The organism is Proteus hauseri (genome assembly GCF_040139125.1).
GTDB classification, from domain to species: Bacteria; Pseudomonadota; Gammaproteobacteria; order Enterobacterales; family Enterobacteriaceae; genus Proteus; species Proteus hauseri_B.
The window spans coordinates 1-57,671 of the sequence record NZ_JBEEUB010000008.1 but is presented as its reverse complement, the minus strand read 5'-3'; the positions used below and the strand labels follow the sequence as shown (position 1 = coordinate 57,671).

Sequence of the window (57,671 nt, the reverse complement as noted above, 5' to 3'; positions counted from 1 at the left end):
TACTATCCCCCTCGCTGTTATTGTACGAATGACACGCTCATCCATGCTTGAAGTATTAGGTGAAGATTATATTCGGACTGCTAGAGCAAAAGGATTAAGTCGTGGTCGAGTTATCCTTATTCATGCTTTGCGTAATGCGATGTTACCTGTTGTTACTGTTATTGGATTACAAGTAGGAACGATGTTAGCAGGGGCTATTTTGACTGAAACTATTTTCTCATGGCCGGGATTAGGTCGTTGGTTAATTGATGCACTCCAACGTCGTGATTATCCTGTGGTACAAGGTGGAGTGCTACTCATTGCGACCATGATTATTTTTGTCAATCTTTTAGTCGATGTACTTTATGGCATCGTGAATCCACGCATCCGTCATAAGAAATAAGGAATGCATAATGACTGAAAATAAAGTAACACCGGTCATCAATGCACCGGAGCCTATGACACCTTTCCAAGAATTTTGGCACTATTTTAAAAAAAATAAAGGTGCTGTTGTTGGATTTATTTACATTGTTATTATGTTGCTCATTGCGTTATTGGCGGGTGTTTTAGCACCTCATGCACCTAATGAGCAATTTCGTGATTTTTTATTAACGCCGCCAGTATGGCAAGAAGGTGGCAGTTGGAGTTTTATTTTAGGGACTGATGATGTCGGTCGAGATATTTTATCTCGTTTAATGTATGGCGCTCGTCTCTCGTTATTGGTTGGCTGTATTGTCGTTGTGCTTTCATTAATCTTAGGAATTATCCTTGGGTTAATGGCTGGATATTTTGGTGGTATGGTCGATATTTCAATCATGCGAGTGGTTGATATTATGTTGGCATTACCAAGCTTACTACTTGCGCTTGTACTGGTCGCTATTTTTGGACCTTCTATTGTTAATGCCTCTATTGCACTGACGTTTGTCGCACTACCACACTATGTTCGATTAACCAGAGCTGCGGTGCTTATTGAGGTTAATCGTGATTATGTCATAGCTTCTCGAGTAGCGGGTGCAGGGGCAATTCGTCAGATGTTTATTAATATTTTACCTAACTGTCTTGCTCCGCTGATTGTTCAAGCCTCTTTAGGTTTCTCTAATGCCATATTAGATATGGCGGCACTGGGCTTTTTAGGAATGGGGGCTCAGCCACCAACACCAGAGTGGGGAACCATGTTATCTGATGTTCTTCAGTTTACGCAAAGTGCATGGTGGGTGGTGACATTTCCGGGATTAGCAATATTGTTTACCGTTTTGGCCTTTAATTTAATGGGCGATGGTTTGCGAGATGCGCTTGATCCGAAATTGAAGCAGTAACGGGGTAATAAAATGGCACTATTAAATATTAATCAATTATCTGTTCACTTTGGTGATGAAGATACTCCGTTTCGAGCGGTAGACCGTATTAGTTATCAAGTAGAAGAAGGGCAAGTTGTCGGTATTGTTGGTGAATCAGGATCAGGAAAATCAGTAAGTTCATTGGCGATAATGGGGTTGATTGATTTTCCGGGGCGAGTAACTGCGCAAGAGTTACAATTTGATGGACGAGATTTAATGCAAATCTCTGAATCGGAACGGCGAAATCTTGTTGGTGCTGAAGTGGCGATGATTTTTCAAGATCCCATGACGAGTCTTAACCCTTGTTTTACCGTGGGTTATCAAATTATGGAAGCCTTAAAGGTACACCAAGGTGGTAGCCGTCGAACTCGTAAGCAAAGAGCTATCGACCTTTTAACGCTAGTAGGGATCCCTGATCCCGCTTCTCGTTTAGATGTTTATCCTCATCAGCTTTCAGGTGGTATGAGCCAGCGAGTCATGATTGCAATGGCAATAGCATGCCGTCCTAAATTACTCATTGCTGATGAGCCTACAACAGCACTTGATGTCACCATTCAAGCGCAAATCATTGAATTGCTGCTCGACTTGCAAAAACAAGAAAATATGGCGTTGGTACTGATAACCCATGATTTGGCATTAGTTGCAGAAGCGGCGGATACTATTATTGTGATGTATGCTGGGCAAGTTGTTGAGGCTGGGCTTGCAACAGAAATCTTTAAAGCGCCCCGACATCCTTATACGCAAGCTTTATTAAGAGCTTTACCTGAATTTGCTATAAATAAAGCACGGTTAGAGTCTTTACCTGGCGTCGTTCCTGGTCGTTACGATAGACCTACAGGGTGTTTGTTAAACCCACGTTGTCCCTATGCACATGACGATTGTTATCAACGTGAACCTGAATTAAAAGAGATAGGAACACATCGTGTGAAATGTCACACACCGTTGGATAGCACCGGGAGACCAACACATGGCTGAAAATAACTCGAACTTATCGACTCCCTTATTAAAAGCGGTAAATTTAGCAAAATATTACCGCGTTAAAGGGGGAATTTTCTCCAAAGAGAAAACGGTCAAAGCACTTGATGGTGTCTCTTTTGAACTTGAACGCGGAAAAACATTAGCCATTGTGGGTGAATCGGGTTGTGGTAAATCGACATTAGGGCGATTACTTACCATGATTGAGATCCCAACCTCGGGTGAGTTATCTTATCTTGGGCAGAATTTACTGGTAAAAGATATAACAGCGGAAAAACTCCGTCGTCAAAAGATCCAAATCGTTTTTCAAAATCCTTACGGATCATTGAATCCACGTAAGAAAGTTGGACAGATCTTAGAAGAACCGTTGATAATCAATACCTTATTAACGGCACCTCAACGAAAAGAAAAAGTATTATCAATGATGGCAAAGGTAGGTCTAAAAACAGAGCACTATAGCCGTTATCCTCATATGTTTTCTGGGGGACAACGTCAGCGGATCGCAATCGCTCGTGGTTTAATGCTAGAACCAGATGTTGTGGTTGCGGATGAGCCTGTTTCTGCTCTTGACGTATCTGTTCGAGCTCAGGTGTTAAACTTGATGATGGATCTCCAGCATGATATGGGGCTCTCTTATGTTTTTATCTCTCACGATCTTTCCGTGGTCGAGCATATTGCTGATGAAGTGATAGTGATGTATTTGGGGCGTTGTGTTGAAAAAGGGACTAAGGCTCAAATTTTTGACAATCCTCAACACCCTTATACACAAGCGTTGTTATCAGCAACACCGCGATTAACACCACAATTACGACGTGAAAGAATTAAACTTACTGGAGAATTACCAAGTCCACTAAATCCACCACCAGGATGTGCATTTGCAGCTCGTTGTAGCCGAGCATTTGGTGTTTGTAGTCAATTGCAACCAACATTGAAAGAGTATGATGGTCAATTAATCGCATGTTTTGCTGTTGAACAGGATAATGCAGAGCACTAAATAAAAAAGTATATATATTAAAATAAGAACAATGTAATATTTCATGTTGTTCTTATTTTTTATAGGTCTATTTTAAATAATATTATTATTTCTTATGTTTATATTTGTTTTTCTCTATTAAATAAAAACAAATTCGAAATATAATTTATTAAAAATACCTAATGAAAGAGTAAAATTAGTATTTAAATTTAATTTTTGTAAAATTAAATAAGGTTGATTTAATTAAAAAATATCGAATTTAAGATAAGGCTAGTCTTTTTTAGTTATCTATACTTTTTATTAATACAAAGTAAATTAACTGTAAAATAAATAAAATATAGAGTGTGTGTTTAAGCTATTTTATTATTTTTCACTCGTTACTTTACTAAAATATTTGATGTTTATTATTAATATTACTTCGTTTAAGTGGATAGCGTATCTTTATAGCGATATTTTCTTTATTGAAGAGTGATACACAAACAAAAAAATACAGTATAATCATTATTGTTCAAGTGTGTTTACTGGAAATAGCTGTGATGAAACCTCACCTTAAACGTTCATTAACAATAAAACAGATGGCCGCAGTAGCGGGCGTCACGTTGGTGACTATTGCTATTTTTATCAGTATCCAGCTGGTCTATTTGATTGATCAACGTCGTGATGATTATCAAAATCAGCTTTTTAATGCAGGAGTAAGCATTCAGCAACCACTTGCAAATGCACTACTACGTTCAGATTTAAATGATGCTAAGCAACTGATTATTGGATTAAAAACAACCGGTATTTTGGGTAAGGCGATTGTTATGCAACCAGAAAATACTCAGGTGCTAAACCTTGATTTTGCTCCTAAAAAACCAGTTTCTGATTTCTCAAGTTGGCTTTTTGGTATCCCAGTTGAAGTTTCTATTCCTTTACAGCCTTTAGGAATAACGGCAACAGATGATAAATCCTATACAGGTCATCTTATTTTACAAGCGGATACTAATCGCTTTTATCGCTTTGCCAGCAATACTGTCGCATTAATGCTCACTACTTATTTACTGATGGGACTAATTTTAACTATCGCCATTAGTTGGTGTATTAATCGTATTGTGGTGAAACCATTACGTAAAATCGCGGTTACGCTTAATCAAGATAATCAGATATCTGTTTTGTCTTGTACGGAATCACATCGTGATGATGAAATTGGTTTGCTGGTTAAAGGATATAATCATCAAAAATCTGATCAAAAATTACCAAAGGTCTGAACCTTCTGATGCCACAATGAGTCTAATCTTTATAGTGATTTAATTTTATGTTTTTGTGGTGATTAAGAATGACAAATATAAAAATAGACATTAAACATCTAACATGTCTTCTGGCACTTATTGTTAAACCTCATAAGTGGTTTAATACCAAGGATTAATAAAAAGAGGTTCACATGCAGGGTGTAATAACACGAGTTTTATTAGGAAGCGTTATGTTAGGCGCTGTTGTTTGCCAAGTTCAAGCGGAAGCTTTGCAGCCTGATCCTGCGTGGCAAGAAGGGCGTTTAGCAAATGGTTTTCAGTGGCAAATTCTGCAAACGCCACAACGTCCTAATGACCGCATACAGATTCGTTTATTGGTGAATACTGGCTCATTATCAGAAAAATCAAATGAGATTGGTTTTTCATCATTGGTTTCAAAATTAGGTGTATTAGAAAATACGGGGCTTTCTCCGGTTAAGCGCGATAATTTATGGAAAAATGCATTAGATCCTGATTTTCCATTACCACCTATGATTGTTTCTTATGATTTTACGGTTTACAACTTAAGCTTACCTAATAATCAGCCAGAATTACTTAAAGATGCGTTTGCATTACTTGCTGGTATTGCTAAACCCGCAGAATATACCGAAGATGCCGTTCGCAATGCGGTTCAATCTCAACTTCCCGTGGTTACATTCCCAGCGAATATAGAAGACCCTGTTTGGCGAGCTCGTCTTGAAGGTTCCAATCTAAAAGGGCATAACCCAGGTAAATCTGTTAACCAATCTGTTAATACAAAAGAGCTGTCTGATTATCAACAGCGTTGGTATACCCCAGATGTAATGACACTTTATGTGGCTGGTAACGTTGATAATCGAGTCTTAACAGAAAGTATTAATCAAGCATTTTCCCCGCTTAATGGCAAACGCGTTTCACCAGTACCTGTGCCTGTACTTGCTGATATGAAACCTGAAACACTGTATGTACAAGAACCAATGCGAAAAAATGACCAAATTTCTTTAATTTGGGATTTGAATTGGTCACCAGTAAAAGATTCAGACACGTTAAATAAATACTGGTTGAGCGATTTAGCGCGAGAAGTGATTTTTGTTCATCTTGGTCGTAGTCTTGAACAACGAAAAGAGAAAGACAACACGCTTGTTAACATTGATTGTCGAGTACAATATCAGCGTGCAAGTTGCTCTCTTAATGTAGATACAATAACCACCAATGTGCCTGTAATTACATCATGGGTAGGTGAAGAGCTTGGTAAATTACGCAATCAAGGTATTAGTGATGAGTTATATCAAGAGCTTCAACAAGAGAAGCAACTGCAATTAACACAGCTATTTGCTCGTTATGCTAAAACCAGTACAGCTCTTTTGATTAATCAACGTTTGTTATCTCAGCAAAGCAATATTATTGATATTCCTCCTGAGCAATATCAACGTCTACGCCAAGCTTTTTTAGCTAATTTATCGAAAGAAACATTAAATCAAGAGCTAGCTAAAGTCTTATCAGAAGATATCACTTTTGTATTAACACAAAGTGGTGAAACGCCAACCGTTAATTTAGGCGAGCTACGTATTCAGTTTGAAAAACAAGTTCATCCTGAGTCAACCAATACGGCTAATACAGTAATAGAGCCAGCGTCAGCTGCTGTTACTGCTGAAGCGGTAAAACCAACCGCTCCGGCAAAAAAATAGTGAACTATTAGGCTGCTCACTATTTAAATGTAGCTTGAAATGTAGCCACGCGATAAGCGCGATAAGAAATAAAAAAGCCGAAAATAGGTTAATAATATTTTCGGCTTTTTTTCATCAAATTAAAGACGCTTAAATGCTTCTTTAATGATGGTAATGAGAGTATCACGGTCATTGCGTTGAGTTGTAAATCCAGCGATAGCAATACGTTTTTCTGGTAAATAGTAAGCCGCAGAACCCCAATAGCCAAGATGATAATAGAGTGTGCCTAACTCTGTCTCTTCAGCCATTAAACCTAATCGATAGTTAGCGGCACCAGTGTGACTTCCTTGCCAAAACATCTCTTTTAATGTTGATGGGTGAGTATAAATTCGGTCTTCAAACAAATCAGCAGTAAACTTAGCAAGCTCTAATGTCGTCATTACTAATCCACCGCCACCGAATGCATCCATCGACGCATTAATATGCGTACCTTCATGTTCACCTGTAAATTGCCTTGCACGAGGTTTTACATGTGTTAATGGTGCTTCTAAATATTCCCACCATGTCTGTGGTAAGTCTAAATCTTGAAAATGCAGCAATTCTCGAACTGAGGTTGCCATATTTTTTCTTGTAAATTGAGAGAGAATATCACCAAGCAAAATATAGCCAGTATCAGAATAAATAAAGCGTTTCCCTGCCGGAATAATGGGGAAACTTTGTTGAACATAACGAGATAACTGCTCTTCACGAGTCCATTGATGAGCGGGATTTTGAATAACATCTTCAAGATATGCTTCGTTAGCATGATCCAAAAGACCGCTACTATGACTTAGCAAATGGCGTAGTGTGATAGATTTTAGGTCATACCCTAATTCTGATAGTGTTTGTTGGTAGTTAGGGCTTAAGTATTTAGTAATGTCATCATTTAGCGAAAGTGCCTCTTGCTCCCATAAACGCAAAAAAGCGGCGGCTAAAAATGTTTTCGTGTTGCTTGCGATACGAAAAGGCGTATCGACGGTTAATTTTTTTTTGGTACTTTCATCGGAAAATCCATGTGCCATGCCGAAAGGATATTGAATACCCTCACCCATAATATAGATAGCACTTGATGAGGGTAAGGCATGAAAAGCATCAGTAATTGATTGAACCATTAATCACTTCCTTATCCGTCAGGAAAATAGGTCAGAAAAAAGGGTGTTCTTGGCACCCCTTAATATTTATATACTGAGATTACTTATTTTTTGCTGCCATTCGTAAATCGGTGACAGTTTTACCTCCAACGCCCCAATTATCGGTATCAACTTCATCAATAACGACAACCGTTGTTGCGGGATTTTTGCCTAATACATCCACTAAAAGTTGTGTTGCCCCTGCAATAAGTTGTTCTTTTTGCTCGGCAGTTGCACCTTCACGGGTAATTTTAATATTAACGTATGGCATTATTTTTTCCTTATTACGTTATTTAATAGGTGGTTAATGCAGGGTGCTAACTCTATAGTTAACAATGTAGTTTTATCATAAAGTTAAGATGTTGATGACGTTTCAGACAACTGTTCTTTTCGCATATTGGGTCCATCAGTTGCAATCCAAGCAGCGCAAAATAGGGTTAGTCGTGCAAAAAAATAGAAGAAAGCCATTAAACCTATCACCGAACCAAAAGCAGCACCTGAAGGTGAACTTGCAATTTTGGGTAGCATCCATGTCATCACAGATTTTAAAATCTCAAAACCAATCGCTGCGATTAATGTTCCTTTGATTAATGAGATCCGTTGAGGCTGGTGGCGAGGTAAAATCCATAGTATCCATAAAAAGAGCAAATAGTTTGCTGTAATAGAGATAGTTAAACCTAAAGCGGTCCAAGCAGGAGTAAGCCATTCAATGCCATCTAAACCAAGCGCATGAACAATCATTCTTTGTGCAGATCCGGCTACGGACGTCAATGTAATGGTTATAATCAGTGCGATTAGCAAACCAATTAAGGCTAAAAAATCACGAAAATAGCGAAAGTAAATTTTCTCTTGCTCTTCTTTATTGCGTTCCCAAATAGGGCGAGATTGTGCCAAAATCGCTTGGCGTAAATTTCCGACCCAATTTACACCGGAGTAAAGTGCGATAGCTAATCCGGTTAAACCAACAGTAGTACGTTGACGAACGGCGGTATCAATACTTTGCTGAACTGTTGAGGCTAAAGTAGGGTCATCAATGCTATTTGCAACACCGGTTATTAGCTTTGCGAGTAAATCGGGGTTTGACGCTAAGATAAAACCTGCACAAGCAAAAGAGAGCATCAGCACAGGAATTAATGATAAAAATGAGAAGTAAGTAATAGCCGCACCAAATTGGTTTCCCATTCTGTCAGTAAAGCGTTCTGCCGCACGAATAAGGTGTGCAATAAACGGAATATTAGTAATAAAGTCGGTAATTTTTATTCCTAGCCCAATCGCTTTTTTTCCATTATGCAGCCCTTTTTCCAACCCTTTTTTAATAGGTTGAGTCAGTTGAGTTTTTTCCTTTGATGTTTGTTCCTGTGTCTCTTCTGACATATATCCTCTTTAATTAAATCAGTCCACTTTCAATGAATTAGTCATATTACTATAGATTTCTCTAAAAAATATCATAGCTTAATTTATGTCACAGATCTTATGCTTATTATAATTGGCTTGCGGTTTTAGCTATCTATCTATTGGTTGGTTTAAGTGTAGATGATGTTCTGTTAAATTGAGATATCGCTTTTTACTTCATATTAATAAAAATAGTATCGTTATTCTAAAAATAAACGTAAGTTTAATAGAGGAAATGGCTACTCACTAATTACGCTATTATTTATTAATAGAAGCTAGAGAGTCGCCATTTATAATTATGACTATTATTTAGTAAGTAGATTTAACTCGTTTTCAAGCTCTTTAAGTTCAGCTTTTGCCTCAGCTAACTTATTTTCTCGTTTAGCAATTTTATCGGCATCACCTTTTAGCTGTGCTTCTTTTAATTCAAGTTCACGCTCTTTGACATCAAGCTGTTTTTCACGTAATTCAAGGCGAGTATTTTCTACGACTTTATCGGGTGTGCAATAACGTTCGACATTCTGTAGGGCGCGTTCTAATCCTTGTAGACGATATTGATTACCATGAGTTTTGGCATACTCTATTTGCCGCTGAATATTCTGTTTTTTTATCTCGCAACCATTTACTGAGGTATTTGCATATGCTTGACTCGTAATCATGCTAAGTGCAATGGCGGTGAAAAGTAATTTTCTCATGGTTTAGCCTTTCTGACTTAAGTTAAATAGTTGTTTATCATAACGGCTGGAAATCAAGACACAACGATTCTTTCGCTTTCAATAAAGAAGTTCAGTTTTTTCTGATACACTTAGCAGAATAACTCTTTTCAGAGTAAGTTAATTACTTTGCTATACCCATTTCTAACGGAAGATAAAGAATGCTGAGCTATCGCCATAGTTTCCATGCTGGTAACCACGCCGATGTTTTAAAACATATTGTTCAAACCCTTATTATTGAGTCTTTAAAAGAGAAAGAAAAACCGTTTCTTTACCTTGATACTCATGCCGGTGCTGGACGTTACCAATTGACCAATGCTCATGCTAGCCGTACTGGCGAATATTTAGAAGGAATTGCGCGCTTATGGCAGCAAGAAGAGGTGCCTGAGCTTATCCTTCCTTATTTAAACGTTGTGGGTGCATTAAATTCAAAAGATGAACTACGTTACTACCCAGGTTCGCCTTTATTAGCGGCAAAATTATTACGTGAATATGATTCATTAATGCTGACAGAACTGCATCCAACAGATTTCCCTATGTTACGTACGGAGTTTTCTCGTGATGAGCGAGTTCGAGTTGCCCGTGACGATGGCTTTGGTCAATTAAAATCAAAATTACCGCCAGCAAGCCGTCGAGGATTTGCATTAATCGATCCACCTTATGAGCTAAAACAAGACTACTCTGCAGTAGTAAAAGGTGTTGTTGAAGGTTATAAGCGTTTTGCTACAGGAACTTATGCAATTTGGTATCCCGTTGTTCATCGCCAGCAAATTAAGCGCATGCTAAAAGAGCTGCAATCAACGGGTATTCGTAAAATCTTACAAATTGAGTTGGCTGTAAAGCCGGATAGTGATCAACTAGGAATGACTGCATCTGGCATGATAGTCATTAATCCACCTTGGAAGCTAGAGTCACAAATGAAATCAATATTACCTTGGTTACATAAAACATTAGTACCAGAGGGTATTGGACACACACTCGTAGAATGGGTTGTACCAGAGTAACCGTTGTTTATCACGGTTTTTACCTATTACTGTAAAAGCTAAAACCTGACATCCTATATCACAAAATTTGTCATAATAGACTTTATAATGTGTAACACTTAGGCTGTTAGTTACCTATTTTTCTACAGATAAATGGATCAGAGAAACGATGAGCAAACATTACGATTATATCGCCATTGGTGGCGGTAGTGGCGGTATTGCATCAATAAACCGCGCTGCGTTATATGGCCAAAAATGTGCATTGATTGAAGCGAAAGCTTTGGGTGGCACTTGTGTGAACGTAGGTTGCGTTCCTAAAAAAGTGATGTGGCATGCAGCACAAATTGCTGAAGCTATTCATCAATATGGTCCAGACTACGGTTTTGACACCACAGTAAACCGCTTTGATTGGGATACATTAATCAGTAGTCGCTCAGCGTATATTGATCGGATCCATCAATCTTATGATCGTGTATTAGGTAACAATAAAGTTGATGTTATCCAAGGTTTTGCTCGCTTTGTTGATGCCCACACTGTTGAAGTGAATGGTGAAAAAATTACAGCTGATAATATCCTAATTGCAACGGGTGGACGTCCTGTTCAACCTAATATTCCGGGTGCGGAATACGGTATTAACTCTGATGGTTTCTTTGAGTTACCGGCATTACCTAAACGTGTTGCTATTGTTGGTGCAGGTTATATTGCTGTAGAGCTTGCAGGTGTGCTAAACGCATTAGGTAGCGACACGCATCTATTTGTACGTAAACATGCGCCATTACGTAGTTTTGATCCGCTGATTGTTGACACGCTTTTAGAAGTGATGGAAGCCGAAGGACCGAAATTACATACAAATGCAATACCAAAAGCGGTTATCAAAAATGCAGATGGCAGCCTGACATTACAGTTAGAAAATGGCACAGAACAAACGGTTGATACTCTAATCTGGGCAATTGGTCGTGAGCCTGCAACGGATAATCTTAACCTTGGCGTTACAGGTGTTGAACTTAATGACAAAGGTTATATCAACGTTGATAAGTTCCAAAATACCAATATAAAAGGCATTTATGCAGTAGGTGATAACACTGGTGCAGTAGAACTTACGCCAGTTGCTGTTGCCGCAGGACGCCGTTTATCAGAACGTTTATTTAATAATAAACCGAATGAGCATTTAGATTACGCTAATATTGCAACTGTCGTCTTTAGTCATCCACCAATTGGCACTGTGGGTTTAACTGAACCCCAAGCTGTTGAGCAATTTGGGGTAGATCAGGTAAAAGTATATAAATCTTCTTTCACTGCGATGTATAGCGCGGTAACTCGCCATCGTCAGCCTTGCCGAATGAAATTAGTTTGTGTGGGTGCTGAAGAAAAAATCGTTGGTATTCACGGTATTGGTTTTGGGATGGATGAGATGTTACAGGGTTTTGCGGTTGCACTAAAAATGGGTGCAACGAAGAAAGACTTTGATGACACAGTTGCGATTCACCCAACAGCCGCTGAAGAGTTTGTTACTATGCGCTGATTGTTAACGTTCAGTCGTTAATTTTTCATAAAGCAGATATCTCATCGTTGATATCTGCTTTTTTATTTGTGTAATCGTGCGATAGTTTTGCCTGTTTCGTAAACAAATCTTTACTTCATTTCTTGCTTCTTTGTTGCAAATTGTTAATAAAATACACAATCGCGTTTTCTGCTAAATTCTCCTCCCTTGTGGATATTTCCTTTATTTATCATCAGATAGAAAATAATTTTCTAAGCATAGTTCATCCCTCATTAATGATATTTTACATAACTCACCTAATTACGTAACCATAATATATATATGGTTATTGTTATCACTAAATATGGTTAACAAATTATTATATTTGTTAACAATATAATAAATTATTGGTATCATAAGTATTCTAATATTCAGCCTAATAACAATATAAATGGTAAGGCCATTACTGAGGTAGAAGATGAAAATTTCAAGGAGAAAACTGCTTTTAGGTGTTGGTGCTGCGGGCGTATTAGCCGGTGGTGCAGCTTTAGTTCCAATGGTTCGCCGTGATGGTAAATTCGTTGAAGCTAAATCAAGAGCATTGTTTGTAGAAGGTACCGAAGGTGCTCTGCCTAAAGAATCTGATGCAGTAATTATTGGTGGTGGTATTCAAGGTATCATGACCGCTATTAACCTTGCTGAACGTGGCATGAGTGTCACTGTTTTAGAAAAAGGTCAGATTGCAGGTGAACAATCTGGTCGTGCATACAGCCAAATTATTAGTTATAAAACATCACCTGAAATTTTCCCATTACACCATTACGGGAAAATCTTATGGCGCGGTATGAATGAAAAAATTGGTGCTGACACCAGTTATCGTACCCAAGGTCGTGTAGAAGCACTTGCTGATGAGAAAGCACTTGAAAGCGCCCAAGAGTGGATTAAACAAGCAGAACAAACCGCTGGATTTGACGTCCCATTAAATACAAGAATTATTAAGGGAGAAGAATTATCTAAACGTTTAGTTGATGCTCAAACACCTTGGACTGTTGCTGCATTTGAAGAAGACTCTGGTTCCGTTGACCCAGAAACGGGTACACCTGTATTAGCGCAATATGCTAAACAGATTGGCGTTAAGATTTACACTAACTGCGCAGTAAGAGGAATTGAAACTGCGGGTGGTAAAATTTCTGATGTTGTAACCGAAAAAGGTTCTATCAGAACCTCAAATGTTGTTCTTGCTGGTGGTATCTGGTCACGTTTATTTATGGGTAATATGGGTGTTGATATTCCAACACTGAATGTTTACTTATCTCAACAACGTGTATCAGGCGTTCCTGGCGCACCTCGTGGTAATGTGCATTTACCAAATGGCATTCACTTCCGTGAACAAGCCGATGGTACTTATGCTGTTGCACCACGTATCTTCACCAGCTCAATTGTTAAAGATAGCTTCCTGTTAGGACCTAAGTTCCTGCATTTATTAGCGGGTGGTGAGCTTCCATTAGAATTCTCTATTGGTGATGACCTGTTTAACTCATTCAAAATGCCAACATCTTGGAAACTGGATGAGAAAACGCCATTTGAACAATATCGTATTGCAACGGCAACTCAAAATACTGAGCACTTAGATGCTGTATTCCAAAGAATGAAAGCAGAGTTCCCAGTATTTGAAAAATCGCAAGTTGTTGAACGTTGGGGGGCGGTAGTAAGCCCAACAGCAGATGAACTGCCAATTATTTCTGAAGTTAAAGAATACCCAGGACTGGTTATCAATACCGCAACTGTTTGGGGTATGACCGAAGGTCCTGCTGCAGGTCAAGTGACCGCAGATATTGTGACGGGTAAGACACCGATTATTGATCCTACACCATTTAGTATGGATCGCTTTAAGTAGTAAATAAATCCTTGTTTTACTGTATATTTAACACGTTAAGGAGTTTCTATGCGCTATAAAAGTTTACTTGTTGCTCTGCCTTTTGTTTTTGGTGTAGCAAGTGCGAATGCAGAGGGTGTTGTGCACCATAAATTAAATGGCATGCCTATTTCAGAATCAGTTGAAGTGAGTGCTGGTAATAATCTGGTTTTCTTAAGTGGTAAAGTACCTGCTAAGAAATCAGCAGATGCACCAGAAGGTGTGTTGGCATCTTATGGTAATACTGAAGAGCAAACAATCAGTGTATTAGAGCAAATCAAAACTCACCTGAATGAACTTGGCCTAGATATGAAAGACGTTGTTAAAATGCAAGTCTTCTTAGTCGGTGGCGATGAAAATAAAGGCGAGATGGATTTTAAAGGCTTTATGGATGGTTACTCTAAGTACTTCGATGCTTCGAAAACTGACCAATTGCCAGCTCGCTCAACATTCCAAATTGCAAAACTGGCTAATCCAGCTTGGCGTGTAGAGATTGAAGTTATTGCTGTTCGCCCAGCCAAATAAGGGTTCTTAGTATTTAATTCAGTCATGAATTAAGACTAAATAGATAAAACGCTAGAGAAGGGAGACTTTCTTTAGCGTTTTTTTTTATTGCTTTCATAGCTTAAAGGCTATATATAGCCTTTAAGCTATAGGGATGCAGTAATGTGGAATATTGAAACAACGGATGTTTTCGATCATTGGTTTAATACACAAAATCAGTCATTAAAAAATGACATATTAGCGACGATGTTATTATTAAAAGAATTTGGTCCTCAGTTAGGTCGCCCATATGTTGATACCGTTAATGATTCATATTATCCAAATAAGGAAACGCGAATGTCTACTTTAGAAGAATTGATGGCGAAACAAAGCGCCGAAAATCAAAAACGAATATTAAAAAAAGTCGAAGTCTTAAAACAAAATGTATTACTTAGTCAATTGCGAGAGGAGTTAAATCTTTCCCAAACTGAATTAGCGAATGAAATGGGCGTGAAGCAACCCACATTAGCAAAAATTGAGCAACCAGATAATGACCCACGTCTTTCAACATTAAAGCGCTATGTCATCGCATTGGGTGGTGAATTAATTATTGATGTTACGCTGCCAACAGGAAAGCGTGTGTCATTACATTTTTAAGTTAATAGATTTTAAATTTAAGCAGTTAACTGCTTTCGCCTTGAATAAAGTTAACGGGTAATACAGTCATATTTTCTGTTATCTCTTTATTTTCAATAAGAGATGTAATGGCCTCTACGCTTTTTTCAGCAAGTTGTTCAAAAGGTTGTTCGATACAGGTTAACTGGCGAAGTGTTTGCTTTAACCAAGGGCTGCCATCATAAGCCACAATCTTCAACTGCTGTGGGATCGCAATATTTCGTCTTAATGCTTCATTGAAAAGTGCCATAGCCGGAATATCTGCAGCAAAAATAGCATCTATATCGGGATAAAGCGTCAGTGCTTTTTTAGCAAAAGTATGAAAATAATCTTTTTCTTCTTCTTTCCAATTAATTTTGCATGGTATTAGCGTTATTCCAGTATTGAGCAGTGTTTCTTTGAATGCTAAACAACTTTGGTAAGAGGGGGTAGATGAAAGGTAGCTAGAGTTATCTTCAATATAAAGGATCTTTTTGCATTTTTTTTGCATCAGATGTTCTGCTGCTAATTTACCGCCAGTTGCGTGATCGGAACAGATCAAAGGAATATCAGTGAGGTGTCTATCTAAAGTCACCACTGGCTTTTGAATATGTTGATACTCTTTATCATCAAGAACCAGATATTCTGCAATAATACCGTCAATTTGACCGCGTTTTAGCATATCAAAGAAAATACGCTCACGTACTTTGCTATTTTGAGTTGCACACAACATCATGCTATAGCCATTTTCAGCGAGTTTCTGTTCAATAAAACGTGTTACCGTCGCAAAATAAGGGTACTCAAGGCTATTAATAATCACCCCGACAACAGCACTTTTTTGTTGATATAAGTTTCTTAGCCATGTGTCAGGAATATAATCCAACTCTTCTACGGCTTTTCTTATTTTCTCTCGTGCAGTTTGTGAAACGTAACCACTGTTATTTAGTGCTCTTGAAACAGTGCTTGCGGCGACATTGGCTTTTTTTGCGACATCACGGATCCCAGACATTGAATATGCAGTTGCTCCTTTAGGTAAATTGAATTCTTAATATATCTCAATGTGATTATGTCAAACCCACAGTTATTGAGGTAATTGTGTTTTTTTAATATGAGCTATTTCACATTTTTGTATGTTTATTCACTTATGCCAAATTTTAGTGCTTATAGTAAAACTATGGAACAGTTCCATAATTATTTTATTACTCCTATGAGGTGGATATGTCTAGTACTTGGTGGAAGGAAGCCGTTGTCTATCAAATTTATCCTAAGAGCTATTATGATAGTAATGGTGATGGTATCGGCGATTTGGCTGGGATAACTGAGAAACTAGATTACATTCAGTCACTAGGAATCAATGTTATTTGGCTATGCCCTATTTTTAAGTCACCAATGAAAGACAATGGTTATGATATTGCTGATTATTCAACGGTTGACCCTATTTTTGGGGATAATAAGGCACTAGATAAACTTATTAGCGAAGCCAATAAGCGTGATATAAAAATATTATTAGACTTAGTTTTAAATCACTCTTCTGATGAACACCCTTGGTTTAAAGCGGCATTAAGTGATCCTAATAGCCCTTATGCGGATTACTATATTTTCAAACAGTGGGATAAACCCACACCTCCTAATAACTTACGTACTTATTTTGATTGCTCAGTTTGGAGCCGAGTTGCTAATACTAATCGTTGGTACTTTAACTCTTTTGGCCCTGAACAACCTGATTTAAATTGGGAGAATCCACAATTACGCCAAGACATTATCGAGATGATTAATGTTTGGATTAAAAAAGGTGTCGCAGGATTTCGCATTGATGCCATTGGTAATTTAAAAAAGTCACCAGAAGCGTTATCTGAATATCAATTTGAGCCAGATAAAGATGATGGCTCAGCCTCTTTAGTTCCGTGGGTACTAAATCAACCCGGTATTGATAAGTTTTTAACCGAACTAACAGAAAATACCTTTAAACCTGCCAATAGTATGACTGTGGCTGAAATAGATGTGCCAGAAAAAGATTTGCGTGCTTATGTGGGCGAAAATGGTTATTTCTCAATGGTATTTGATTTTAGTATTGCCGATCTCGATATTCGTAATGAAAAACTTTTTACCATAAACCCAATTACGGGTGAAAGATTAAAACCCATTTTTATCAAAAGCCAATTAGATACTCAGCGTGTTGGTTGGGGGGCTCCTTATCTTGAAAATCATGACCAACCACGTTCATTAAATAAATTTCTACCCAAAGGCGCTATTAATCCTATCAGTGCCAAAATGTTAGCAACATTTTTATTAACGCAACGAGGCACTCCATTTATTTATCAAGGGCAAGAAATCGGTATGACTAATTGCCCAATGACACTGGAAGAGCATGATGATTTACATGTATTCAAATTGCATGAATGGGGTAAAAAATTAGGGTATAGCGATAAGCAAATAATCGAATATTTTAATCAACGTAGCCGTGATAATTCGCGCACACCATTTCAATGGAATAATAAGCCTAGTGGCGGATTTACCACCGGAAAGCCATGGTTAAAAGTTAATCCTAATTATATGGATATTAATGCAGAACAAGAGGTTGCAGATAAAAATTCACTGTTTGTTTATTATCAACAATTAATTGCATTAAGACGACACTCAGAAATTAGTGATATTTTAATTTATGGCGAGTTTTCGCCGCTGGCTTCACCTGTAAATGTGATTGCTTTTCAGCGTACTTATGAAGGGAAATCAGTAAATATTTTTTGTAATTTTAGTGATGATGTAAAAAAATTGTCAGTGAGTGCCGCGCAAATTTATTTATCTAACAGCCCAATAGTAAAAGATGAACAAGATGCTTTAGTACTTCAACCTTATCAGGCGGTTATCTTTAAATAAAGATAGCTTTAATGGGTAGGCTCTACGCTTCTATTAGAGCCTATTTAATTAATCTTTCCATTAACTCTACTTTATTGGTGATATTGTTTAAATTAGAAGTAAATGTTAAACATAAACTAAATCACCTTGTTGATATACTAAAAGAGAAGTGATGGATATTTCCCCAGATATTATTTATAAAGTCATTCAACGTATTACAACTGAACGAAAATCTTATGATAAAGCTAAAAATCGCTACTATAAAAAATTAAGCCCCGATTTTTCTCCTCTTTCTTTGTTTAAAATAAATGAAAATGCGATTTCGAAATGCTTGGCATTCCTATTAAATCCTAAGGAGACGCATGCTCAAGAGACTCTTTTTATTCACTGTTTTTATCAGCATTTTCTTGAAGGATATAAATATCAGAACATAAAGTCTGTTGGTGTTGAACAAGCTGTTGAGCAAGATAAAGGGTATCGTCGATTAGATATCTTTATTGAGACATCTGATTTACTCATCGGTATTGAAAATAAACCCTGGGCTGATGATGAAGAGAATCAGTTATATGATTATGGCTGCTGGCTGAAAAAAAAAGCAGGGCGAAGTCGAAAAAAATGGATCCTTTTCTATTTAAGCAATTCTGAATATAGTGATTATTCTTTGGCTGAAAACACAGAAAAAGAGATAAAAGATAATATTAAACATATTACTTATTATGAACTAATAAAGTGGTTAGAGGAATGTAGCTATAAAATAGAATCTATTCAGGTAAAAGCTTTTATTGAATCTATTATGAAATTTATTAAATCAGAAATTAATTACGAGCTAGATATGGAACTACAAGACGAAATTATAGGGAAAATTTTAGAAGATAATGATGCCATTAGTTCAGCGCTATTAATTTCTAAAAGTATTGAATGTATTAAATCCTCAATAATGAAAGAATTTATAGATTATCTTGTTGATAAAACTAAAAAACTACCATTAGAAATAAATTTTGAAGAAGAGGCTTTTAGAAAAGGAAAACGGGATTGTGGATTCTATATCGATTTTAATGATGACAGTCTTTATTATTTAGTATTTCAATTTGAAAGCCCTAATTTAAGAGATTTCTTTTGGGGATTTGAACGCAAAGATGAAGTATCTAAAAAAGATAAATATAAAAATCATCAGGAAATTAAAAATGAGTTAGAGAGGATCTTGCCTCACTATTATCTTGAGATGGAAAATCAATATGAATATTATCCTTGGAGTGCTTATTCGCAAGAAAGCCTCGGTATTCCTCAAAATTGGAATGTAGATGATCATATTTGGCTAATGCTGCGAGATTTTGGTAAAGAGAGTATGGCTGAAAAAGTCGTGACTATTATTAAAACCATTAGTGAAGAGTTTGATTTAGAATTACTAGAGTGATGTTAAGAGTGGGCTTTTATCGCCCACTACCCGTATTATTATTTCTTCAACCAACCCGCAATAAATTCTGCTACTACTTCTGGTCGATTAATATCGAGCAAAGGTAAGTCAATTTTTAACTCACAATCGCTAGCAACAGCGATAACATGCTCATCAAGCAAGTTATTAAAATCACGTTCATTGATATGGCGATAAAGTGCAATTTTTGGGATTGTTTCGCCTTTAAAACCCTCAACTAAGATTAAATCTAACTTACTAGCGTCAAAGCGAGAAGCAAGATAATACAAATCTAATTCAGGTAATTCAGGTGTTTCTGTCATTAATGCCCAACGTTGTTGACTTGCCACTAAGGTTTGGTCAGCACCTGCTTTACGAAGCTCATAACTGTCTTTTCCTGGTTTATCGACATCCATATCATGGTGAGTATGTTTTATCATACCAACACGGATCTCTTTTTTGCGTAATTCAGGGATAAGCTTTTTAAGGAGTGTTGTTTTGCCTGTACCACTCCATGCGGTAATGCCTAAAAGAGGTAGATGTGCCACTGTTATCACTCCTGTTGTTTTAATTTATTGGCTTTTTGAATATCGTCGGAGGTATTTAAATTCACAAAAGCACTTGCTTGATCAGCAAATAAAATAGGTCGAGCATTTATCTGTTTCATAAACAGCATTAATTTGCGATCACCTTGAGCCAAATATGCCTCAAGTGTAGGAATTATACGACGATTTAATAAGGCAAGAGTGGGATGTTCGCGTTCTCCATCATTAACATAGGCAGCTATTGCCTCCCCTTTTTGAGCGTATAGTGTTTCAACTAAATTTAATGGAAAATAGGGAACGTCACAGGGAACGAATGCCACCCATGGGGTTTTAGCATGTTTTAATAATGCCAGCATCCCCGCTAAAGGGCCTGCAAACTCGGTTGTTTCATCTGTAATAATGGGATAATGGCTTTGGCGATACTGCTCAATATTGCGATTTGCACTAATTAAGATGGTCTCAACTTGTGTTGCGAGCTTCTGAGCAATATGCCAATACAAAGGCTTTCCATGTAGGATCTGTAGCCCTTTATCAACACCACCCATTCGGGTTGCTTGACCGCCAGCAAGTATGCCGCCAGTAATATTCTTATTTTTCATATTCAATATTTGTGAATGAATCAGCTAAAAATTCCGAACGATATTTATCAAGTAAAAACGATATAGTAATAAAAAGCACTTACTTATTGGTATTTCATGTAAAGCAACAGCAATTTTGATCAAAAAAGCGTAATATTTACTCAGATTGACAGAGGTTTTCTTTTTCTATCGGATAATACTTGATACTTTGTTGTTGGTTTTAATAATAAGGATTTTTTGTATGAAATGTCACCGTCTTAATGAGGTTATGGAATTACTGCACCCAGTTTGGGAAGAGAACTCAGATTTAAACCTAGTTCAATTATTGCAGAAACTTGCAGATGAAGCGGGTTATAAAGGTCAATTATCTGATCTGACAGATGATATTTTAATTTATCATCTGAAAATGCGTGGAACTGCGGCAACAGATGTTATTCCCGGATTGAAAAAAGATTATGAAGAAGATTTTAAAACCGCGATTTTACGTGCTCGTGGTGTAATTAAAGATTAACCTCAGGATAGAACATGGAAATGTCTGCCTCATTTAATTTTCAGGGACTTTCGCCTGATAACATTTGGGATGCACTAATTAAGATTGGTTTTTATCCTGAATCAGGGCTGACCGAGCTAAATAGTTATGAAAATCGTGTTTTCCAGTTTATGGATGAACAACGACAACGTTATGTGGTTAAATTCTATCGTCCTCAACGATGGTCTTATCAACAGATAAAAGAAGAACATGAATTTGTTTTAGCACTAAAAGAAGCCCAGGTTTCTGTGGCGGCGCCTTTAATAATTAACGGCGAAACAGTGCATATTTCTGATGGTGGTTTCTATTTTACGCTATTCCCAAGTATTGGTGGAAGAGCGTATGAAACAGATAATCTTTTTCAGTTAGAAGAAGTGGGACGAACACTTGGGCGTATTCATCAGATTGGTAGAAAAAATAATTATCAATACCGCCCAACGATTTCTATTACAGAATATCTGAAAATACCAAAATTAGAATTTGAGAAGAGTCATTTAGTTCCAAATAGTCTAAAACCTCAATTTATGGAGGTGATAGATAAACTAATTCATCTGGTGAGTTCTAAAATAGAGAACCCAGAATGGAAAATATTACGCTTACATGGGGATTGCCATCCTGGAAATATATTGTGGCGTGATGAAGTCGTAATGGTTGATTTTGATGATTCCCGTATGGGGGCAGCAATACAAGATTTTTGGATGTTACTAAATGGCTCTAGGCAAGAGCAAATTATACAGTTAGATACCCTCCTTGAATCTTATAATGAATATCAGGATTTCGATTTAAAAGAGCTGTCATTAATTGAGCCATTAAGAGCAATGAGAATGGTACATTATCTTGCGTGGGTACTTAAACGCTGGAATGATCCTGCTTTTCCTAGGGCTTTTGTTTGGTTTCAGGAACCTGATTTTTGGTTTAAACAACTCGCATTATTTAAGGGGCAAGTGGAGCAATTAAATGAACCTCCGTTGCAACTTAGCCCAATGTATTAATTTTTAGGAGACGATTAGAAATGAAAAAAATTTGGCTAGCGTTAGCAAGTATGGTGTTAGCATTTAGTGTTTCTGCTGCTAATATTTCTGAAGGAAAGCAATATACCAATCTTTCAAAGTCAGTCGCTGGCGCACCTGAAGTGGTTGAGTTTTTCTCTTTTTATTGCCCCCACTGTTATCAGTTTTCTGAAGTTTATAAAGTAAACAGCACGGTTGAAGAGAATGTGCCAGAAAATGCTAAAATGGTACGTTATCATGTTGATTTCTTAGGACCTCTAGGAAAGGATATGACACGTGCTTGGGCTGTTGCGATAGCATTAGGTGTTGAAGATCAAGTATCACCAGCACTATTTAAAGGCATTCAAGAAACTCAATCTATTCGTTCTGTTGATGATGTTCGTAATACCTTTATTAATGCTGGTGTTAAAGCTGAAGATTATGATGCAGCAATCAATAGCTTTGTAGTTAATTCATTAGTCAGCCAACAACAAAATGCGGTTGCTGATTTTCAAATCAATGGTGTTCCTGCAATGATCATTGGTGGAAAATATAAAATGAAAAATGACGGCATTAGCGCGAAGTCACCTGAAGAATATGCAAAAGCATACTCTGATATTGTTAATCAGTTACTGATAAAAAAATAAGATATAACAAAGTTTTTTTAATAAAGACTACGTATAATTATTTAGATATCGTATATGAAAATAGTACTCATTTTTCTTGAGTGCTATTTTTTTTGAGTTCATATTTTTGTCATAATATAACTATCCACATTATCTACTATTTGTTTCATTAATTTATTTTTTTCGAAAAAAACAGCTAAGTCATTGATTTTTTAATTATGTTAATGAAATGAAAATATGGATAACTCATTAATATAGATGGAGTTACAAAAATACTCACAGAGTTATCCACAGGCTATTGTGTTTTTGAGAAAAAAGACGAGAAAGAAAATAGATACAATGTGACTTGAGTGTGACAGTGTGTATTTGTTATACAGAAAGTGAATGTTTTTCTATTGTTATTTTTTAAAATAAAGCGGCATAAGTAAGAGAAGAAAAACTCTTTTTAGATTAATAAATTAACATAAGGTTAAGAGTAAATACCTAGTCGATAAATTATAATATTAGGCTATTTTAATAATCAAACTAATGAATGTAATAATAGTGTAAAACAAGATCAAATATTCATTGATATAAGATATGGGTAAAAATTATTCTGTGATTTGACAACTTTATTTTAATTATGTTAAAACAATAAAGCTAAAGAGATATATCAATAAAAATTGAAAAATCATACTTTATTAAAGTGTATAAATATAAAATAACACTTTATATAAATTACAATATATAGCCAGAATAATAGAAATAATATTTTAAGTGAGGGCAATCACTGGCTAGCGAAAAACGGAGGCTTAATGCAAACCGATACTGATACAGAAAATCTTACATTAATAAACGTAACAACCAAAAATACTACAAGAACATTAGCTAGTACTTTAAATAGCCAGATAGCTAGATTATTTAAAGTACTATCTACCAAAGCGGCCAACTTAACAAAAATCAATACCATCACATTAGTTAGTTGGATAGCAACAGTAACTGCTTGTGGTATGTATATTTCTTATATTCCACAAATAGTTGATAATCTTAATGGTATTAAAACTAGTCCATTTCAGCCTTTTGTTGCGGCGATTAACTGTTCTCTCTGGACGTTTTATGGCGTGAAAAGTAAAGAGTACCCCGTTGCTATTGCAAATGCTCCTGGTATTATTTTTGGTGCGATTGCATGTTTAACTGCAATTATTTAATACTATTCCTAGATGTATATTAAAGATTAAAAAAATTGAATTTCTAATATGATTTCAAATAAAATTGATAACAGATATCTAAAAATAAGCGTTATTAAGATAATTAAAAATTCAAATAAATGACTTTATCACCCTGAACTTAATTTGATTAGGGTGATTTTTATTTTTATTTTTATTTTTATTTATAGTGTGGAGAGAATTATTACTCCGATTGGTTTTATTTAATATCATACTGCCGATCTATAATAGCTATCTATAATTTTCTGATGATTGCGTTCTGATAGGTGTAGATAAAGGAATAGAATGCTTTATTTATGCGCAATGCCTAATTTTAAGAACAGGTAATATTCGTCTATTGGACCGCATTGTGGCATTCTAGTCATATTAATGAACCTCAAAACAATGATGAACAGATTATGGTCCAGATAGCAGAAAACCCCTTTATCCTTGTGGATGGCTCCTCATACCTTTACCGTGCCTACCATGCTTTTCCTCCGCTAACAAATAGTAAAGGCGAGCCTACTGGTGCCATGTATGGTGTGCTCAACATGTTGCGTAGCCTAATCATACAATATAAGCCAAGCCACGTTGCGGTTGTGTTTGATGCTAAAGGCAAAACATTTCGTGATGAGTTGTATGAGGAATATAAATCTAATCGTCCACCAATGCCTGATGATTTACGTGAACAAATTGAACCTTTGCATGAAATGGTGCAAGCAATGGGTTTGCCTCTGTTATCTATTACCGGTGTTGAGGCGGATGATGTTATCGGTACGCTAGCATTAAAAGCTGCGGCTGAGGGTAAAAATGTATTAATTAGTACAGGTGATAAAGATATGGCGCAATTAGTTACGCCGAATGTCACCCTGATAAACACAATGACTAACGTGATCCTTGGTCCTGATGAAGTTAAAGAAAAATATGGTGTTCCACCTGAGCTAATTATCGATTTTCTTGCTTTAATGGGGGACTCTTCAGATAACATTCCGGGCGTTCCGGGCGTTGGCGAAAAAACGGCGTTAGGTCTTTTACAAGGTATTGGTAGTTTAAATGAGATTTACCAGCAACTAGATACTATTGCTACATTAAGTTTTCGTGGTGCAAAAACGCTAGGTGCAAAAATGGCAGATCACGAAGAGATAGCCATGCTTTCCTATAAACTCGCTACCATAAAAACAGATGTTGAACTGAATAAAACGTTTGATGATCTTACGGTTAATGAGCCTAACTTAGATAAATTACTGGAAATGTTCACGCGTTATGAGTTTAAACGTTGGATCAGTGATTTACAAAATGGTGGATGGTTAGCGCAGCGTAGTAACCGTAAAGCGGCAGTGCCTTATACTGCTGATATTGCAGAAACAAAAGACACACCAGTATCAACCGATTTTCCTGTTATTACACAAGAGAATTATGAAGCAATATTAACCCATGAAAGTCTGATGCGTTGGGTTGAGATTTTAAAGAAAGCCCCAGCTTTTGCATTTGATACTGAAACCGACAGTTTGAATAATATTGATGCTCGTTTAATTGGTATGTCATTTGCTGTTGAAGTGGGTAAAGCGGCTTATATTCCATTGCGTCATGAATATCTCGATGCACCAGATCAATTACCTGTTGATGACGTTCTCGCGGCATTAAAACCTGTTTTGGAAGATGAATCAATCTTAAAAATTGGACAAAATCTGAAGTTCGATCGCGGTATTATGGAAAATGAAGGTATTGAATTAAAAGGAATTTATTTTGATACCATGTTAGAATCTTATGTGCTTAATAGCGTAAGTAATCGCCATGATATGGATACCTTGGCTGAAAAACATTTAAACCATAAAACCACTACCTTTGAAGAAATTGCGGGCAAAGGGAAAGGACAACTGACGTTTAACCAGATTGATGTTGAACAAGCAACGCTATATGCCGCTGAAGACGCCGACATTACATTATTGTTGCATCAGGCGTTATATCCTCAAGTAGATGCTATTGCATCGCTTAAGCACGTTTACAGAGACATTGAGATGCCATTAGTCCCTATACTTTCCAGAATGGAACGTAAAGGGGTACTTATTGATGCTCAAGTGCTTGCAGTGCAGTCTCAAGAAATTACACAGCGCTTAGCTGAAATTGAAAAAGAGACATTTAAATTAGCAGATCAAGAGTTTAATCTCTCTTCCCCAAAACAGTTGCAAGAAATCCTATTCGATAAATTGCAATTACCTGTGATTAAGAAAACACCAAAAGGTGCTCCTTCAACAAATGAAGAAGTATTAGAAGAGCTAGCACATAGTCATGAGTTACCTCGTTTAATTTTAGAGCATCGTGGGCTTGCTAAATTAAAATCAACATACACCGATAAATTGCCACTAATGGTTAATGGCAAAACTAAACGTGTACATACTTCTTATCATCAGGCAGTTACCGCGACTGGACGCTTATCTTCTCGCGATCCTAACTTGCAGAATATCCCTGTAAGAAATGAAGAAGGGCGTCGTATTCGCCAAGCCTTTATTGCTCGCGATGGTTTTAAAATTGTAGCTGCTGACTATTCGCAAATTGAATTACGCATTATGGCGCATTTATCTCAAGATAAAGGTTTGTTAGATGCCTTTGCTCAGGGTAAAGACATTCACCGTGCTACTGCTTCGGAAGTATTTGGTATTGCGTTAGATGATGTGACTTCAGAGCAACGCCGTAGTGCTAAGGCGATTAACTTTGGTCTGATTTATGGCATGAGTGCATTTGGGTTATCTCAGCAAATTGGTGTTGAGCGCAGAGAGGCTCAGCGTTATATGGATCTCTATTTTGAACGTTATCCGGGTGTGTTGGATTATATGGAGCGAACTCGTCAGCAAGCGTCAGCACAAGGTTATGTTGAAACTTTAGATGGACGCCGTTTGTATCTACCGGAAATTAACTCAAAAAATGCAATCCGTCGTAAAGCGTCAGAGCGTGAAGCGATTAATGCGCCAATGCAAGGAACTGCTGCCGATATTATCAAAAAAGCAATGATTGCAGTTGATAACTGGATTTGTAATGAATGCCCTGATGATGTGCATATGATAATGCAAGTGCACGATGAATTGGTCTTCGAAGTGAGAGAGTCCTATTTAGATACCGCTAATACGATGATCCATAAATTAATGGAAAGTAGTATGGAGCTGGCTATTCCTCTGAAAGTGGAAGTCGGTATTGGTAATAACTGGGATGAAGCACACTAGTTTTAGAATTAATCAATTTAGGGTGCTAGTGATAGTGCCCTTTTATTTTATCCTAGCAATAAAAAAGCTCAGTCATTGAAATCATGGCTGAGCTTTTTGTTTCAATATTTTTCAAGATATGAAAAATAAGTAAGTGAATAATTAAGCAACTTGAGTATCTGTTAGTTTGCTTAGTTTCTTCTGTTTTTTCTCAATGCGTTGACGTTTCAACGGAGATAAGTGGTCAATAAACAGCTTACCATCTAGATGGTCAAGCTCATGTTGAATACAGCCCGCAAAGAGATCTGCGGCTTCAAGCTCAATATCATCACCATTCCTATCCCATGCTTTGACCTTTAAGAAGCGAAAACGCTCTGTAGGTGCAAAAGATTCAGGAATAGAAAGACAACCATCCATCATATCCATCACTTCATCTTCGGTACTAACAATGACAGGATTGATTAAGGCTATTGGTTGATCTCGGTTTTCAGAAACATCAATAACAACAATGCGTTTAGATACATTAACTTGAGGTGCGGCTAATCCGATACCTCTTTCTTCATACATGGTTTCAATCATGCTGTCGATTAATGTGCGTATTTCGTCATCTACTTTTTCCACCGGCATAGCGACTCTGCGCAGACGCTCATCTGGAAAACGCAGTAGCGTTAATACAGCCATGGATACCTCATTTTTATCGCTAGTTTACAAATTTACTACAGTCTCGCGATAAGACTACCACAAAATTAGCAGGGAGAAACCGCATCATTTGTGTGATTTGTTCTATTTTTAATCACATTCATCTAAGTGATTAAAGTCTCATAAATATGTAATTAAGCTACATTAATTCGTATTTTGAATACATAAATATTGGCTGAATCGTGTCGGCACGTGAAAAAAAATTACAAAAGGGCTTTTATTAACCAATAAAATGGAGTACATTATCTCTCGTAGGGTACAGAGGTAAGATGTTCTATCTTTCAGACCTTTTACTTCACGTAATCGGATTTAGCTGAATATTAGCTGCCCCAGTCGACTTTATTTCGACTGGGGCATTTTTTTGCCTAAAATTTGGCAAATAGAGTATTTAAGAATTGAAGGGGAAATATTATTCCCCCTATTGTAGTGATGAGTTGTACTAGATGGGGTGAGCTTGCGGTGTTTAGGCGTTATCTTTGCTTGTCTTTATTTCGGAAGTACCAGAATACCAACCATTTAGAGTGTCACGAAGTTTATCAATACCGATTTTTTTCAGTGAAGAGAAATACTCAACACGGATATCCCCTAATTTACTTGAAAGCTCGTTGCGTACATCCATTAATTGCTTTTTGCGTGCACCAGATGCCAGTTTATCTGCTTTAGTTAGCAATACGAGTGTGGGTAGTTCAGATTCAACAGCCCAATCAATCATCTGCATATCTAAATCTTTTAATGGGTGACGGATATCCATTAAGATAACCACACCTTTTAGGCATTCTCTTTTATGTAGGTATTCGCCTAAAGAGCGCTGCCATTTACGTTTCATCTCTTCAGGAACTTGCGCATAACCATAGCCAGGTAAGTCAACCAAACGTATGCCTTCTTCAATTTGAAAAAGGTTGATTAACTGAGTACGCCCAGGCGTTTTACTGGTACGAGCAAGACCATTCTGTTGAGTTAGTGCATTTAATGCGCTGGATTTTCCAGCATTGGAACGACCCGCAAAGGCAATTTCAATCCCTGTATCTGGCGGTAAATGACTGATATCAGGTGCACTAATAATGAAATGTGCTTTTTGGTAGTTAAATTGGGTCATTATGGTATAAGCCTCTCTGAAATAATGCTGCTTCTCATGCATACTCGCATTGGCTCTGCATTAAGAATAAATATCTGCTTGCTCTATTTTGGCGCAATTTAGACAGTTATGACAGTGATTAAAAATTAAAATTTCTGCTGTTATAAACTAAACTTGTTTATTAAGCGTAAATAAAAGTAAATGATTGGCACTATTTAGCCCAGCGAATTAGAATCGCTGCATATTAAGTAAGTTGTAGACTATTAAAGTAAAGGATCCCTGCATGTTAAAACGTTTTCTTGTCACCTTCGTTACCGCTTGCACTTTAACAACAGCATCTTTTGCAATGGCAACGGGAGAGACCTTCGTTAAATTAGTCACATCTGAAGGCAATATCGAACTCTCACTGGATAATAAAAAAGCACCAAACACAACGAAAAATTTTATTCAGTATGTTGAAGATGGATATTATAACGGTACAACTTTTCATCGTGTTATCCCTGGTTTTATGGTTCAAGGTGGTGGTTTCACCGCTGATTTGCAACAAAAACAAGCTCGTGAACCAATTAAAAATGAAGCCGATAATGGGTTACGTAATGTAAGAGGTACTATTGCGATGGCACGTACTTCAGATAAAGACAGCGCGACTAGCCAGTTTTTTATTAATGTCGCTGATAATGCTTTCTTAGATCATGGCCAACGTGATTTTGGTTATGCTGTGTTTGGTAAAGTTGTAAATGGTATGGATGTTGTGAATAAAATTTCACAAGTTCAAACTCGTAATATTGGTCCTTATCAAAATGTGCCAGTTAAAACGGTAACGATTTTATCTGCCGAAGTTATCAAAAAATAACGTGTTATTAGGATAGAATATTTACTTATTCTAATAAGTTAACATACTAATAAACCGGAATGATCTTTATCATTCTGGGTTTTTTAGTACGAAAAAAATATTTTTTACTGCCTCTTTTTTCGTGTGATCTCCTGTAATAAGTATTCATTGCACTATTAATAGCTCTATTTGTCACTCATTGCCGCCATTATTGTTATTGCGCAATAAATCCGCAGATTTTCTTGCTTACTATTCATTTCTTATACCTGTGCTATGATAATCGGCTTTGTTGTACCCAAGTCGGTTAAACAACGAGCTATTTTGACAGGGATACAACGGTTTCAAAATAGCAATAAAACAGAAAATGATAAAAAAATCAGTCGGATAGGCTAATATGCTGTTACTTATTGATAATTACGATTCGTTTACTTACAACCTCTATCAATATTTTTGTGAATTAGGTGCAGAGGTTGTTGTTAAACGTAATGATGAGATTGGGCTTAAAGAGATAGAAAAGATGATGCCAGCACATCTTGTCATCTCCCCAGGACCTTGTACTCCAGATGACGCAGGGATCTCTCTTGAGGCTATACAGCGATTTGCCGGTGAAATCCCAATTCTTGGGGTTTGTTTAGGTCATCAAGCTATTGGGCAGGCTTTTGGTGCATCAGTAATAAGAGCTCGTGAAGTGATGCATGGTAAAAATTCACTTATCCATCACAATCAACAAGGTGTATTTAAAGGACTTAATCGACCTTTAAGTGTAACTCGTTATCACTCCCTTGTGATTGATGCGGCAACACTACCAGTACCATTTGAAGTTACTGCGTGGAGTCAACATGATGGAAATGTTGATGAAATCATGGGGATACGGCATCGGACATTACCGATAGAAGGTGTGCAATTTCACCCAGAAAGTATTCTTAGTGAACAAGGGCATGAACTATTAAATAATTTCCTTAAATATTAGATGGATAGCGTTATTTTATCTAAATAATCCATTTTTAGTCAAAACCATATTTGATTTTTTATTCATATTTAGTGATTATATTTTCACATTAAAGATAAATATCGATCAGGTGGGGTAATGACAACACAAAGCATCAACCGGGCAACTTACGATCAAGTAATGTTGCCAATCTATTCACCCGCAGAGTTTATTCCAGTTAAAGGCAAAGGAAGCCGTGTTTGGGATCAACAAGGCAAATCTTATATCGATTTTGCTGGTGGAATTGCCGTATTAGCATTAGGACACTGCCATCCCGCGCTTAATCAAGCACTTAAAGAGCAAAGTGAACAGCTTTGGCACGTCAGCAATGTTTTTACCAATGAACCCGCACTACGTTTGGCTCAAAAATTAATCGAGAGCACTTTTGCTGAACGTGTTTTTTTTGCGAATTCAGGTGCAGAAGCGAATGAAGCCGCCTTTAAGCTAGCTCGCCATTACGCAATAACCCGTCATAGCCCTTATAAAACCAAAATTATTGCCTTTCATCATGCCTTTCATGGCAGAACACTGTTTACGGTTTCTGTTGGTGGACAGCCTAAATATGCTGATGGTTTTGGTCCTAAGCCTGCCGATATTATTCATGTGCCTTTTAATGACCTAGCAGCAGTAAAGGCTGTTATGGATGATCACACTTGTGCTGTGGTGTTAGAACCAGTTCAAGGTGAAGGCGGTGTCACACCAGCAACGCCTGAATTTATGAGAGGGCTTCGTGAGCTGTGTGATAAGCACCAAGCGCTATTAGTGCTTGATGAAGTACAAACTGGAATGGGGCGTACTGGCAAGTTATTTGCTTATATGAACTATGATGTAATGCCAGATATCATCACAACAGCAAAAGCATTAGGTAGTGGTTTTCCATTAAGTGCAATGTTAACAACGCAAGAGATCGCTTCTGCAATGGGTGTTGGAACTCACGGTACAACATATGGAGGTAATCCATTAGCTTGTGCAGTAGGAAATGCCGCCTTTGATTTGATTAATACACCAGCATTACTTGATGGTGTGCAAACGCGTTATCAGTGGATTGTGGATGAATTAACCGCCATCAATCAAACCTACTCTGTATTTACACAAATTCGAGGTCAGGGTTTATTAATTGGCGCTGAATTAGCACCTAAATATGCAGGAAAGGCAAAAGTACTATTAGGGCTTGCTGCACAACATGGCTTAATGATGCTAAATGCGGGTGCGGATGTAATGCGATTTACGCCATCATTAATTATTACTCAAGACGAGTTACAAGAAGGGATGCTAGCATTGAAAGCAGCCGTTGCTGAGTTTGTAAAAACCAACTAGCTCTTAATGCTGATTAAAAAACCCCATCGTTATCCAATGGGGTTTTATGCAGAAATCGTTACTGATAGCCCATTTTAGAAATGGGCTATTGTTTGTTCTAGGTGGCTAAACTTAGCGAGTACCGTAAACGACGATAGTTTTACCGTGTGCAGAGATCAGGTTTTGATCTTCTAGCATTTTTAAAATACGGCCTACAGTTTCGCGTGAACAACCTACAATCTGCCCAATTTCCTGACGTGTAATTTTAATTTGCATGCCATCAGGGTGAGTCATTGCATCAGGTTGTTTTGCTAAGTTAAGTAATGTTTGTGCAATACGTCCTGTTACATCTAGGAAAGCAAGGTTACCTACTTTTTCTGATGTTGTTTGCAGTCTACTCGCCATTTGAGCAGAGAGACGCATAAGAATATCAGGGTTAACCTGAATTAATTGGCGGAATTTTTTATAGGAAATTTCTGCTACTTCACAGGCTGTTTTTGCTCTAACCCATGCACTACGTTCTTGATCTTCTTCAAATAATCCAAGTTCACCGATGAAATCCCCCTGATTTAGGTAGGAGAGGATCATTTCTTTTCCTTCTTCATCTTTAATAAGAACAGCCACGGAACCTTTAACAATATAATAAAGTGTTTCCGCTTTCTCACCTTGGTGGATCAGCGTGCTCTTGGATGGATATTTGTGAATATGGCAGTGAGACAAAAACCATTCAAGAGTCGGGTCTGTTTGCGGCTTGCCGAGAACCATTCGCGTTATCCTCTGTACGTTAAATGCAGCCTTTCAAAACGGATTGACTCCCTTTTGAGACAGCATGCTTAAAAATCCTATCTTTACCGATTAACTTCCTGAGAACACGGAAAGTTAATATGGAATAGATTATAATAAATGAGAAAATAATGCATTGATCTTAACCACTATCATCAAGCAGATATTGTTTTTAGCACAGTTAACGCATTAAGTCTCGTTTTACGCAGTCAGCATAATAAACCTATTTGCTAATTGCCAGTTGAATTATGAGAATGTACTCTTTTAGTTTCTGTCTTATTGAGGATAAATAAATGGAAGCACGGGTTAAATGGGTTGAGGATTTATCTTTTTTAGGAGAGTCTTCTTCTGGTCATCAAATCATGATGGATGGAAATTCTGGCGATAAAGCACCAAGTCCAATGGAGATGTTATTAATTGCAGCAGGTGGATGTAGTGCTATTGATGTCGTGAGTATTTTACGCAAAGGTCGCCATCAAGTAACTGATTGTGAAGTGAAATTAACTTCAGAGCGTCGCGAAGAGGCACCTCGTTTATTTACTGATATCAATTTACATTTCATTGTTTCTGGTAAAGAGTTGACTGATAAAATTGTTGAGCGAGCAGTTCAATTATCAGCGGAAAAATATTGTTCGGTTTCTTTAATGCTGGGTAAAGCCGCCCATATTACTCATTCATTTGAAATAAAAGTTTCTGAATAAAGTTGATAATTTAAAATAGTTTTTAACTAATAAAATAATATCCCTTTTATCGACGGGATATTATTTTTTACAAAATAGATATACGCTTATCTAACTAATTTTTTCACCATTTAATAATTTTCTGACTAATGGCGCCATAATTAATTCCATCGCTAAACCTAATTTTCCGCCAGGAACCACAATGGTATTTATTGTTGACATAAATGAGCCATGCAACATCGCCAGTAAATAGGGAAAATCGATATCAGTAAGACCTCGAAAGCGGATCACAATAAAACTTTCATCTAAAGTCGGGATAGCTTTTGCTGAAAATGGGTTTGAGGTATCAACAGTAGGTACACGCTGAAAGTTAATATGAGTACGAGAAAATTGCGGAATAATGTAATTAATATAGTCATCCATTGAGCGAACAACGGAGTCTTTTACTGCTTCTAGTGAATGTCCTCGTTCTGTCGTGTCACGCGTTAATTTTTGTATCCACTCAAGATTGACTATTGGCACAACACCCACCAGTAAATCGACATGTTGTGCGACATCGTGTTCTTGCGTTACAACTCCACCATGTAGCCCTTCATAAAAAAGCACATCTGTTTTTTCAGGTAAAGCTTCCCAAGGTGTGAAAGTACCTGGTAGTTGATTATAAGGAATGGCTTCATCATAAGAGTGAAGGTATTTACGACACTCTCCTTGACCTGTCTCACCGTAATTGATCAATGTAGAACTTAATAGGCTAAAGTCATTTGCTTCAGGACCAAAATAGCTAATATGCCTGCCTTGTTCTTTCGCTTTTCTGATTGCCATATCCATTTCAGGACGGGTATATCGATGAAAACTATCCCCTTCAATTAGTGCCGCATTTGCATTAAGTTGCTGAAATATTTTACGAAAAGCTTGACTAGTCGTTGTGGTTCCCGCACCGCTAGAACCAGTGATGGCAATGATCGGGTGTTTGATAGACATAAAATGATGCTCCTTTGTCAATACGAGGGAGAGCCTATCCCTCGCGGGTAGATGCCACGTTATTAACTAATAAGCTTAATTAATCAGGGCGAAACTGTGATGCGGGCATGATATTGACGCTTTCATGTAACTCTGACCAAACTAATACGGCTTCACCTGATGAAAGCTGTTTTTTTACATCGGCGACTTTTTGTTCAAGCGTCTTCTCTTGGATACCATAATCAGTCCCTTCTCGTAAAACAAAACTTTCAATCAAGCTCTCTAGCGTATCAGTCGAAAGTTCTTTCCAAGGAATAATCATTTTGATTTCTCCAAGTAGGTTGTTAGCCAATCAGGGATACGGTTTTCAAGCCACATTATGGGTTTTGACAATTTGCCACTCACAAAACCAACGTGCCCACCAAATTCAGTTAACTGATATTCAATATTATTAGGCAATGAAGTTACATCAGGTATTACATCAGAAGACATAAAAGGATCGTCTTTTGCATGGATGATCAAGGTCGTTTTCTTGATCTGGTTTAATAAAGGCAATGCACTGCATTGGCGATAGTAATCAAGTGCGTCTTTAAAACCATGAATTTTTGCTGTAATAAGGTCATCAAATTGACGCAGTTTTTTGATCGATTTAATCGTTAATAAGCTAATAGGTAATGATTGTGGGTAACGAATAAGTTTTCGTGTTGCATTACGTTTTAACCCTTTTAGCAAATACCACTGATAAAAACGTGAAAAACCGTGTTCAATTTTAGTTGAGCAAGGTTCTAGCATTAACGGTGCTGAAACTATCACTGCGGCATCAAGCACAGCGCTCTCGCCACTTTCAGCAAGATAATAAGCCAACATATTGCCACCAAGAGAATAGCCTACAGCGGCAGTGGGTTGTTCACCAAATTCCGTTTTTAACCAATTAAGAAAATATCGCGCATCTTCTGTTTCACCGGAGTGATAAATTCTTTTTTGTCTATTGGGTTCGCCACTGCATCCTCGAAAGTGCATTACCACGCCTAACCAATCACGCGCTTTCGCAGCGGCTAACATGCCATGAACATAAGGGCTACTAAAACTGCCCTCTAAGCCATGAAAGATAACCAAGCGAGGTTTGTGTTGCGCTTGATTCGGATCTTCACTCCATGCTAAATCGACAAAATCATTATCAGGGAGATTGAGACGCTGCCAATAAGGCGTTAATAGTGGTGTTCTACGCACTATTCGTGGCAAAAGTGTTTGTAAGTGCGGATTTTTAGCCCAGCGCATGGGATTAAAGTATTGAGACATATTTTTGTTTATCAAAATGAATTAACACTTGTTTGCTAAATAACATACTGCTATTTTCGATGAAAATAAAACATCTGTCACATCTTTGAGCTTTATCATGACGACCAGCCTCGTTTTTTCTTTAAGTATTTTTCTGTTTATCGCTGCTATAACACCAGGACCCAACAATTTATTGTTAACGTCTTCTGGCGCACATGTGGGATTTAAAGGCTCATTAAAATTGATGGCAGGCATTATACTCGGAATGCAGTGTGTTTTGCTGAGTTCTGCATTTGGTATTGCTGCATTATTGATTATTTATCCTGCGTTGCATATAGGATTAAAGGTGATAGGTAGTACTTATTTACTTTGGCTAGCTTGGAAAACAGCAACATCTAATTATCAACGGCTTGATATATCAGCACAAACGGCACAAACCGTGAGTTGGTTTCAGGGGGGATTATTACAATTTCTGAATCCCAAAGCATGGATAATGGGGTTGGGTGCAGTAGGCAGCTTTAGTTTATCCGGTGATGCATACTTTGGTTCAATTGGTGTTATCAGTGTAGTAATGGTGATTGTTAACTTAGTCGCAGGTATTGCATGGATTTTAGGTGGAACCTTAATTAGCTTATTCTTACAAAGTCGGCGCTCTTGGTTTATTTTCAATATCACAATAGGATTATTAACCGCAGCTTGTGTCCCTTTGATATGGTTTGAGTAAAATGATTAAATAATAAAAAAAGGATAAATAGCAGTACGCTTATCAGGCTAATTAAAATGATTTTTTTTAGGTTTAAGTGATAGGTTATTTTATTTTTTAGGTTAAAAATAGCGAATAACTCTATTAAAATAGAGTGCTTAGATTATCTGCAATTCTGTTAATCTATGATATAGTTCATTTGATATTAAATATGAATTTATTTAGTATGCTAATTATCATCACTGTATTAGTCGTTAGTGTAAGCTAATGGTGATAGATAATGTTGTAAATTAATAGTTAAAACGTAAACTATTATCTTTATTCTGTTTAATTTTACCCCTGAAAATTAAGAAATGACTTGTATTATGATAGAATTATTTATTCCAATTAATGTATTGTAATTTAAGTGTTTTTTGCTTTTTGTAAACGGTTTATCTAGTCTGTTATATTTTAAATTGATTTTATTAAGTATAAATGAGAAAAATCATAGTTCCTTATTGACCTAAAGGAATAAATTATTATTAATAAAAATCAAATGCTTTTAAAAATCATATCTATTTAATAGAATAATAGTATTTTCTATAAAACATTATTATTATAGAAAAGAGTTTATTTACCACATTATTGCTTTCATTACACTTAATAAAATAGCTCTTCTTGTTTTTAATTGATTTTATTCCAAAAACTTAATTATTGAAGGCGATAAACTCGTTATCAAGAATTAGACCATTATAACTATATAGTACTTTAAGTGGATATTGTCATTATGCCGACATTAACGAAGATCGCGTGGATTAAACCAGGGATGGCAACAAATCAACGTAAGATAGCAGATTATATTCTAGCCAACCCTGAAAAAACGGTCACGCTTTCATCGCAGCAATTAGCTGAGATTATGGGGGTTAGTCAGTCCGCTATTGTGAAGTTTAGTCAAAAAATAGGGTTCAAAGGTTTTCCGTCATTAAAATTAGCCATTAGTGAAGATTTAGGGCGAAAACAGGCTAATTCAGATGCGGGTTCAAATATCTTACATAACCAGATTAATGCCGATGATAGCTTAGTTGTTATTGCACAAAAATTAGCGCAAGAGAAAAATAATTCTATTAGTGATACAACACGCCAAATTAATTATCTTCACTTTGAAAAAGTAATCCAACTTATTGATGAAGCAGCAAGAGTTCAAATTATAGGCATTGGTGGTTCTGGATTAGTAGCAAGAGATTTGAGCTATAAACTGCAAAAAATTGGTATTACGACACTGATTGAAACCGATCACCATGTGCAAATTTCTGTTGCTCAGATGTTAAGTCCAAAAGATTTACAGATAGTCATTTCTTATTCAGGCAAAAGAAAAGATATGCTTGTTGCTGCAACGGTAGCCAAAAAGCAGGGTGCAAAAATTATTGCGATAACGGGAGAGAAGTATTCACCGTTAGGAAGGCTCTCAGATTATACATTAGAAACAATTGCAGATGAAGGTGAGTGGCGAAGTGCATCTATCTCTTCTCGTACTGCGCAAAATACAATTACAGATCTTATTTTTATGGCGTTATTAAAGAAACGCGATGAAAATGCCAAGATTTTAGTATTAAGTTCACAGGCGTTAATTAATAGCCTTGATGATTAAAAATTTTGAACTGATTCAAAATTCTAATATTTAAATGTAGGTATTTACACTTATTACTAAAGTTATTCTCTCTACAGCCGAAACGGTAGTTATTTGAGCGATCTTTTTTAATTGAGATGTTTTGATTTCAATGTCGAGGAGAGTAACTAATGCGTAACAACCAACCGGTGACACAGCGAGAATACCCGGTATCTGAAAACGCAACACTAATGTCAACAACAGACCTTGAGGGCAATATTATTTATGCCAATGAGGACTTTGTTGAGGCTAGTGGGTTTTCAGTTGATGAACTAGTGGGGCAACCCCATAACATTGTCCGGCACCCAGATATCCCTTCTGAAGTGTTTAAGGATATGTGGAAAACGTTAAAGCAAGGAGGTATTTGGACCGGCATCGTTAAAAATAGGCGTAAAAATGGCGATCATTATTGGGTAAGGGCAAATATCACTCCGATTATTCGCCAAGGTAAAATACAAAGTTTTATGTCTGTAAGGACTGCCGCAAAAAAAGAGGAAATAGCACAAGCCTCGGCACTTTACAGCGGATTTAATCAAGGAAACTACCCATCACAAACCTTTTTAAAAGGCGCTTTTGTTTATAAGGGCTGGCAACGTTGGCGCTCATGGAACCAAACGATTTCGTTAAAACAACGTCTTCGCTTACTTATTTTATTACCCCTTCCATTTATGCTGCTTAGTGCATGGTTTGCTGGATTAAGCAGCTATGCGCTTCTATTTCATGCCGTGATTTTACTTTTATTACTTATGGTTAATGAGAGAGTACTTTATTTCCAAATTATTAAACCGATTAAAATCTTAAATGAACAGGCAAATCGTGTTGCCACAGGAGATGAGCATAACGTCGCTTATTTAAACCGTATTGATGAAATAGGAATGACACAGCGTTCTGTTAATCAGCTAGGACGAATGTTTCGTTGGCTAGTGAGTGATGTTAGTCACCAAATTCATCAGGTTGATATTTCTTGTGACCAACTTGCGGCAGGAAATCGAGATTTGTATATCAGAACAGAACAAACCGCCAGTAATGTAGAAGCGACGGCTTCAACGATGAATGAATTAACCACGGCAGTAAGTAGTAACAGTGAAACCGCGGGGCAAGCCAATAACTTATCAAATATCACCTGTAGTGCGGCGATTAAAGGAGGAACTGCAATGGATAATATCGTTAACACGATGAATGACATTGCTAAAAGCTCAGATCGTATCAGCAATATTATTGGCGTAATTGATAGTATTGCTTTTCAAACGAATATATTAGCGCTGAATGCTTCAGTAGAAGCGGCTAGAGCAGGAGCACAAGGTCGTGGCTTTTCTGTGGTTGCTACCGAAGTGCGTAATTTGGCACAACGTAGTGCTGAGGCAGCAAAAGAAATAAAAATGCTAATTAATACATCTAGCAATAATATTCGAGTCGGTTCAAAGCAAGTGAATGAAACCGTGGGCACAATGGAAGATATCGTTGTGCATGTTAAGAATGTCACTGACCTTATCGGTGAGATTAGCCTCGCATCGTCAGAACAGAGTGCTGGATTAAAAGAGCTAGGTAGAGCCGTTGAAAAACTGGAATCAATTACTCATGAAAATGCCAATTATGTTTCTAAGGCATCAACAATTTCAGGAGAAATGAAAGTACAAACTAATTATTTAGTCAGTGCTATCAACGTATTCCATTAAGTTTTTTTAAAAAAAGACACCTAATTTATTTAGGTGTCTTTGTGTTACTAAATGATGAAGTCAATACGCTATTTAAACTTAAAAGCTTGTCCAGTCGTCATCTTCATCACTGTTTATTGCAGGTTCTTTGGTTGGTTTTTTCTCTTTAATGACTTCTTTTTTTACTCTATTACCGGTTTTAACACTCTCTTTTTGAAATGATTTTTCTGTAATAGTGTGATTTTCTACACTATTTTTAGTGCTGCTTTTTGCCTGTTGTTCGCTTTCAGCAGTTTTAAACTGCTCAACAATTTGCTCTAAATTACCCGCTTCTTCCGTTAGTAAGCTCGCTACTGCTGATGATTGCTCTACCATGGTGGCGTTTTGCTGTGTGGCTTTATCCATCTCATTAACAGCAAGGGTCACTTGTGTTATCCCTCGAGTCTGCTCTTCAGATGCAGAAAGAATTTCGCTCATAGAATCTTCAACATGTTTTACTGAAGTTAATATCTCACTCATTGAAATACTGACTTGCTCAACTAAATCATTACCATGACGAACTCTGTTTATTGAGGCATCAATGAGCTCTTTGATCTCTTTTGCTGCTTCAGCACTACGTTGTGCCAACTCTCTCACTTCGGTAGCAACCACAGAAAAACCACGACCTTGTTCACCTGCACGTGCTGCTTCTACTGCGGCGTTTAAAGATAAAATATTGGTTTGAAAGGCAATGCTATTAATAACAGCGGTGATTTCGCCAATCTTTTGTGAACTATCTGCGATATCAGTCATGGTTTTAACCATTCGATTAGTCACGTCACCGCCTTTACTTGCGATGTTAGAAGTTTGATTTACCAGATGTGAAATTTCTCGTGCACTTTCAGTATTATTTCTTACTGTTGCGGTGAGCTGTTCCATACTTGAGGCGGTTTCTTCTAATGCACTAGCTTGTTCTTCGGTACGACAAGAAAGGTCTGTATTGCCAGCAGAAAGCTCTTGAACACCAGTATAAATATGGTGGCTGGTACCGCGAATCGCATTGACGATTAATGAAAGTTCAGCTCGCATATACTGAATGCCATTAATTAATTGATCAATTTCGTTATTACCTTTCGCCTTAATATCTCTGTTTTCAAGCAAGTTACCTTGAGAGATTTCAGACATATATTCGATGATTTGATTGATACGTAAAACGATATTGCGACGTAGCCAAATCATAACAAGGACGGTAAATGCGATAAAAACACACATAAAAACAAAGGCGAGGATTAATGTGCGTTCATAGTTACCTTGTGCAGCTTCAATTGCATGGGCAACAACATTATCACTTAAGTGATCACTTGCTTCGTACAACGCGTTAGTAAAACGTTCATTGGTGTTGTGTGCATAGAGTGATTGAAAACCGTAAAAGTCTCGAATTTCTAAAGAAGAGACTAATTGATCAAGATCGTAGAGGACACGAGTAAATAGCTTCTTCATGGCATCTAGTTTTTCTGGATCATAGTCTATTTTCTGAGCAATGCTAAAGTAGTCCGCCATGATAAGAGAAATTTCTTTTTTACGCTCCGGATAAGTTGAGATAAAAGAAGTAATTTTTTCTTGTGCAATATCCGGTGTGAGTTGTGCATCAAGCATTACATTAAGCATCTCCTCACGTAACTTATTGAGTCTCGCGTAACCATAATCCATCGTTTTCATCTGTTCAAAGCCGTGAGCTAATTGTGAGATCCGTTTATTGGTTAAATTAGAATCACGGATACTCATTACGCCAGAAAAAAGTTGAATAGCGCAAAACAGTATTAAGATAAACATCAAGCCATTAGATATTTTTATTCGTTTAAGCATAGCCTTACCTATTTAATAAATTTGTAGGATAAACAGCAAGGAGCGACAAACATACATCAATTAAACTTATTCGGCTTAATATATAAAAACTTTACCTTTTCTATACTATTTATGGCTAAAAACGACTTGTTTTTCTTTTTTTAGCTTTAATTAACAGCTAATAACTAAAATTTTCTAATGGCATCTATAATTGCCTATAAGTACATTATCTTACTCATTAGCCGTGTTAATTGTTAATTATTAAGATTTAATAATGTTTTTTGGAGGGAATCTCTTTATTGCAGCGAGGTTTTATTATTAGCTATCTTTTTATATTTTAATAAGTGAAATGAAATTTAGCGGTTAGTAAACGCAATTTGCTGGCATTTCATACAAACGGTTTTTTCTACTCTAGAAAATCAAGAGATTTTAATTTTTATGTATAAAATTTGAGAAAAACACTCCCAATCTTATGATTGGGAGTGGCGTAGGTAGAGGTATTTGGCGTGTAATGTGTATAACGAATAAGTTGTCATCAACAAGCTTATCGCGTTACAACACTAATCAGAAACTTTCCCAATTATCATCAGCTTCATTATTATTTGACTTGATGGTTGGTGTTTTTGCTGTTTTTACAACTTCTGTCTCATATTTCCTTGCTGAAAATGTTGGCAACGTTGTTGATGTTTCTTGCTCTACTTTAAATGTATTCACAATCATATCTAACATGCCAGCTTGTTCACTTAATGTTGCTGATGCCGCTGTTGATTGTTCAACCATTGCTGCATTTTGCTGTGTGGCTTTATCCATCTCATTAACAGCAAGACTAATTTGAGCAATACCACGAGTTTGTTCTTCTGATGCAGATAAAATCTCTTTCATTGAACCAGAGACATGATTAACTGAAGTCACGATTTCACCCATTGACATACTGACTAGTTCAACGAGTTCATTTCCTTGTCTTACTCGCAAGATGGTGGATTCGATTAGCTCTTTGATCTCTTTTGCTGCTTCTGCACTACGTTGTGCTAAGTTACGTACTTCGCTTGCAACAACAGAGAATCCACGACCTTGTTCGCCCGCTCTTGCCGCTTCAACAGCCGCATTTAGTGCTAGGATATTGGTTTGGAAAGCAATGTCATCAATAACAGCTGTGATTTCACCAATCTTTTGTGAGCGGTCAGCGATGTCAGTCATTGTCATCACCATTTTATTACTGTGATCGCCACCTTGAACTGCGATATCCGCCGTGCTGATTACTAACTCAGTTACTTCTCGAGCGCTTTCTGTGTTGTTACGAATAGTTGCCGTCATCTGCTCCATGCTTGATGCGGTTTCTTCTAATGCGCTGGCTTGTTCTTCGGTTCTACTTGATAAGTCATTATTACCCGCTGCAATTTCTTGTACGCCAGTATAAATATGGTTGCTGCTATTTCGGATAGAAGTCACCATCTCTTTTAATCGAGCACGCATTTGTTGCAGACCAAGCATTAATTGGTCAATTTCATTATTGCCAGAAACATCTGTATCAATACGACCAATCAGATCGCCTTTCGCAATGGCTTCTTGATAAGTGATCATTTGGTTGATACGGACAATAATGTGTTTGCGGATCCAGAAAAGAACTAGCGTCGTGAAGATGAGGAAAATGCCCATAAAGAGTGAGGCTATCCACAACATACTGTGATAGTTATCTTCAGCTTCAATGACTGAAGGATTAACAACATCATCGGTAATAAAGTCAGTGGCTTCATACAATGAATTGGTAAAATTAGTATTTGCTGGGCTTTTTAAGATTAAAGTAATCGCATTGACATTGCGCTCACCTAAATATTGAGCGAGAAGATCTAAATCAGTACGGCTTTTTTGATAAAGCTGTTTGATATGTGCCATTCGCTGTTGGTCAAAACCTGTTTTTGCGGATAAATCAACATACTCATTCATCAACTTATCAACTTCAGCTTTGCGCGTATTCATGGTTTGCATAAATTCAGTCACATTAGCATCTTCTTTGCTTGGATTTGATATGTAACTAAATGCTTGAGCAATAATATCTGTGCGTAATGTATTTAATTCCGCATAGGTATTATCCATGGTACGTAGTTGATCAAAACTGTATGAAATTAATTTAAGTTTATTTTGAGTCTGGTAAGCATCATGAATGCTTTGTACTCCAGAAATCACCTGAATAATACAAAACAGAGTCAGGACACACATTAAACCTTGAGAGATTTTAATTCGTTTTAACATAACCCTACCTATTAGCTTTGCCTTTACTTTCGTAAGTGGGAGGTCCACTTAGCAGAATGATTAATTCGGCTGGAATGTTAAAAACTTTAGTGCGAAATAGTTTATTTCCCTTACTTAATACAAATGATAGGTAAATAAAAGATAGACTATTATTTTAATTGGGGTATTGCGACAAAGGTCGATATTATCTTTTGTGTAATTAGTGCTGTAGTAAAATGAAATAAATGTACTAAGCAAAATGGATTATATAAATTTTCAGAATGAATAAGGCAATAAAAAATAAGAGAGCTGCTTTGGCTAAAACAGTTCTCTTATTTATATATTAAATATTATTATTGTGATTCAAATGCAGTCGTCATTTCTTCAAGCGTTTCTTGTAATGTCATCCATTCCATTTCCACTTCTTCAAGCGCTGATTTTGTTACACCTTGACGATTTAAGTAGTCAGAAAGCTCATTTTTACGGCTGATATCATAAATTCCGCTGTCTGAAAGAGCTGTTTCAATATTGGCTAACTCTTGACTTAACTTATCCATTTTACTTTCTAAGGTCGTGAGTTTTTTGCGTAAAGGCTGAGTCTGCTGTCTAAATTCTGCTTCTTTACGTTTCTGCTCTTTTTTGTCTTGAGCACTTAAATTAGAGGTATTTGCACCATTGTCTTTTTCTTGCTGACTTTTATTTTCTTGTGTTTCTTGACGATTTTGATCAACCAGCCATTGCTGGTAGTCATCAAGATCACCGTTAAATGGCTCTACTTGGCCATCGTGAACGAGATAAAGATCGTCAGTGGTTGAGCGTAATAAGTGGCGATCATGAGAAACAACAACGATTGCCCCTTCAAAGCTGATTAACGCTTCTGTTAGTGCTTGTCGCATATCTAAATCAAGGTGGTTGGTTGGCTCATCCATTAACAGTAAATTTGGGCGTTGCCAAACCAGTAGTGATAAAACAAGACGTGCTTTTTCACCACCAGAAAACTGACCGCAAGCATCAGTGACTTTATCACCATGAAAACCAAAGCCTCCAAGGTAATCACGTAATTTTTGTTCAGTCTCTTTCGGTGCCAAACGTGTTAAGTGCTGTAATGCTGACTCGTCAGAACGTAAAAATTCTAATTGATGTTGAGCAAAATAGCCGAGCTTAATCCCTTTTGATAAGCCAATTTTACCTTGTAACGGCTCAATTTCATTGGCAAGTAATTTAATCAGTGTTGATTTACCCGCACCATTACGACCAAGTAAACCAATACGAGACCCAGGAATTAAATTAAGCTTGATATCATTGAGGATAACTTTATCGCCATAACCTGCGCTGATTTTTTCCATTGATAGTAATGGATTGGGTAGGCTTTCAGGTTGACGAAAACTAAAGTGAAAAGGGTTATCTAAATGTGCAGGCGCAACGCGCTCCATGCGTTCTAGCATTTTGACGCGGCTTTGTGCCTGCTTAGCTTTTGTTGCTTTGGCTTTAAAGCGGTCGATAAAACTTTGTAGATGCGCGATTTTACCTTGCTGATTTTCAAATAATGCTTGTTGCTGAGCGAGTTTTGTTGCTCGTTGCATCTCAAAGGAAGAGTAGTTTCCTGAGTATTCAAATATCTTTTCTTGCTCAATATGTAAAATTTTATCCACGATAGGATCAAGAAAATCGCGGTCATGGGAAATTAGAATTAAAGTGCCAGTATAACTCTTGAGCCATTTTTCTAGCCAAATAACCGCATCTAAATCTAAGTGGTTGGTGGGTTCATCAAGGAGTAATAAATCAGAACGACAAATCAGCGCTTGAGCAAGGTTTAAACGCATTCTCCAACCACCAGAGAATGATTTCACTGGTTCATTGAGTTGTTGTTGGCTAAAGCCTAATCCATTGAGTAGCGTCGCAGCGCGCGATTGAATTGTCCATGCGTTAATTGCATCTAATTGCCCATGAATTAGTGCAATAGCATGACCATCATTAATATCATTGGCTTTTTGTAAACGCTGTTCAAGTGTGCGGTATTCTCTATCGCCATCAATGACATAATCAATCGCGGGAATATCGAGTGCGGGTGTTTCTTGATTCACCCATGCCATCGCCCAAGAACTTGGGAAGGTAACATTACCCGCTTCAGCTTGTAGCTCGCCTTTTAATAATGAGAGTAGTGTGGTTTTACCGCAGCCATTTTTACCGACTAAACCAATTTTCTGTCCTGGGTTAATGGTGGCACTGGCATTTTCCAGCAGCACTCTAACGCCACGGCGAATTTCTAAAGAAGAAAAAACAATCATAGATATCGTCTATTAAGAGTATGTTAAATTAATATATAGAATAAGTTGTTCGTAACAGTTGGTCACAATGCGTGCATGGTAACGGAAAAATCTGTTTCTGACACGCTTTGTAAGGAGGAGTGGTGTCAAACGCATCAAATGTATTACTAATCTATGTGCATCCCGAACCGCGACAATCCGTCGCCAACAAGGCGTTATTGAATGCGGTGAGGGATTTAGAGAACTTAACTATTCATGACTTGTATGCGGTTTACCCCGATTTTTTTATCGATATTCATCATGAACAGTCTCTATTATGCCAACATCAGGTGATTGTATTTCAATTTCCACTACAGACTTACAGTTGTCCTGCTTTATTAAAAGAGTGGCAAGATAGGGTGCTTACTCGTCCTTTTGCTAATGCCGACGGCGTGGGACGAGCTCAATTAAAAGGGAAAGCATTTCGGTGTGTCGTGACAACCGGTGAGCCTGAACATGCTTATCAGCACAATGGAAAAAATCGTTATACGCTATCTGAATTGTTGCGACCATTAGAATTGATGGCTGAAATGTGTGGTATGCGTTGGTTATCACCAATGATTGTCTATTCAGCAAGAAAGCAGCCCAAAGTAACGTTGACTCATATTGGTGATGCTTATCGTCAATGGTTAAGTGCGCCTCTTGAAGGAGAACAAGCCTGATGGACGATAATTGGATGATAAAAGCGGTGCTGTTTTTCCTTTGTGCTGCGGTGGTAATGGTCCCTATTGCTCAACGTATTAAAATTGGTGCTGTTTTAGGTTATTTGATTGCTGGTATTGTTATTGGACCTTGGGGATTAGGGCTATTTAAAGACATTGATAATATTTTGCATTTTGCTGAATTAGGTGTGGTTTTTTTAATGTTCTTGATAGGGCTAGAACTAAATCCAGCAAAATTGTGGGAGTTAAGACGCTCAATTTTTGGTGTAGGTTCAATGCAGGTCGTGTTTACGGTCTCTATTTTTGCCGGGCTAATTTTGCTATTTACTTCATTTTCATGGCAAGCCGCTGTGATTGGTGGCTGCGGTATTGCAATGTCATCAACAGCAATGGCACTGCAGCTTATGAATGAAAAGGGCATGAACCATAATGAAGGGGGACAACTTGGGTTTTCAGTTCTACTCTTTCAAGATATGGCAGTGATCCCAATCCTTGCCATTATTCCATTATTAGCTGGTGAAACGGCAAGTAGTGATTGGTATAAAATAGGATTAAAAGTAGCGGCATTTGCTGCATTGCTTATTTGTGGTCGCTATTTATTACGCCCACTTTTTCGTTTAGTTGTTAAATCGGGTGTTAGAGAAGTTTTTACTGCCGCTGCATTATTAGTGGTGTTGGGTGCTGCCCTGTTTATGGAAACACTCGGTTTCTCTATGGCAATGGGAACTTTTATTGCGGGTGTTTTATTAGCAGATTCTGAATATCGCCATGAATTAGAAATCTCTATTGAGCCATTTAAAGGGTTACTTCTAGGGCTCTTTTTTATCTCAGTCGGGATGTCGTTAGATATCGGTATTTTATGGCGTTACTTACCTGAAGTTTTGCTGGGCGTACTTATTCTTGTCTTGGTTAAAGCAATAATCCTTTATGGCATTGGGTGGCTGGCTGGTTTGCGTTTTTCAACACGATTACAGTTTTCTGCTGTCTTAAGCCAAGGAGGGGAATTTGCTTTTGTTGTATTTTCTACATCAATGGCAATGGGCGTTTTAGATAGCCAGCAAATGGCATTATTGCTGGTGGTTGTGACTCTCTCAATGATGACAACGCCTCTTGTGATGCAACTGACAGACGTTGTGTTATCTCGTCGTTATAATGAGGCACAAACGGATGAACAGCCTTTTGTAGAAAATAACCAACCTGAAGTGATTTTGGTCGGGTTTGGTCGTATGGGGCAGGTCGTTGGTCGTCTGCTAATGGCTAATAAAATTAATACCACCGTATTAGAGCATGATGTGGGCAGTTTAAGCACCATGCGTAAATATGGCTATAAAGTTTATTACGGTGATGCGACGGATCTTAACTTATTACGAGCTGCAGGTGCAGAACATGCCAAAGCGATTGTCATCACCAGTGATGAACCTGAATCAACGATGGAAATTGTGCATTTATGCCAGCGGCACTTCCCTAATTTACAAATTATCGCTAGGGCAAGAGGGCGTGTAGAGGCGCATGAGCTATTAAAAGCAGGCGTTACAGAGTTTAGCCGAGAAACATTTTCTAGTGCCTTAGAATTAGGGCGCAAGACATTGATTGAGCTGGGAATGCATCCTCATCAAGCTTATCGTGCTCAACAACATTTTCGTCGTTTAGATATGCAACTATTAAGAAAATTGGTTGATGAATCTCCAGAAGAAGTGTCGAATGTTTCACGTGTGAAAGAGGCTCGTCGAGAGTTAGAAGAGCTTTTTCATGAAGAGATCTTACAAGAACATCATCAACCAGATATTTGGGATGAATCTTTAACTGAAGCCATTCCCCAAACAATAAGAGAAAAAAAATCTATTGATAAACAGGAGAATTGACCCCATGTCTGCAATCCGTAAGCGCTTTATCGCAGGTGCAGTGTGTCCTCACTGTCAAGCTCAGGATACATTAAAAATGTGGCGAGAAGATAAAGTGGATATCGTGGAATGTGCTCAATGCGGCCATCAGCAAAGACAAACCGATGGTGAGGTAAATTCACTTGTTCGTGAAAATGAACAGGTCATTGGGATATTTACACCACAATAATTGTAGGTTTTTTTGATATAACCCGATACAGAAGATTTATTTTTCGTTACAATCGGAAAAATTTTGCCCACGGGTATGTAGGAGATGTCATGAAAGTAGCAAACGACTTGGTAGTTAGTCTGGCTTATCAAGTAAGATCAGAAGACGGTGTTTTAGTTGATGAGTCCACGGTGAGCGCACCGTTAGACTATCTGCATGGCCGTGGTTCTTTAATCAGCGGTTTAGAAAATGCATTAAATGGTCGCGAAGTCGGTGAGAAATTTGACGTAGAAGTTGCATCTGATGATGCCTACGGTCAATACGACGAAAATTTAGTACAACGCGTACCAAAAGATGTTTTTGTTGGCGTTGATGAATTAGAAGTTGGTATGCGTTTCTTAGCGGATACTGATCAAGGTCCAGTACCTGTAGAAATCACAGGTATCGAAGGTGATGAAGTTATCGTTGATGGTAACCACATGTTAGCAGGTCAAAACCTGAAGTTTCATGTTGAAATCATTGCTGTTCGTGAAGCAACTGAAGAAGAGTTAGCTCATGGCCACGTTCATGGTGAAGATGACGAAGAGCACGAATGTTGCGGTGGTCATGGTCACGGTGAAGAAGGCGGATGCTGTGGCGGTGGACATGGTCATGGTCACGACCATGGTGAAGAAGGCGGATGCTGCGGTGGCGGCGGACATGGTAAAGGTGGCCACGGTCACGGTAATGGCGGTTGTGGTTGCCAGCACTAATCTTCATTTAGAAATGTTAAAAGGAGCGCTTAAACGCTCCTTTTTTGTTGTCTGTAATATATTTCAATGCATTGAAATACAATGACTTACGTATTAATAGTGAGGCGGCGGTGTTTCATCTTCTGGTCGAGCAAGCATTGAAGGCTGCGTTGCTTTCAATCTTTCCGTTACCACTTTTAAATGCTCTTTAAAGCGGCTCATCTCAATTTGTTGCTGTGTAACCACTTGATTGAGCTCTTCAATAGTGGCATCTTGAAAAGCAATTTTACTTTCCAACTGAATGAGTAACTCTTCTATTTCCTTAATATCCATTGTGTTTTTCCTCCTTAAATACATCTTATTACGACGAAGATAGCCAATTAACTCGTAAAATTTAATCTTATTTACTGATATATACACAGGAAGACATAAATCTGGTTTGAGATAAAAGACTATTTTGTTAATGTGATAACACTCTGTGCTGACAAAAATCCTAACATTAACTGTTAAGAGTGTCGGCAAATTTTTTAAATTCATATAAAATTGCTAACAGCGGATGAGATCTACTCCGCAATGACAGCAAGAAGTGGTGCAAATCGTTTTTGCTAAGATCTATTATGATCGTTTGCACAAACGTAGCGATTCACTAATCAATACTGGAGAATGGGATGAAAGCTTTATTAAAAACGACGTTGCTGGCAACAAGTTTAGCATTTGCATTCAGCGCGCCAAACGCATTTGCTGAAGAAACCGCTAAAGTGCCAACATTAAACAGCGCGTTTAAAACTCAGGATGAGCAAAATGCATATGCTTTAGGTGCATCGATGGGTCGCTACATGGAAGCTGCATTGCAGGAACAAAAAAATATCGGTATTACATTAGACTCAAAACAGCTGTTAGCGGGTGTTCAAGATGCATTTAATAGCAAATCAAAATTATCTGATGCTGAAATCGAATTAACTTTAGCTGCATTTGAAGACCAAGTACGTAATGCAGCAACGATTAAAATGGAAAAAGAAGCCACTGAGAATAAAACAGCAGGTGATAAATTCCGTACCGAGTTTGCAGCAGAAAAAGGCGTAGTTAAAACTAAATCAGGTCTACTATATTTAGTTGAAAATACAGGTAAAGGTAAAACACCTACTGATGCTGATCGCGTAACTGTAAACTATAAAGGTATGTTGATCGATGGCAAACAGTTCGATAGTTCTTATGATCGTAATGAGCCACTGACTATCAGCCTAAAAAGTGTCATCCCAGGTTGGACTGAAGGTCTGAAATACATCAAAGAAGGTGGTAAAATCAAACTGGTTATTCCACCAGAATTAGGTTACGGTCAACGCGCAACGAGCGGAATTCCTGCTAACTCAACACTGGTATTTGAAGTTGAATTATTAAGTGTTGAGAGCGATAAATAATTTTTTAAATCGTGATGAGTCATGTTTAAATTAATGTGATTAATTAGCGAATTAACAAATAAAAATGCTGGATAATCTCCAGCATTTTTTTATGTTTTCATTTTGATGATGACTCAATTCTTTCTTCTACAATAATGGCTTTAGGTTTTTTAAAAACAAAGAGTAAACCAATAATAATCGCGCCCATTCCAGCTAAACTGAGTAACGACATTTTATTTCCCAAAAAGAGGTAATCCATTAACGCGGTAACACCGGGAACTAAATAAAATAGACTTGTAACATTGACGAGATTTCCCGTAGTCAGTAACCGATACAGTAGTAATTGAGCAACAACAGAGATAATAATCGCGAGCCATAGAACAGGAATAATAAAGCCAATATCTAAAGAGGCTTTAATTGGTTGAAAAGGCACAAACAATAAGCACAAGCCAAGGCTAACAACATATTGTAAAGGTAATGCATCCATTGGCGCTAATTGGAGTTTCTTTTGTGAAATCGCGCCAAAACTCATGCATAGTAAAGCGATGAGTGCATAAATCATTCCTGTTAATGAAAGTGCCGTATTAAATAAACTCTGTGCTACAACAAGAATGAGACCCGCAAGAGCGATAAGAAGTCCTAATAATCGCGTTGCGGTAAAATTACGTTCTATTATCCACAACGTAATTATGGGTTGAACTCCCATAATTGTTGCTAACATCCCCGGTGTAATACTATTAGCTAGAGCTAAAAGATAACAAATAGAATAACCGCCAATGATAAGTAAACCTACCCATGCAGTTTTAAGGCGACTGCCTTTAGGTGGTAAAAAACGATGACGTTGAAAACATAAAAAAGAGAGAAAAGCCAAAGCAATCACAAAACGCCAAGTTAAAATGGCAAAAGAGCTTCCGTTATCTAAGCCCCAACGTGAAAATATTGCGCCACTACTCCAAAGCAAGACGAATAATGTTGTTGGACCAAACTTAGCCCAATATTGGCGTAAAGACATAATGGTATACCTGCAAAATGAGGAAAAAAGAACTTAATAGCTTTAGTATGACTTGGAATAAATGACTTAAATAAAAAATTAACAAACGTTTATAATCAACATTTACGGGTATTAATTAAATGATTTATTTAATCTATTTATTAATCCAAACGAGTAAATCAAGCAACAAAAGCTGCGACAATAACCGTTGTATTAACAATAACCACTTTCATCGGAGGAGGTGAAGCTAGGGTTTCAATAGGTATAGGAGCAGCAAGTATTAATCCAATTATTGATATAGTTTGCTTGAATTTGCGAACTATCAGTCTATTCATAGGATTAACAACTCTTTAAAATAACAATTTCTCGAATATAGGAAATCTGTTGCAGGGTGTCAACTTTATTGCTTTCTTCTTAAAAGAGGTAATTTACAATAAAGAAATGAGTGATCGCTAAAGAATTACAAAGAAAATAGAGAAAAGCTGTGACCTATCACAAAGCTCTTATTCTAAGTAACTTGACGTAAATGTTCTTGCGATCTAACGTCGGAATTGTTCTTAACTCTGTTTTTACATTAAAAAAAATTTAATATTGAATTGATTCATAGTGATGAATCGTTATAAAAAATAGAACCTCAAGTCATTATCATAATTAAAGCCTTTAAGGATTATATAATCAATGTCTAGCCCGTTATTTTATGGTGACAGCAGCGAGTTTGAAAAACTAGATAGCAGACCTTTTGCCCAAACTGATCACGAGATTTTAAAAGCGTATGAAGCAGCGGTCGATGGTTTAGCGATGCTGATTGGTAACCATTGTGAAATCGTATTGCACTCTCTGGAAGATTTGAAATGTTCAGCGGTTAAAATCGCTAATGGGGAACATACTGGTCGTAAGATTGGTTCACCTATTACTGATTTGGCATTACAAATGTTACATGACATTACAGATGAAGATTCAAGTTTTTCAAAGGCTTATTTTACGCGAGCCAAAAGTGGTGCATTGATGAAATCTATCACTATCGCTATTCGCAACCGCGAACGTCGTGTGATTGGCTTACTATGCATCAATATGAATCTTGATGTCCCATTCTCCGATATAATTAAAACCTTTATTCCAGAAGAGACTCATGAAGTTGCTTCTGATGTTAACTTTGCCTCTTCTGTTGATGACTTGGTTGCCCAAACATTAGAGTTTACGATAGAAGAAGTGAACAATGACAGAGAAGTTGCCAATAACGCGAAGAATAAGCAAGTTGTTTTGAGTCTATATGAAAAAGGCATATTTGATATTAAAGATGCCATTAATCAGGTTGCCGATAGATTAAATATTTCTAAACACACCGTGTATCTTTACATCCGTCAGTTTAAGAATGGAGAATAAAATAACACGATGAATTCCCTGACATATTGTTTGGTTGTTACTGGTCCTCATTATGGTACAGAGCAAGCATCAAGCGCTTATTTGTTTGCCAATGCACTTATAGAAAAAGGGCATAAAATCGCTCAAGTATTTTTCTACCGTGATGGTGTGGCTAATGCGAACAAATTAGTTTCGCCAGCTAGCGATGAGTTTAATCTTCCTAAAGCGTGGTTAGCACTAGCCAAAGAGCATCACATTGCGTTGCAAGTGTGTGTCGCTGCGGCATTACGCCGAGGAGTTATTGATGAGCAGCAGGCAAAAGAGCAGGGAATTGATGGTGCTAATTTAGCAGCAGAGTTTGAGTTAAGTGGATTGGGATCACTGGCTCAAACAATGCTAACTTGTTCTCGTGTGGTGCAATTTTAATGAAAAAAATAAATTCAGTCGCATTTGTTTTTACGCAAGCACCCCATGGCAATACTGCTGGTCGAGAAGGACTAGATGCACTGCTTGCTACCTCTGCATTAACTGAGGAAATTGGTGTGTTCTTTCTCTCTGATGGTATATTTCAGCTAGTTGATAATCAACAGCCTGATGGCATCTTATCGCGCAATCATGCCGCAACATTTAAAGTATTACCCTTGTATGATATTACAAACATCTATGCATCGCAGGAAGACATAACTCTTCGAGGCTTATCAGCTCAAACACCGTTCGTGTTAGCAGCAAAAAAGTTATCACTTTATGATATTGCACAAAAATTACATGACTATGATGTGGTGTTACGTTTTTAATGGTTGAGTTAGTCGGGAAGGATGCACAGTTATGTTGTATACTTACAGCGTTTCTATTTATCAGAGTGATTTAGAGACATTTTTATCTTTATTGACAAAACAAGATGATGTTTTGTTAATACAAGATGGGGTACTTGCTGTTTTAGAAGGTAACCCCTTACTTAAATTTTGTCTTAAACAGCAAATTCCAATTTATGCGTTAATCGATGATGTTGTTGCTCGAGGTCTAAAAGATCAAGCATCTCATCACATTACCTTAGTCAATTATGGTGATTTTGTCGATTTAACTGTAAAACATCCCCAACAAATGCACTGGGGAGCGTAGAATTGCTGTATAATTCTTGACACATGAGCCCGTCAGCAATAAAATTCTGCGTCCTCATGTTTTGTCTTGTTGACAAGACAGAGTTCAAATCCGTGTTTACGAAGCAAAAACCAGGAGCTTTTTTTAAATGGCAACTATTAACCAGCTGGTGCGCAAATCTCGTAGCTCGAAAGTTGTTAAAAGCAACGTTCCAGCACTGGAAGCTTGCCCGCAAAAACGTGGCGTATGTACTCGTGTATATACTACCACTCCAAAAAAACCAAACTCAGCACTGCGTAAAGTATGCCGTGTTCGTTTGACTAACGGTTTCGAAGTATCTTCCTACATCGGTGGTGAAGGCCACAACTTGCAGGAGCACTCCGTTATCCTAATCCGTGGTGGTCGTGTTAAAGACTTACCAGGTGTGCGTTACCACACTGTTCGCGGCGCGCTGGACTGTTCCGGTGTTAAAGACCGTAAACAAGCTCGCTCTAAGTATGGTGTGAAGAAGCCAAAGGCTTAATGGTTCTCCGTTAAGTAAGGCCAAACATTTTTCACTATTAATGTCAAAATAAACTCATTGAGTTTTGGACAACCCTGAATTTAAACGGAGTATTTCCATGCCACGTCGTCGTGTAATTGGTCAACGTAAAATTCTGCCAGATCCTAAGTTCGGATCAGAACTGCTGGCCAAATTTGTTAACATTCTGATGGTAGACGGTAAAAAATCTACTGCAGAATCTATCGTTTATAACGCGCTTGAGACCCTGGCTCAGCGTTCTGGCAAAACTGAACTGGAAGCGTTCGATATCGCATTAGATAACGTTCGCCCAACTGTGGAAGTTAAGTCCCGCCGTGTTGGTGGTTCTACTTACCAAGTTCCAGTTGAAGTTCGCCCAGTTCGTCGTAATGCATTAGCAATGCGTTGGATTGTTGAAGCTGCTCGTAAACGCGGTGATAAATCCATGGCTTTACGCCTGGCAAATGAATTATCTGATGCGGCTGAAAACAAAGGCGCTGCTGTTAAGAAACGTGAAGACGTTCACCGTATGGCAGATGCAAACAAGGCGTTCGCACACTACCGTTGGTAATCAGCGGAGTATTGCAACTCTTTTCAGGACAGCTTTGCTGTCCTTTACCTGAATTGAACGCCCACGAGAGAGGAAAAAATGGCTCGTCAAACCCCCATAGCACGTTACCGTAATATCGGTATCAGTGCGCACATCGATGCCGGTAAAACCACTACAAGTGAACGTATTCTGTTTTATACCGGTGTAAACCATAAAATTGGTGAAACTCACGAAGGTTCAGCAACAATGGACTGGATGGAGCAGGAGCAGGAACGTGGTATTACTATCACATCCGCAGCAACTACTGCATTCTGGTCTGGTATGGCTAAACAGTTTGAGCCTCACCGTGTAAACATCATCGACACCCCAGGTCACGTTGACTTCACTATCGAAGTAGAACGTTCTATGCGTGTTCTTGATGGCGCGGTTATGGTTTACTGTGCAGTTGGTGGTGTTCAGCCTCAGTCAGAAACAGTATGGCGCCAGGCTAACAAATATCATGTACCACGTATCGCGTTCGTTAATAAAATGGACCGTATGGGTGCTAACTTCCTGCGTGTTGTTGAACAAATCAAAACACGTCTGGCTGCAAACCCAGTTCCTCTTCAGATCCCAGTAGGCGCTGAAGAACATTTCACCGGTGTTGTTGATTTAATCAAAATGAAAGCAATCCGTTGGAGTGAAGAAGATCAAGGTGTTAGCTTCGAATACGAAGACATTCCTGCAGACCTACAAGAGTTAGCAGAAGAGTGGCACAACAACCTGATCGAATCTGCTGCTGAAGCATCAGAAGAACTGATGGACAAATATCTGGGCGGTGAAGAACTGTCAGAAGCAGAAATTAAAGCTGCTCTGCGTAAACGCGTTCTAGATAACGAAATTATTCTGGTTACCTGTGGTTCTGCATTTAAGAACAAAGGTGTTCAGGCAATGCTGGATGCGGTTATTGAATACCTGCCAGCACCAACAGATGTTGCTGCAATCAACGGTATGTTACCAGATGGTAAAGATACCCCAGCAGAACGTCATTCAAGCGACGAAGAGCCATTCTCTGCACTGGCATTCAAAATCGCAACTGACCCATTTGTTGGTAACTTAACATTCTTCCGTGTGTACTCAGGTGTTGTAAATTCTGGTGACACAGTTCTGAACCCGATTAAAGACAGAAAAGAACGTTTTGGTCGTATTGTTCAGATGCATGCTAACAAGCGTGAAGAAATTAAAGAAGTTCGTGCGGGCGATATCGCTGCTGCTATTGGTCTGAAAGACGTAACTACAGGTGATACTTTATGTGCGATAGATGCACCAATCATCTTAGAACGTATGGAATTCCCAGAGCCAGTTATCTCTGTTGCTATCGAACCTAAGACTAAAGTTGACCAAGAAAAAATGGGTATCGCTCTGAACCGTCTGGCTCAGGAAGATCCATCTTTCCGCGTATCAAGCGACGAAGAAACTGGTCAAACAATCATCGCTGGTATGGGTGAGTTGCACTTAGACGTTCTGGTTGACCGTATGCGTCGTGAATTTAAAGTTGAAGCGAACGTAGGTAAACCTCAGGTAGCTTATCGTGAAACAATTCGCGATACAGTAACTGACATCGAAGGTAAGCACGCGAAACAATCTGGTGGTCGTGGTCAGTATGGTCATGTTGTTATCGACCTGTCTCCATTACCAGCAGGTGGTGAGCAAAACTACGTGTTTATCAACGATATCGTTGGTGGTGTAATTCCTAAAGAATTCATCCCAGCTGTTGATAAAGGTATTCAAGAACAGCTGAAATCTGGTCCATTAGCAGGTTACCCTGTTGTGGATATTCAGGCTCGTTTACATTACGGTTCTTACCATGATGTTGACTCCTCAGAAATCGCGTTTAAAATTGCCGCGTCAATGGCATTTAAAGACGGCTTCATGAAAGCTAAGCCAATTCTGCTTGAGCCAGTCATGAAAGTTGAGATTGAAACGCCAGAAGATTACATGGGCGACGTTATCGGTGACTTAAACCGTCGTCGTGGTATGGTTGAAGGTATGGACGATTTGCCTACCGGTAAGATCATCCGTGCTCAAGTACCACTGGCTGAAATGTTCGGTTATGCAACTGACCTGCGTTCACAAACTCAGGGTCGTGCTTCATACTCTATGGAGTTCTTGAAGTACAATGAAGCGCCTAGCAACGTCGCTCAGGCTATTATCGAAGCTCGTAAAGCGAAATAAGATCCTTTCGAGTTCAATTTAGTTTACGCTCCCTCTGCTAGAGGGAGCGATATTAAGGAATATAGTCGTGTCTAAAGAAAAATTTGAACGTTCAAAACCGCACGTTAACGTTGGTACTATCGGCCACGTTGACCACGGTAAAACAACTCTGACTGCTGCAATCACTACCGTTCTGGCTAAAACCTACGGCGGTGCTGCTCGTGCGTTCGATCAAATCGATAACGCACCAGAAGAAAAAGCTCGTGGTATCACCATCTCTACT

General features: G+C 37.8%; 57 protein-coding genes and 1 pseudogene (1 of these 58 running past the window's edge). 39 read left to right on the top strand and 19 right to left on the bottom strand.

From position 1 onward, the window contains the following. From dppB to ABN099_RS13670, 6 genes are all read left to right on the top strand, one after another. Positions 1-382 carry the final stretch of a dipeptide ABC transporter permease DppB gene (dppB, locus tag ABN099_RS13695; RefSeq protein WP_349464414.1) on the top strand. The gene continues 638 nt to the left of window position 1, outside the view, so only the last 382 of its 1,020 coding nucleotides appear in the window; its start codon lies off the left edge, out of view; the stop codon is at positions 380-382. Positions 383-392: 10 nt separating this feature from the next. Continuing rightward, positions 393-1,295, top strand: a complete 903-nt coding sequence (gene dppC, locus ABN099_RS13690) for a dipeptide ABC transporter permease DppC (RefSeq protein ID WP_349464413.1) — start codon at positions 393-395, stop codon at positions 1,293-1,295. Positions 1,296-1,307: 12 nt separating this feature from the next. After that, complete coding sequence (dppD, locus tag ABN099_RS13685; protein ID WP_349464412.1) at positions 1,308-2,291, top strand: dipeptide ABC transporter ATP-binding protein; 984 nt, start codon at positions 1,308-1,310, stop codon at positions 2,289-2,291. After that, on the top strand, positions 2,284-3,285 hold the full coding sequence (gene dppF / locus ABN099_RS13680) for a dipeptide ABC transporter ATP-binding subunit DppF (protein WP_349464411.1): 1,002 nt from the start codon (positions 2,284-2,286) through the stop codon (positions 3,283-3,285). The genes dppD and dppF overlap by 8 nt, the downstream gene beginning before the upstream one ends. 515 nt (positions 3,286-3,800) lie before the next feature. Continuing rightward, on the top strand, positions 3,801-4,511 hold the full coding sequence (locus ABN099_RS13675; RefSeq protein WP_349464590.1) for a HAMP domain-containing protein: 711 nt from the start codon (positions 3,801-3,803) through the stop codon (positions 4,509-4,511). Positions 4,512-4,684: 173 nt separating this feature from the next. After that, positions 4,685-6,199, top strand: coding sequence for an insulinase family protein (locus ABN099_RS13670; protein WP_349464410.1), 1,515 nt, complete (start codon positions 4,685-4,687; stop codon positions 6,197-6,199). Between the two features lie 119 nt (positions 6,200-6,318). Here the strand turns inward: ABN099_RS13670 and ABN099_RS13665 are convergent, their stop codons facing one another. From ABN099_RS13665 to ABN099_RS13650, 4 genes are all read right to left on the bottom strand, one after another. Then, positions 6,319-7,329 (bottom strand): serine hydrolase domain-containing protein, encoded by a 1,011-nt coding sequence (locus ABN099_RS13665; RefSeq protein WP_349464408.1) that lies wholly within the window; start codon positions 7,327-7,329, stop codon positions 6,319-6,321. 79 nt (positions 7,330-7,408) lie between these two features. Beyond that, positions 7,409-7,618, bottom strand: coding sequence for a 4-oxalocrotonate tautomerase family protein (locus ABN099_RS13660; protein WP_349464407.1), 210 nt, complete (start codon positions 7,616-7,618; stop codon positions 7,409-7,411). An 83-nt stretch (positions 7,619-7,701) separates the two neighbouring features. Continuing rightward, positions 7,702-8,721 (bottom strand): inner membrane protein YhjD, encoded by a 1,020-nt coding sequence (gene yhjD / locus ABN099_RS13655; protein ID WP_349464405.1) that lies wholly within the window; start codon positions 8,719-8,721, stop codon positions 7,702-7,704. Positions 8,722-9,044: 323 nt separating this feature from the next. Continuing rightward, a complete protein-coding gene (locus ABN099_RS13650) occupies positions 9,045-9,434 on the bottom strand; it encodes a DUF1090 domain-containing protein (RefSeq protein WP_349464403.1) in 390 nt (129 codons plus the stop codon). Between the two features lie 179 nt (positions 9,435-9,613). Here ABN099_RS13650 and ABN099_RS13645 point away from each other — a divergent pair, with 179 nt between their 5' ends. The 6 genes and pseudogenes from ABN099_RS13645 (at position 9,614) to ABN099_RS13625 (ending at position 14,970) form a co-directional block, all read left to right on the top strand. Next, a complete protein-coding gene (locus tag ABN099_RS13645) occupies positions 9,614-10,456 on the top strand; it encodes a 23S rRNA (adenine(2030)-N(6))-methyltransferase RlmJ (protein WP_349464402.1) in 843 nt (280 codons plus the stop codon). A gap of 148 nt (positions 10,457-10,604) precedes the next feature. After that, positions 10,605-11,957 (top strand): glutathione-disulfide reductase, encoded by a 1,353-nt coding sequence (gene gorA, locus ABN099_RS13640; RefSeq protein WP_349464401.1) that lies wholly within the window; start codon positions 10,605-10,607, stop codon positions 11,955-11,957. A gap of 436 nt (positions 11,958-12,393) precedes the next feature. Next, the gene (locus ABN099_RS13635; protein ID WP_349464400.1) at positions 12,394-13,812 is read left to right on the top strand and encodes an NAD(P)/FAD-dependent oxidoreductase; all 1,419 of its coding nucleotides are present in this window, start codon (positions 12,394-12,396) and stop codon (positions 13,810-13,812) included. Between the two features lie 48 nt (positions 13,813-13,860). Further along, positions 13,861-14,355 (top strand): RidA family protein, encoded by a 495-nt coding sequence (locus tag ABN099_RS13630; RefSeq protein ID WP_349464399.1) that lies wholly within the window; start codon positions 13,861-13,863, stop codon positions 14,353-14,355. Positions 14,356-14,496: 141 nt separating this feature from the next. Then, positions 14,497-14,673: pseudogene (locus ABN099_RS19095) on the top strand (type II toxin-antitoxin system RelE/ParE family toxin); the annotation flags it as partial. After that, positions 14,671-14,970 (top strand): helix-turn-helix domain-containing protein, encoded by a 300-nt coding sequence (locus ABN099_RS13625; RefSeq protein ID WP_349464589.1) that lies wholly within the window; start codon positions 14,671-14,673, stop codon positions 14,968-14,970. The pseudogene ABN099_RS19095 and the gene ABN099_RS13625, both read left to right, overlap by 3 nt. Positions 14,971-14,995: 25 nt before the next feature. Here the strand turns inward: ABN099_RS13625 and ABN099_RS13620 are convergent, their stop codons facing one another. Beyond that, positions 14,996-15,976 (bottom strand): LacI family DNA-binding transcriptional regulator, encoded by a 981-nt coding sequence (locus ABN099_RS13620; protein ID WP_349464397.1) that lies wholly within the window; start codon positions 15,974-15,976, stop codon positions 14,996-14,998. A gap of 209 nt (positions 15,977-16,185) precedes the next feature. On the opposite strand from ABN099_RS13620, the gene ABN099_RS13615 reads away from it, so the two are divergent. Both ABN099_RS13615 and ABN099_RS13610 read left to right on the top strand, forming a co-directional pair. After that, positions 16,186-17,844 (top strand): glycoside hydrolase family 13 protein, encoded by a 1,659-nt coding sequence (locus ABN099_RS13615; protein ID WP_349464396.1) that lies wholly within the window; start codon positions 16,186-16,188, stop codon positions 17,842-17,844. Between the two features lie 151 nt (positions 17,845-17,995). Further along, the gene (locus ABN099_RS13610; protein WP_349464395.1) at positions 17,996-19,237 is read left to right on the top strand and encodes a PD-(D/E)XK nuclease family protein; all 1,242 of its coding nucleotides are present in this window, start codon (positions 17,996-17,998) and stop codon (positions 19,235-19,237) included. 38 nt (positions 19,238-19,275) lie between these two features. On the opposite strand, the gene mobB is transcribed toward ABN099_RS13610, so the two are convergent. Both mobB and mobA read right to left on the bottom strand, forming a co-directional pair. Continuing rightward, positions 19,276-19,788 carry a molybdopterin-guanine dinucleotide biosynthesis protein MobB gene (gene mobB / locus ABN099_RS13605; RefSeq protein ID WP_349464588.1) on the bottom strand — a complete coding sequence of 171 codons (513 nt, stop codon included), beginning with the start codon at positions 19,786-19,788 and terminating at the stop codon, positions 19,276-19,278. After that, on the bottom strand, positions 19,788-20,378 hold the full coding sequence (gene mobA / locus ABN099_RS13600) for a molybdenum cofactor guanylyltransferase MobA (protein ID WP_349464394.1): 591 nt from the start codon (positions 20,376-20,378) through the stop codon (positions 19,788-19,790). Before mobA ends, mobB begins: the two co-directional genes overlap by 1 nt. Positions 20,379-20,598: 220 nt before the next feature. Between mobA and ABN099_RS13595 the strand changes: the two genes are divergently transcribed. The 5 genes from ABN099_RS13595 to polA all read left to right on the top strand — a co-directional run bounded on the left by ABN099_RS13595 (position 20,599) and on the right by polA (position 26,903). Further along, a complete protein-coding gene (locus ABN099_RS13595; RefSeq protein WP_064718130.1) occupies positions 20,599-20,868 on the top strand; it encodes a YihD family protein in 270 nt (89 codons plus the stop codon). 14 nt (positions 20,869-20,882) lie between these two features. Then, complete coding sequence (locus ABN099_RS13590) at positions 20,883-21,878, top strand: serine/threonine protein kinase (protein ID WP_349464393.1); 996 nt, start codon at positions 20,883-20,885, stop codon at positions 21,876-21,878. A 20-nt stretch (positions 21,879-21,898) separates the two neighbouring features. Beyond that, entirely contained in the window at positions 21,899-22,522 is a 624-nt protein-coding gene (gene dsbA, locus ABN099_RS13585; RefSeq protein WP_349464392.1) for a thiol:disulfide interchange protein DsbA, read from the top strand. A gap of 773 nt (positions 22,523-23,295) precedes the next feature. After that, the gene (locus ABN099_RS13580; RefSeq protein WP_349464390.1) at positions 23,296-23,688 is read left to right on the top strand and encodes a SemiSWEET family transporter; all 393 of its coding nucleotides are present in this window, start codon (positions 23,296-23,298) and stop codon (positions 23,686-23,688) included. Positions 23,689-24,104: 416 nt separating this feature from the next. Further along, on the top strand, positions 24,105-26,903 hold the full coding sequence (gene polA / locus ABN099_RS13575; protein WP_349464389.1) for a DNA polymerase I: 2,799 nt from the start codon (positions 24,105-24,107) through the stop codon (positions 26,901-26,903). 141 nt (positions 26,904-27,044) lie between these two features. Here polA and def read toward each other — a convergent pair whose 3' ends face one another. Both def and yihA read right to left on the bottom strand, forming a co-directional pair. Next, positions 27,045-27,563 carry a peptide deformylase gene (def, locus tag ABN099_RS13570; protein ID WP_349464388.1) on the bottom strand — a complete coding sequence of 173 codons (519 nt, stop codon included), beginning with the start codon at positions 27,561-27,563 and terminating at the stop codon, positions 27,045-27,047. Positions 27,564-28,044: 481 nt separating this feature from the next. After that, entirely contained in the window at positions 28,045-28,677 is a 633-nt protein-coding gene (gene yihA, locus ABN099_RS13565; protein WP_349464387.1) for a ribosome biogenesis GTP-binding protein YihA/YsxC, read from the bottom strand. A 262-nt stretch (positions 28,678-28,939) separates the two neighbouring features. Between yihA and ppiA the strand changes: the two genes are divergently transcribed. The 3 genes from ppiA (at position 28,940) to argD (ending at position 31,793) form a co-directional block, all read left to right on the top strand. Further along, on the top strand, positions 28,940-29,509 hold the full coding sequence (ppiA, locus tag ABN099_RS13560) for a peptidylprolyl isomerase A (RefSeq protein ID WP_349464385.1): 570 nt from the start codon (positions 28,940-28,942) through the stop codon (positions 29,507-29,509). Positions 29,510-29,882: 373 nt separating this feature from the next. Continuing rightward, positions 29,883-30,458 carry an aminodeoxychorismate synthase component II gene (locus ABN099_RS13555; protein ID WP_349464384.1) on the top strand — a complete coding sequence of 192 codons (576 nt, stop codon included), beginning with the start codon at positions 29,883-29,885 and terminating at the stop codon, positions 30,456-30,458. Between the two features lie 117 nt (positions 30,459-30,575). Further along, positions 30,576-31,793, top strand: coding sequence for a bifunctional acetylornithine/succinyldiaminopimelate transaminase (gene argD / locus ABN099_RS13550; RefSeq protein WP_349464383.1), 1,218 nt, complete (start codon positions 30,576-30,578; stop codon positions 31,791-31,793). Between the two features lie 111 nt (positions 31,794-31,904). On the opposite strand, the gene crp is transcribed toward argD, so the two are convergent. Continuing rightward, the gene (gene crp, locus ABN099_RS13545; protein ID WP_066749260.1) at positions 31,905-32,537 is read right to left on the bottom strand and encodes a cAMP-activated global transcriptional regulator CRP; all 633 of its coding nucleotides are present in this window, start codon (positions 32,535-32,537) and stop codon (positions 31,905-31,907) included. A 311-nt stretch (positions 32,538-32,848) separates the two neighbouring features. Between crp and ABN099_RS13540 the strand changes: the two genes are divergently transcribed. Continuing rightward, on the top strand, positions 32,849-33,256 hold the full coding sequence (locus ABN099_RS13540) for an OsmC family protein (protein WP_349464382.1): 408 nt from the start codon (positions 32,849-32,851) through the stop codon (positions 33,254-33,256). Between the two features lie 90 nt (positions 33,257-33,346). On the opposite strand, the gene ABN099_RS13535 is transcribed toward ABN099_RS13540, so the two are convergent. From ABN099_RS13535 to ABN099_RS13525, 3 genes are all read right to left on the bottom strand, one after another. After that, on the bottom strand, positions 33,347-34,216 hold the full coding sequence (locus ABN099_RS13535; RefSeq protein WP_349464381.1) for a phosphoribulokinase: 870 nt from the start codon (positions 34,214-34,216) through the stop codon (positions 33,347-33,349). Positions 34,217-34,295: 79 nt separating this feature from the next. Then, positions 34,296-34,517: a YheU family protein gene (locus tag ABN099_RS13530; protein WP_349464380.1), complete on the bottom strand. Its 222-nt coding sequence runs from the start codon at positions 34,515-34,517 to the stop codon at positions 34,296-34,298. Next, positions 34,514-35,494, bottom strand: a complete 981-nt coding sequence (locus ABN099_RS13525; protein ID WP_349464379.1) for a hydrolase — start codon at positions 35,492-35,494, stop codon at positions 34,514-34,516. Before ABN099_RS13525 ends, ABN099_RS13530 begins: the two co-directional genes overlap by 4 nt. Before the next feature lie 97 nt (positions 35,495-35,591). On the opposite strand from ABN099_RS13525, the gene ABN099_RS13520 reads away from it, so the two are divergent. The 3 genes from ABN099_RS13520 (at position 35,592) to ABN099_RS13510 (ending at position 39,497) form a co-directional block, all read left to right on the top strand. Beyond that, positions 35,592-36,197, top strand: coding sequence for a LysE family translocator (locus ABN099_RS13520; RefSeq protein ID WP_349464378.1), 606 nt, complete (start codon positions 35,592-35,594; stop codon positions 36,195-36,197). A 745-nt stretch (positions 36,198-36,942) separates the two neighbouring features. Then, positions 36,943-37,803 carry an SIS domain-containing protein gene (locus tag ABN099_RS13515; protein WP_349464377.1) on the top strand — a complete coding sequence of 287 codons (861 nt, stop codon included), beginning with the start codon at positions 36,943-36,945 and terminating at the stop codon, positions 37,801-37,803. 149 nt (positions 37,804-37,952) lie between these two features. Further along, a complete protein-coding gene (locus ABN099_RS13510; protein ID WP_349464376.1) occupies positions 37,953-39,497 on the top strand; it encodes a methyl-accepting chemotaxis protein in 1,545 nt (514 codons plus the stop codon). 78 nt (positions 39,498-39,575) lie between these two features. Here ABN099_RS13510 and ABN099_RS13505 read toward each other — a convergent pair whose 3' ends face one another. From ABN099_RS13505 to ABN099_RS13495, 3 genes are all read right to left on the bottom strand, one after another. Then, a complete protein-coding gene (locus ABN099_RS13505) occupies positions 39,576-41,321 on the bottom strand; it encodes a methyl-accepting chemotaxis protein (protein ID WP_349464375.1) in 1,746 nt (581 codons plus the stop codon). Positions 41,322-41,864: 543 nt separating this feature from the next. After that, positions 41,865-43,550 (bottom strand): methyl-accepting chemotaxis protein, encoded by a 1,686-nt coding sequence (locus ABN099_RS13500; RefSeq protein WP_349464374.1) that lies wholly within the window; start codon positions 43,548-43,550, stop codon positions 41,865-41,867. A 332-nt stretch (positions 43,551-43,882) separates the two neighbouring features. After that, on the bottom strand, positions 43,883-45,817 hold the full coding sequence (locus ABN099_RS13495) for an ABC transporter ATP-binding protein (RefSeq protein WP_349464373.1): 1,935 nt from the start codon (positions 45,815-45,817) through the stop codon (positions 43,883-43,885). Positions 45,818-45,939: 122 nt separating this feature from the next. Between ABN099_RS13495 and kefG the strand changes: the two genes are divergently transcribed. From kefG to slyD, 4 genes are all read left to right on the top strand, one after another. Beyond that, the gene (gene kefG / locus ABN099_RS13490; protein ID WP_349464372.1) at positions 45,940-46,497 is read left to right on the top strand and encodes a glutathione-regulated potassium-efflux system ancillary protein KefG; all 558 of its coding nucleotides are present in this window, start codon (positions 45,940-45,942) and stop codon (positions 46,495-46,497) included. Beyond that, a complete protein-coding gene (gene kefB, locus ABN099_RS13485) occupies positions 46,497-48,359 on the top strand; it encodes a glutathione-regulated potassium-efflux system protein KefB (protein ID WP_349464371.1) in 1,863 nt (620 codons plus the stop codon). Before kefG ends, kefB begins: the two co-directional genes overlap by 1 nt. Before the next feature lie 4 nt (positions 48,360-48,363). Continuing rightward, the gene (locus ABN099_RS13480; RefSeq protein ID WP_064718109.1) at positions 48,364-48,567 is read left to right on the top strand and encodes a YheV family putative zinc ribbon protein; all 204 of its coding nucleotides are present in this window, start codon (positions 48,364-48,366) and stop codon (positions 48,565-48,567) included. An 89-nt stretch (positions 48,568-48,656) separates the two neighbouring features. Beyond that, on the top strand, positions 48,657-49,298 hold the full coding sequence (slyD, locus tag ABN099_RS13475; RefSeq protein ID WP_349464370.1) for a peptidylprolyl isomerase: 642 nt from the start codon (positions 48,657-48,659) through the stop codon (positions 49,296-49,298). Positions 49,299-49,391: 93 nt separating this feature from the next. Here the strand turns inward: slyD and ABN099_RS13470 are convergent, their stop codons facing one another. Further along, on the bottom strand, positions 49,392-49,610 hold the full coding sequence (locus ABN099_RS13470) for a SlyX family protein (RefSeq protein ID WP_064718107.1): 219 nt from the start codon (positions 49,608-49,610) through the stop codon (positions 49,392-49,394). 335 nt (positions 49,611-49,945) lie between these two features. On the opposite strand from ABN099_RS13470, the gene fkpA reads away from it, so the two are divergent. Further along, positions 49,946-50,695, top strand: a complete 750-nt coding sequence (gene fkpA / locus ABN099_RS13465) for an FKBP-type peptidyl-prolyl cis-trans isomerase (RefSeq protein WP_349464369.1) — start codon at positions 49,946-49,948, stop codon at positions 50,693-50,695. A gap of 97 nt (positions 50,696-50,792) precedes the next feature. On the opposite strand, the gene ABN099_RS13460 is transcribed toward fkpA, so the two are convergent. Together ABN099_RS13460 and ABN099_RS13455 are read right to left on the bottom strand one after the other, a co-directional pair. Continuing rightward, positions 50,793-51,686, bottom strand: a complete 894-nt coding sequence (locus ABN099_RS13460) for a DMT family transporter (RefSeq protein WP_349464368.1) — start codon at positions 51,684-51,686, stop codon at positions 50,793-50,795. A gap of 158 nt (positions 51,687-51,844) precedes the next feature. After that, positions 51,845-52,000 carry a hypothetical protein gene (locus ABN099_RS13455; RefSeq protein WP_349464367.1) on the bottom strand — a complete coding sequence of 52 codons (156 nt, stop codon included), beginning with the start codon at positions 51,998-52,000 and terminating at the stop codon, positions 51,845-51,847. 343 nt (positions 52,001-52,343) lie between these two features. Between ABN099_RS13455 and ABN099_RS13450 the strand changes: the two genes are divergently transcribed. The 8 genes from ABN099_RS13450 to ABN099_RS13415 form a co-directional block, all read left to right on the top strand. Further along, positions 52,344-53,048: a helix-turn-helix transcriptional regulator gene (locus ABN099_RS13450; RefSeq protein ID WP_064718104.1), complete on the top strand. Its 705-nt coding sequence runs from the start codon at positions 52,344-52,346 to the stop codon at positions 53,046-53,048. Between the two features lie 9 nt (positions 53,049-53,057). Beyond that, positions 53,058-53,453: a sulfurtransferase complex subunit TusD gene (gene tusD, locus ABN099_RS13445; RefSeq protein ID WP_349464365.1), complete on the top strand. Its 396-nt coding sequence runs from the start codon at positions 53,058-53,060 to the stop codon at positions 53,451-53,453. After that, the gene (tusC, locus tag ABN099_RS13440) at positions 53,453-53,821 is read left to right on the top strand and encodes a sulfurtransferase complex subunit TusC (protein WP_349464363.1); all 369 of its coding nucleotides are present in this window, start codon (positions 53,453-53,455) and stop codon (positions 53,819-53,821) included. The genes tusD and tusC overlap by 1 nt, the downstream gene beginning before the upstream one ends. A 31-nt stretch (positions 53,822-53,852) precedes the next feature. Beyond that, positions 53,853-54,146, top strand: coding sequence for a sulfurtransferase complex subunit TusB (gene tusB / locus ABN099_RS13435; protein WP_349464362.1), 294 nt, complete (start codon positions 53,853-53,855; stop codon positions 54,144-54,146). 127 nt (positions 54,147-54,273) lie between these two features. Next, positions 54,274-54,648, top strand: coding sequence for a 30S ribosomal protein S12 (gene rpsL / locus ABN099_RS13430; protein ID WP_004236497.1), 375 nt, complete (start codon positions 54,274-54,276; stop codon positions 54,646-54,648). Between the two features lie 97 nt (positions 54,649-54,745). Then, positions 54,746-55,216 carry a 30S ribosomal protein S7 gene (rpsG, locus tag ABN099_RS13425; RefSeq protein WP_064718100.1) on the top strand — a complete coding sequence of 157 codons (471 nt, stop codon included), beginning with the start codon at positions 54,746-54,748 and terminating at the stop codon, positions 55,214-55,216. A gap of 78 nt (positions 55,217-55,294) precedes the next feature. Next, a complete protein-coding gene (gene fusA / locus ABN099_RS13420) occupies positions 55,295-57,409 on the top strand; it encodes an elongation factor G (protein ID WP_349464361.1) in 2,115 nt (704 codons plus the stop codon). Positions 57,410-57,476: 67 nt separating this feature from the next. Further along, positions 57,477-57,671, top strand: a 195-nt coding sequence (locus tag ABN099_RS13415) for a GTP-binding protein (protein ID WP_228077987.1), incomplete at its 3' end; no start/stop codon positions are given.

What these genes read in the sequence shown, in the direction of transcription:
- yhjD (WP_349464405.1), bottom strand. Translation starts at nt 8,721, where the DNA reads ATGTCAGAAGAGACACAGGAACAAACATCAAAGGAAAAAACTCAACTG.
- ABN099_RS13520 (WP_349464378.1), top strand. Translation starts at nt 35,592, where the DNA reads ATGACGACCAGCCTCGTTTTTTCTTTAAGTATTTTTCTGTTTATCGCT.
- ABN099_RS13615 (WP_349464396.1), top strand. Translation starts at nt 16,186, where the DNA reads ATGTCTAGTACTTGGTGGAAGGAAGCCGTTGTCTATCAAATTTATCCT.
- ABN099_RS13555 (WP_349464384.1), top strand. Translation starts at nt 29,883, where the DNA reads ATGCTGTTACTTATTGATAATTACGATTCGTTTACTTACAACCTCTAT.
- ABN099_RS13620 (WP_349464397.1), bottom strand. Translation starts at nt 15,976, where the DNA reads ATGTCTGGGATCCGTGATGTCGCAAAAAAAGCCAATGTCGCCGCAAGC.
- ABN099_RS13675 (WP_349464590.1), top strand. Translation starts at nt 3,801, where the DNA reads ATGAAACCTCACCTTAAACGTTCATTAACAATAAAACAGATGGCCGCA.
- ABN099_RS13525 (WP_349464379.1), bottom strand. Translation starts at nt 35,494, where the DNA reads ATGTCTCAATACTTTAATCCCATGCGCTGGGCTAAAAATCCGCACTTA.
- ABN099_RS13530 (WP_349464380.1), bottom strand. Translation starts at nt 34,517, where the DNA reads ATGATTATTCCTTGGAAAGAACTTTCGACTGATACGCTAGAGAGCTTG.
- ABN099_RS13660 (WP_349464407.1), bottom strand. Translation starts at nt 7,618, where the DNA reads ATGCCATACGTTAATATTAAAATTACCCGTGAAGGTGCAACTGCCGAG.
- ABN099_RS13515 (WP_349464377.1), top strand. Translation starts at nt 36,943, where the DNA reads ATGCCGACATTAACGAAGATCGCGTGGATTAAACCAGGGATGGCAACA.
- ABN099_RS13590 (WP_349464393.1), top strand. Translation starts at nt 20,883, where the DNA reads ATGGAAATGTCTGCCTCATTTAATTTTCAGGGACTTTCGCCTGATAAC.
- ABN099_RS13480 (WP_064718109.1), top strand. Translation starts at nt 48,364, where the DNA reads ATGTCTGCAATCCGTAAGCGCTTTATCGCAGGTGCAGTGTGTCCTCAC.
- slyD (WP_349464370.1), top strand. Translation starts at nt 48,657, where the DNA reads ATGAAAGTAGCAAACGACTTGGTAGTTAGTCTGGCTTATCAAGTAAGA.
- fusA (WP_349464361.1), top strand. Translation starts at nt 55,295, where the DNA reads ATGGCTCGTCAAACCCCCATAGCACGTTACCGTAATATCGGTATCAGT.
- ABN099_RS13650 (WP_349464403.1), bottom strand. Translation starts at nt 9,434, where the DNA reads ATGAGAAAATTACTTTTCACCGCCATTGCACTTAGCATGATTACGAGT.
- ABN099_RS13540 (WP_349464382.1), top strand. Translation starts at nt 32,849, where the DNA reads ATGGAAGCACGGGTTAAATGGGTTGAGGATTTATCTTTTTTAGGAGAG.
- ABN099_RS13625 (WP_349464589.1), top strand. Translation starts at nt 14,671, where the DNA reads ATGTCTACTTTAGAAGAATTGATGGCGAAACAAAGCGCCGAAAATCAA.
- ABN099_RS13450 (WP_064718104.1), top strand. Translation starts at nt 52,344, where the DNA reads ATGTCTAGCCCGTTATTTTATGGTGACAGCAGCGAGTTTGAAAAACTA.
- ABN099_RS13610 (WP_349464395.1), top strand. Translation starts at nt 17,996, where the DNA reads ATGGATATTTCCCCAGATATTATTTATAAAGTCATTCAACGTATTACA.
- ABN099_RS13645 (WP_349464402.1), top strand. Translation starts at nt 9,614, where the DNA reads ATGCTGAGCTATCGCCATAGTTTCCATGCTGGTAACCACGCCGATGTT.
- kefB (WP_349464371.1), top strand. Translation starts at nt 46,497, where the DNA reads ATGGACGATAATTGGATGATAAAAGCGGTGCTGTTTTTCCTTTGTGCT.
- ppiA (WP_349464385.1), top strand. Translation starts at nt 28,940, where the DNA reads ATGTTAAAACGTTTTCTTGTCACCTTCGTTACCGCTTGCACTTTAACA.
- ABN099_RS13495 (WP_349464373.1), bottom strand. Translation starts at nt 45,817, where the DNA reads ATGATTGTTTTTTCTTCTTTAGAAATTCGCCGTGGCGTTAGAGTGCTG.
- dppC (WP_349464413.1), top strand. Translation starts at nt 393, where the DNA reads ATGACTGAAAATAAAGTAACACCGGTCATCAATGCACCGGAGCCTATG.
- polA (WP_349464389.1), top strand. Translation starts at nt 24,105, where the DNA reads ATGGTCCAGATAGCAGAAAACCCCTTTATCCTTGTGGATGGCTCCTCA.
- dsbA (WP_349464392.1), top strand. Translation starts at nt 21,899, where the DNA reads ATGAAAAAAATTTGGCTAGCGTTAGCAAGTATGGTGTTAGCATTTAGT.
- ABN099_RS13510 (WP_349464376.1), top strand. Translation starts at nt 37,953, where the DNA reads ATGCGTAACAACCAACCGGTGACACAGCGAGAATACCCGGTATCTGAA.
- argD (WP_349464383.1), top strand. Translation starts at nt 30,576, where the DNA reads ATGACAACACAAAGCATCAACCGGGCAACTTACGATCAAGTAATGTTG.
- ABN099_RS13580 (WP_349464390.1), top strand. Translation starts at nt 23,296, where the DNA reads ATGCAAACCGATACTGATACAGAAAATCTTACATTAATAAACGTAACA.
- dppD (WP_349464412.1), top strand. Translation starts at nt 1,308, where the DNA reads ATGGCACTATTAAATATTAATCAATTATCTGTTCACTTTGGTGATGAA.
- dppF (WP_349464411.1), top strand. Translation starts at nt 2,284, where the DNA reads ATGGCTGAAAATAACTCGAACTTATCGACTCCCTTATTAAAAGCGGTA.
- ABN099_RS13630 (WP_349464399.1), top strand. Translation starts at nt 13,861, where the DNA reads ATGCGCTATAAAAGTTTACTTGTTGCTCTGCCTTTTGTTTTTGGTGTA.
- ABN099_RS13665 (WP_349464408.1), bottom strand. Translation starts at nt 7,329, where the DNA reads ATGGTTCAATCAATTACTGATGCTTTTCATGCCTTACCCTCATCAAGT.
- ABN099_RS13670 (WP_349464410.1), top strand. Translation starts at nt 4,685, where the DNA reads ATGCAGGGTGTAATAACACGAGTTTTATTAGGAAGCGTTATGTTAGGC.
- ABN099_RS13505 (WP_349464375.1), bottom strand. Translation starts at nt 41,321, where the DNA reads ATGCTTAAACGAATAAAAATATCTAATGGCTTGATGTTTATCTTAATA.
- tusD (WP_349464365.1), top strand. Translation starts at nt 53,058, where the DNA reads ATGAATTCCCTGACATATTGTTTGGTTGTTACTGGTCCTCATTATGGT.
- rpsG (WP_064718100.1), top strand. Translation starts at nt 54,746, where the DNA reads ATGCCACGTCGTCGTGTAATTGGTCAACGTAAAATTCTGCCAGATCCT.
- tusB (WP_349464362.1), top strand. Translation starts at nt 53,853, where the DNA reads ATGTTGTATACTTACAGCGTTTCTATTTATCAGAGTGATTTAGAGACA.
- ABN099_RS13535 (WP_349464381.1), bottom strand. Translation starts at nt 34,216, where the DNA reads ATGTCTATCAAACACCCGATCATTGCCATCACTGGTTCTAGCGGTGCG.
- yihA (WP_349464387.1), bottom strand. Translation starts at nt 28,677, where the DNA reads ATGACCCAATTTAACTACCAAAAAGCACATTTCATTATTAGTGCACCT.
- ABN099_RS13460 (WP_349464368.1), bottom strand. Translation starts at nt 51,686, where the DNA reads ATGTCTTTACGCCAATATTGGGCTAAGTTTGGTCCAACAACATTATTC.
- def (WP_349464388.1), bottom strand. Translation starts at nt 27,563, where the DNA reads ATGGCTGTATTAACGCTACTGCGTTTTCCAGATGAGCGTCTGCGCAGA.
- ABN099_RS13595 (WP_064718130.1), top strand. Translation starts at nt 20,599, where the DNA reads ATGAAATGTCACCGTCTTAATGAGGTTATGGAATTACTGCACCCAGTT.
- rpsL (WP_004236497.1), top strand. Translation starts at nt 54,274, where the DNA reads ATGGCAACTATTAACCAGCTGGTGCGCAAATCTCGTAGCTCGAAAGTT.
- fkpA (WP_349464369.1), top strand. Translation starts at nt 49,946, where the DNA reads ATGAAAGCTTTATTAAAAACGACGTTGCTGGCAACAAGTTTAGCATTT.
- ABN099_RS13455 (WP_349464367.1), bottom strand. Translation starts at nt 52,000, where the DNA reads ATGAATAGACTGATAGTTCGCAAATTCAAGCAAACTATATCAATAATT.
- gorA (WP_349464401.1), top strand. Translation starts at nt 10,605, where the DNA reads ATGAGCAAACATTACGATTATATCGCCATTGGTGGCGGTAGTGGCGGT.
- ABN099_RS13500 (WP_349464374.1), bottom strand. Translation starts at nt 43,550, where the DNA reads ATGTTAAAACGAATTAAAATCTCTCAAGGTTTAATGTGTGTCCTGACT.
- mobA (WP_349464394.1), bottom strand. Translation starts at nt 20,378, where the DNA reads ATGAAAAATAAGAATATTACTGGCGGCATACTTGCTGGCGGTCAAGCA.
- ABN099_RS13470 (WP_064718107.1), bottom strand. Translation starts at nt 49,610, where the DNA reads ATGGATATTAAGGAAATAGAAGAGTTACTCATTCAGTTGGAAAGTAAA.
- tusC (WP_349464363.1), top strand. Translation starts at nt 53,453, where the DNA reads ATGAAAAAAATAAATTCAGTCGCATTTGTTTTTACGCAAGCACCCCAT.
- ABN099_RS13635 (WP_349464400.1), top strand. Translation starts at nt 12,394, where the DNA reads ATGAAAATTTCAAGGAGAAAACTGCTTTTAGGTGTTGGTGCTGCGGGC.
- crp (WP_066749260.1), bottom strand. Translation starts at nt 32,537, where the DNA reads ATGGTTCTCGGCAAGCCGCAAACAGACCCGACTCTTGAATGGTTTTTG.